This is a genomic window from Acetobacter sp. DsW_54, from assembly GCF_002153575.1.
GTDB lineage: Bacteria > Pseudomonadota > Alphaproteobacteria > Acetobacterales > Acetobacteraceae > Acetobacter > Acetobacter fabarum.
Window position 1 is genome coordinate 1 of the sequence record NZ_JOPD01000005.1, and the last position, 56,585, is coordinate 56,585.

Below are 56,585 nucleotides of genomic sequence, written 5' to 3' on the forward strand. Positions count from 1 at the left end.
GGAATCATCCCAGCCTCCTCAGCTAGGCACCAGAAAAAATCTAGACGGGGGGGCAGATAACATCGTCTATTGCTTGCTGGAGCCAGAGCATACTGGTGTTTGAGCATGTGATCTGGAAAAAAATAAAGTTCCGGGGAAAAAAGCGGGGTTCTGATCGTCTTTGTAGGTAAGGGAGTCGTTGTGTGCCGTTTGTAAGCAAGCGGTGAGCCATGAACCTCCTTGATTTCCGACCTGTTCGAAGGCGCGCAGATACATGGACCGGGCACAATTTTACGCACAATGGAGTTGCGACTTACTCTTACGCGCATTTGTGTGCGTGCCGTGTTCATGACTATCCGCCCATTATGCCCCTGTCTTGCGGCCCATAAATGGACGAGCCTGACCCGCACGCCGTTCCGGCTGATCGTGTGGGTAGTCGGTCTGTTTATTGCATTCGGCCTGCTATCCGCCCCGTTGGGCCATTACGGCAGTTGGCTGGCCTTTTTCTGGGTTGCCCTGTTCATTCCCTCTATCGTTACGGTTATCTGCCTGACCCCGGATTGGCGCAGACCGTCTTCCAAAGGAGGTCTGTCATGACCGATCTTGCCCCTATTGCTTTTTCCCCGTGGGAGATGTTCCTCAACGCGGGGCCGGTGGTCCGTTGTGTGATGACCCTGCTGGTTGTGGCCAGCCTGCTGACCTGGACTATTCTCATTGCCAAATCGGTAGAACTGCAACGGGTGCGGGTGAGGTTGACCAAGGCCGAGCAGGCGCTGGAGCAGGCCAGCACGCTGGAGCTTGGTGCGGCAGGCACGCGCCAGAGCAGCATAGCCCATACACTGGTTATGGCTGCTGAAACCGAACGCAAGCGCTCTGCTGATATTCCCGATGACCGCGAGGGCCTGAAGGAACGGATTGTTCTGCATCTTGAACGGCTGGAAGCAGCTGAAGGCCGCAGGCTTATGCGCGGCACAGGTGTGCTGGCCACAATTGGTGCAACGTCGCCCTTTATCGGCCTGTTTGGCACGGTCTGGGGTATTATGACCTCCTTTACCGGTATTGCTGCCAGCAAGGCCACCAGCCTTGCCGTTGTTGCTCCCGGTATTGCCGAGGCGCTGCTGGCAACAGCCCTTGGGTTGGTCGCGGCTATTCCTGCTGTAGTGATTTACAACCATCTGGCCCGCCAAACGGCTACGTGCCGTGCACAGGTCGCGGATATTACAGCGCTGGTGATGCGCCTTGTCTCGCGCGATCTGGGGCGCATGCAGGCGCTGAGTGCCAGCGGGCAGGTGGTGCGGCTTGGCGCTGCGCAGAATGCCCACACGGTTGCCGGGGAGTAAGCGGCATGGTCCGTATCCGCCATACCGATGAAAACCCGCATGAAGCCAGCGAGATCAATGTGACTCCGTTTATTGATGTCATGCTGGTTCTGCTGGTGATTTTTATGGTCACGGCTCCGCTGACCACGGTGAACGTGCCAGTGGACCTGCCCTCCTCGGCCGAGAAGCCGACACCGCGACCGGATGATCCAGTGTTCCTGACCGTCAAGGCCGACCATGGTCTGGCGCTGGGGGAGGATGACATCAGCATGGACGGTCTGGCAGGTGCATTGGACGGTGCGACCAAGGGCAACAAGGACGAGCGTATTTTTCTGCGGGCCGACAAAACGGTTGATTACGGCACATTGATGGGCGTGATGGATAAGCTGCGCGCTGCCGGTTACCTCAAGGTTGCCCTCGTGACCCTTCAGGGGCAGGAGGAAGGGAGCGTGGCAGGCACAACGCCTGTGCTGCCGCCCGGTAATGCGTCCCCCACATCTGGGGCCGCACCGTGAGCAGCACGGTCGAGAGGGAAGGCAAGGGGGCTGCTGAAGGCGCGGAGAAGGCAGTTTTTGCGTCTTTTGCCGACTGGCAGCGTGCGCAGATGCGTCTGGCCCGGCGAGAGGACGCATTGCGTTGGGGCTTGTCCTTTCTGGCCGTGCTCGCCGTCAGTGGTGGGGTGGTCTGGTGGATTACGCGTTTGCCGCCACCAGTTGTGGCTGTGCCAGAGCCGCCACCAGCCGCGATTGCTATTGATATGGCACCAGAGCCGGTCTCGACACCAACGCCGCCGACCGACCTGCCACCGGGGCCACAGCAGACCCAGTCCACCCCCGATCCCGCACCAGTGGAGCCGTCAAAGGTTACGGCCCCGCCATCCCCCGCGCCCAATCCACCAGTGCCGGTGCCAAAACCGGAAAAGCCGAAAAAAATTGTGAAGAAACACAAACCGGTGCCAATGCTCGAAAAGCCCATACCGGACAAGACACCGCCAGCCGAGACCACAATTGCACCCCCATCCTCGGATGTGCCGCCTGCTCCAACACAGGCCGCACCTGCTCCCGGTGCTTCGTCCGCCAAGGCATCGCACGACCCGGTTACATGGCAGGGTGCGTTGCTGGCACAGCTGGAAAAATTCAAGCGCTACCCGTCCGATGCCATGGCAGACCGTCAGGAAGGCGTGCCGACGGTCACCTTCTCCATGGACCGAAAAGGCCATGTGCTCTCGGTTACACTGGCCAGCAGTTCGGGCCATCCGCTACTGGATCAGGAGGCGGTGTCCCTTCCCAAACGCGCCCAGCCTCTGCCCATCCCGCCCGATAGTGTTGCTGGGGACCCCATAACCCTGACCGTTCCCGTCGAGTTTTACATCCATGCGGGTGAAAACTGACGTTTTCATATGTTCATCCCTGATCGTGACAGGATCAAAACCATGCTCGCCTTTTTTGAACATCGTCGTTCTCCGCCAGTTCTGAACCAGATCCGCCCCGGCATGGGGGCCAGTTGCAGTGCCGTGCGCAGGCTGGAGGAACGCTGTGAGGAACTCGGGATCAAGATGACAGACCTGCGGCGTATTCTGCTGCACGGGATTCTGGAAGCCGGGCCGCAGACAACAGCCGTGGAAATATGGAAAACGCTGGACCGGATGATGGCGTATGGCCATGCCCCGTCACAGGGGTCTATCCAACGTAACCTGAACCTGTTTGTCGATCGGGGCATCCTGCGCAGGGATGTTACGGCCGACCGGCAGTGGCATTACAGTATAGCGCCGGAACGCAGGGCCACTTTGGCCATGACTTTTGTAGATGCGGGCACAGGGCAGAAAATTGCGTGTAACGCGCCGGAAATTGTAACCCTGCTGCGCCGGGTAGCTGCCGAACATGGTCTGGCGGTGCAGACTGCTGCCATTACGGTTGCGCCATCAGCCGGGCAGGAACTGGATGCCTGTTGAGAAAAACTGAATGTTTTTGGTTTGCCCCTCGCTTGCGGGAACACTCCGGCTGCTGCTTCCGCCATGCTGTTGGGGCTGATGGTGTTTTTTTATCTTCCAAAAGCTGCCTGTGCTTTTGCTCCGGACCCGGTTGCGGTGCAGGGCAGTTTATGGCATCGAGTTGAGAAGCAGTATCAACTCCGCACCTGACGTAAAGTGATTGGAGCCTCTGGAGGGGCCTCGCGTTGAACCGGAAGCGCACATCTCTGGAGCTTTATCAAACCCACCGGGCCAGCCTGTTATCGTACGCTGCCCGCCTTTCGGGGGACAAAACACTCGCGGAGGATATTGTTCAGGATGTCTGGCTGCTGTTCAGCCGGCAGCAGATCGAGACGATCGCCGCACCGTTGAACTATCTCCGCACGATGGTCCGCAACCTCGTGATTACCCGCGCGCGCAGGCAGAGGGTTGAAGGCACGGCAGGCACGGATTTTGATGTAGCAACTGCGGGAATAGCGGACGGGCAGGTCTCACCGGAAGAAAACGTGGCATCGCGCGAGGCAATGCAGCGTATTGTGGATGCAATAGCCGCCATGCCCGACCCACGCCAGCGTCAGGCGATCCGCATGTACCATTTTGAGGGCATGAAACTTCGGGAAATTGCCGCGCATCTCGACCTGTCTCTTACGCGTGTCCATGGCCTTATTGAAGACGGTATGGTGATTTGTGACCGTGTCCGTAAGGAGGGGCAGTAGCGTCACGTGTCTTTTCACATTCAACGGAAAAAACGCTTCCACCGCGCATCTGTAACAATAGATGGCTTTTCAGCTTCTGCTCCACGCAGGAGGCAGGACTGGCCGCTATTGTGCGCCTTGGGGGGCTTTGCTTGCCATGACTGAACCCAAAACGCCAGCGCAGGCCGCCGCTGGCTGGTACCTTTATCTTCGGGAGGACCCGGATGATGAAGAGCTGCAAAGCCGGTTTGAGGAATGGCTCGCGCGTGATCCTGCCCATGTGCAGGCATGGGAGGAGATGCATGTTACCGCCTCCGTTATGGCAGAAATCCCCCACGCCCTGCATGTGCCGTCCGCCATAATACCAGCGCCCGTCCTGCGGATGCGCAGGCGCGTGTTTGCGCGTAAGCCCGTGTTTGCGTGTGGTCTGGCACTTGTGGCGGCCTGTGCAGCCATGATCTTCCTGACACCGGACATGCTGGTGCGGCTTCGGGCGGACCATTACGCACCCGTTGCCGAAACGCGCGATATACGGCTGGCAGATGGCAGCGAGATCATACTTGCCCCGCAGGCTGCTATTTCAATCACGATGAACGCATCGGAACGGAGTATTCATCTGCTACAGGGCGAGGCGCTGTTTACCGTCCACCATGACCCCGCACGGCTCTTTCGTGTTACCACCGGCAATGCGGTCATAACCGATATCGGGACGGTTTTTGATGTGAGCGCGGATGGTGCTGCCACGGTTGTTGCCGTGCGGGAAGGACGTGTGCGTGTTACCGCACGCCGCTCGACATTTGCGGGCAGGGAACTGCATGCCGGGGAGTGGGAGCGCGTTGCTGGTGCGGCTTCCTCCTCCGGGGAGGTGCCGGTTGCAGCTATTGGTGCCTGGTGTGATGGCACACTGGTTGCCCGGAACGAGACAATCGGCAAGCTGATTGAAGCCCTTCGCCCATGGACCTCCACCAGAATTATCCTGACTGACCGTAAGCTGGCGGAAAAGCGGGTGACCGGCACCTATGACCTGCACCAGCCTGAGGCCTCCTTACGCCAGATTGTGGATGCCTATGGGGGGCATGTGTCGTCCTGGATGACGTGGGTTGATCTTGTCACGGCGCGCTGAAGCGCCAGCTGTGTGGCGTGCCGGAAAATATATCTTTTAATTCTAGCTGAATCAGAGGCTTACGGCATTGAAGCCGTAATGGCAGAAAAAAAATTACCAAAAAAGGGAAAAACAGCGCCGCTGCGGCATCTGTCTAGTCGAAAGATACAAATGCGAATGAATTGCAAGTTACGGAAAAGGCGACTGGGCAAGAATGGCACATACTACGGCAGCAGAACCATCTGGCGCGCGGGCCAGGTCATTTTATAACGGGAAGAACGCACCATCAGGTTCGGGGAAAAAAGCCTCTCAGGGCAGGGCTGTGGCTATTCTCGCGCTTGCTACGAGTACGGCGCTTACGTCGCTGGTATCAGGCAAAGTTCTTGCACAGACCGTGGTTTCCAATGCGCCCCAGGGTGCCGGGGCGGCGGCCCAGTCCAATGCGCCTGCCATATCCTTTAATATTCCGCATGGCTCCCTGTCCGATGCGCTGGTGGCTTTTAGTGAGCAGGCCCATGCCCCGCTGACATCACAGGCCCCCATGCTTTCCGGTAAGGTGAGCACGGGGCTTCAGGGCAGTTTTACAGCGTCTGAAGCACTTTCGCGGCTTTTGCAGGGGAGCGGGCTTACGTTTTTGCAAACCGGCCCGCATGTTTACAAGATTGTTCCGGTGTCTTCCGCAATCATGCTTGGCCCGGTGCGTGTTGGCGGCACCGTGCGCGATGCAGTTCCCTCCACGGCTATGATAGGCAACCTGCCACCAGCCTTGCCGGGGGGAGAAATCGCGCGTGGCGGGCAGCTTGGCATGCTGGGCAACCGGGATGTCATGGACACACCGTTTAACCAGACAAGCTACACTGAAGAGTTTATCGAAAAACGCCAGATCAGAAGCATACGTGACGCCTTAAAAGATGACCCGTCCGTGCGAGCCGGATTTGCAACCGGAAGTTCGGGGGTGGAAAGATTGCAGATCCGCGGCTTCAATATTGATAACGTGGATATATCCTACGGTGGCCTTTACGGAATGATGCCTTTTGGCGGCATTACATCCGAACTGGCGGAGCGGGTGGAAGTGCTCCGTGGCCCGGCTGCATTGCTCAATGGCATGTCGCCCGGTGGGGCGGTCGGGGGTGTTGTCAACATTGTGCCCAAGAGAGCACATGACAAACCGCTTTCAAAAATTGAAGCCGATTACTCCTCCAATGCCCAGTTTGGTGGGCGTGCGGACCTGGGCAGGCGCTTTGGCAAGGAAAAACAGCTTGGTGTGCGCCTTAACGGGATGATCCGCTCCGGCCCCACAGCCATTGCCCATAATGATATGAAGACCGCGCTGGTTGGTGCTGGTGTTGATCTTCGCCTTCATCGTGTCCGGCTTTCAACCGATTTTGGGTATCAGTACCGGGATATTGAAGGTGTAGTACCGTTTTTCCAGCTTGCTTCAGGCGTTCCGGTTCCAGATGCCGGGCGTGCAAAACGAAACTTCAATCTGCCCGGCACCTACATACATGGTGAGGATTTTTTTGGCGTCTTTCGTGGGGAGGTTGACCTTTTTCGCAACTTTACCGCTTACGGCAGCGTAGGGGCGCATGATTACACGTTAAGGAGCGCTTACTTTCAGCAGGTCGTTGTAAACGATGCCGCAGGGAACTCACGCGGTGCCACCCCAGTCGGGGTTGCGCAGCATGGGCGCTACCTGACCGCCGAGGTTGGCGTGCGGGGCAAGGTAGAAAGTGGCCCCATTACGCAGGAGCTGGCATTTTCCGCCAATCGTATGCACCTTGATTTTGGGCGTGCGTTTGGAACCAATACGGGCCTGCCTGCCTATAATCTTAATGTTTATAGTGGTGCAGATAAGTTTTTATATGGGAATAAAATATCCATTCCCGGCAGCGCGGGTCGGACAAGTTATTCAACATTATCCAGCCTTGCATTTGTTGATACGCTTTCCGCGCTGGATAAGCGTATTCAGGTCACGGGTGGTTTGCGTGTGCAGCGGGTCCAGAGTGCCAATACCGGTTCGGATCATGTTGGCACAAAAACCGGTGTTTATGACAAAACGGCGATTAGCCCTTCTGTTCTGGCGGTTTTCAAACCTCTGAAAAATGTTGCAATTTATGGCAACTGGATTCAGGGCCTTCAGCAGGGAACCACCGTTTCCACAAATTATGCCAACTCGGGCGAGATTTTTGCACCCTATAAGTCAACCCAGTATGAAGTTGGCGTAAAGGCGGATCTGAAAAAGTTTATTCTGACCTTTGATGTCTTCCAGATAACCCAACCGAGTACGGTCACCAATGTCAACACCAACACCATGTCGGTGGATGGCAAGCAGCGTAATCGCGGGCTTGAACTGAATATTGCTGGTGAAATCACGCACGGGTTGCGCGCAACAGGCGGTCTGATGCTCCTCGACCCCGTTCTGACGCATACACAAGGTGGTGCCAATAATGGCCAGCGGGCGGCCAACACATCCCCCGTCAACTTTAATATGGGGCTGGACTACGACCTGCCTTTTGTCAAAGGGCTGTCTGTGACTGCGGATGTCATGTACACCCATTCGGAATATATCGAAAACGGCAAGAACCGCCGCAGCATACCCGGTTGGGTAAGGCTGGATATGGGTGCGCGTTACGTCATGCAGAACCCGGCATCAAGGGACGGAAAGCTCTCCTTCCTTCTGAATGTCGATAATATAACCAATGAGCGTTACTGGAATTCGGGTGGGTATAATTACCTTTCGCTCAGTGCGCCACGTACGGTGCGCTTTGCGGTAATGGCGGATTTCTGATGAGCGCGTCCCCGTTTCAGGTGGCTGCCAGAACTGTGCTTGCCATTGGTGGAGGGTATCTGGCGTCATCCTCCGCCATGGTTATTTTCTGCCTTCTTCTCGGCAGTGCAGGCGTTGCACGTGCAGATGTGGTGACACTCAGCATCCTGCTTGTTTTTGTGTTGTATGCCTGTCTGGTTCTTTGGGTTTTTGCCGCGCGGGTGTTGTGGCTGCCGGTTATGGTGTTTTCTCTGCTCGCGGCTTCGAGTTACGTGCTGATGTCCTTTTCCGGGCATGGGGGGTAAGCGATGGAGCCGGATTTTCGCCGTTCCATGGGGTGGCTGCATACCTGGGCGGGTGTTGTGCTGGGCAGCGTCCTTTTTGCCATCTTCTGGATGGGCACGCTTTCGGTTTTTGACAGTGAGATTGATCTGTGGATGAAACCGGCCACGCGCATGGCCCATGCCGATAATATGCTGCCGCTGGAGAGTTTTCGGTCATCGCTTGATGAAGCAGCCGTGGCAAAAGCCTCCTTTTGGAACGTGACCCTCCCCAATGATCGGGATGCAGTGTTCCATACACATTACGGCACCAGACAAAAAATGATCAGTCGGGATATTGATCCTGTAACAGGGCACGTATTGCCTGATTCCGGAACACTGGGGGCTACGGAATTTATTTTTCCATTTCATTACACGCTTAATCTTGAACTGATGAACCTTGGGGAATGGATTGTGGGGCTGGCGTCCATGGCCATGCTTATCCTGTGCATTACCGGTGTTATCATTCATCGCAAGATATTTGCGGATTTCTTTACATTCCGCTCTCGGGCAAAGTCGCGGCGGATGTTGCTGGACCTGCACAATATCTCTGGTGTGCTTGGCTTGCCTTTTCACATTATTCTAACGTTTTCCGGGCTGGTTATTCTGGGGGCAACCTATTTTCCTGCTGGTGTAACCGCGGTTTATCCGAACACACGTGCGTATTTTTTTGAGTCAAACGGTCTGTCGTTCCTTTCCGTAAAACACGGAAAACCCGGCGCATCTGGTGTGTCACTTGATGAGACAGCCATGAAGGCACGCGCTTTATGGGGTGGGGATGAGCCACATCTGGTGCTGGTAGCCAATCCGGGCATGACAACAAGCCGGATTGCCTTTTTTCGGGGGAACGAAAATCAGGTTGTCAGTGACCGGGATGTTATCGCGTTTGACGGTTCTACGGGCAAGCTCCTCTCCCGTGCACCGCACCTGACATCCATCATGCGCTCACAGCGTTTTCTGAGCGGCCTGCATCTTATCGAGTTTCATCACTGGGTATTGCGGTGGATTTATTTTGTGCTCGGGTTAGGGAGCTGTGTGCTGATCGCGACCGGTTTTCTGTTCTGGATGGAATCTCGCCGGAAAAAGCAGGAAAAGCAGATTGGTTTCCGTCTGGTGGAGGCTATAGCGGCAGGTTCCGTAACCGGGATTATCCTTGCAACTCTGGCGTTCTTTACCGCCAACCGCCTGATACCGCACGGGGCGCAAATGTTCGGGCTGGAGCGGGCATCGCTGGAGGTCTGCGCGTTCTATTTGGTCTGGTTGGGGGCATTTGTGCATGGCTGGGTGCGAAGCACTCGGGTGTGGATTGAGCAAAGTGCTGCAATTGCCGTTCTCGCTCTTGCGGTGGCGGTTCTGAACTGGCTTACCACCGGTGACCATCTGGTGCGCACGCTGTCTCACCGTTATCTCTGGCCGGTGGCGGGGGTGGATATGGTGCTGCTTGTGGGCGCGGTGTTGGCTTTGCTGGCGGCACGGCACCTGTCCCACCGGGTGCGTAACACAGTGGTATCCACCCGCCCGGCAGGGGAGCAGGCTGCATGATACGTTATGCCCTGTTCTACCCGGCCCTTGGGGTGTTGCTGTTCCTTGCGTTTGCGCTACTGGCGTTGACGCAGTTCCCGCATCGCCGTGCTGTGGGGCTGGTAGAGCTGCCCCTTTACAATGCCGTCTGGGTGCGGCTGGCAGCTGGAGTGCTCGTGGTGCTGGCACTTGTTCTGGCGGTCAGGCATGAAGGGGGAGGGTTTGGGGTTCTGCTCTGGGCCGGTCTGGTATCGTTTACCGCCTGCCTTGTCGCATTGGTTCTGAGCTGGCGGCCCTTACTGTTGGCCTGGCTGGCGCGGTTAATGCCCATCCCGCGCCCGTAGCAACACGCCTGAAAAACCAAAGGAAAAGCCACCTGTAAGGGTGGCTTTTTGCGTTCGGACTGATGGTGCAGGGGGGGGTATTGCGGAATCTTTACTCCCCAATGGTCAGGGCTGAACCTTTATGGAATGCTATATGCGCGGTTTTAAGGCTCTCAATCTCGTATTGTGGTTCTGTCAGCGTTGCGTGATGTTGATAGCCGTTGACCAGAAAAGGGGTAAAATGGATCGCTCTGATCCGCCCGCTCACGTGTCCGGCCTCTGAGTTCCAGGATACGATGTCTCCGATTTTGAAAGACTGTAATGGCATGAAAAACTCCAAATCCAGCATGGACCATAAAAGAGAGTTGAGCATAGCTGTTACCAACCCCTTTTACACTATTGGACATTCAACGCTCTTGCTGAAGGACTTTATTGCGCTCCTGCGGCATTATGGTGTGACGCTGGTGGCGGATGTGAGGGCTTTTCCATATTCCCGCCGTGACCGTGATTATGACGGAACTAACCTTCTGCCAGAGCTGGCGGCTTATGGAATAGGGTATAGCCACTTTCCGGCATTAGGTGGCCGGAGGCCACGGTCCAAAACGGTGCCGGTCAACACCAATGCATTCTGGCGTGTGCAAAGCTTCCATAATTACGCGGACTACGCTCTGGGAGAAGATTTTCACCTTGGGCTCACCCAACTGATACAGGCCGGGCAGCATGCCACTGTTGCGATCATGTGCGCGGAGGTGCTCTGGTGGCGTTGCCACAGGCGGATTATTACAGATTACCTTTTGGCCAATGGCGTAAAGGTTTTTCATATTCTGTCCATGTCAAATGTGGTGCCGGCAGGTTTGACAGAAGCCGCTGTCGTTGATGATAACCACCGTATTACCTATCCGCAGGGTGAGAGCATTCCAAAATAAAAGTAAATACTTTTTACAGAACGCAGCCTTGCACGGTGGATACCTGTAGGGCCAGCCTTACCAAGAATAATGTATAACCTGCATATTAAGGGCCAATGATCATGAAAAAACTGGGTTTGATCGGTGGAACAGGGCCAGAGTCCACCCTTATTTATTACAAAAAACTGGTTTACGGTGCGAACCAGTTGGTGGGGAAAGACTTTTTCCCTAACCTGAGTATAGAAAGCCTGAATGTTTTTGATGTTCTCAAATACTGTGCAGCGCGGGATTATCCTGCGCTCACGCAGTATCTGATGCAGGGCATTGATAATCTTGTGGCCGCAGGGTGTGAGGTTGTGTCCCTTACCGGGAATACACCCCATATTGTTTTTGACGCATTGCGCGCGCAATCCTCTGTGCCGCTGGTGAGTATTATTGAAACGGGCCGAGATGCAGCAAAAAAACGCGGCTTTAAAAAGCTGGGTTTGCTGGGCACGCGCTTTACCATGGAAGAGGATTTTTTTAAAAAACCCTTCAGGGATGCAGGCATGGAAATTGTAACTTCTGCGGGGTGTGACTTTGATTTTGTCGTATCAAAAATATCGGAGGAGTTGGAACACGGTCTTGTTAAACCAGAAACACAGGAAGGGTTTTTGAATATTATTCAAAAACTGGTGGCAGAATCCGGCATAGATGCCGTGGTACTGGGGTGCACGGAACTGCCGCTGCTGTTTAATGGACTCCATCCAGCAATCCCGTGCCTGGATACGCTCGAAATCCATGCAGAAGCTCTGCTTGGGGCTATGGAACTGTCACGCTGAACATACTGCATTGGCGCAGGCCAGTGCGGGGGAAAGTGCGCATTGGGGTGTATGGTCCGGGGGTATGGGGGTTATTCCGCCTTGCCTCCATCCCCCACGAGTTTGGGCTTTCCCAGAAACTGCTGGGGGTTATTGTCAAACCCTTGGAATATTTTTTTGAATTTCTCAATAATGAAGTGCGCGCTGGGGGATAGAACGCGTGTTTTGGGGATAATGAGAGAGAGCTTCTGCGTTGCCAGCTTGGTTTCGTTCAGCTCAATAAACCGGGCTTCATCTTCATTATAATGGCCAAAGGCATCCAGATCACGCATGATCGCAATGCCCAGATTTTTTTTCACCATATCGCAGACAAGCGCAATATTGTTGGAATTAAAGACAATATCGTAAGGCATGTCTGTTTCTTCCAGCAGTTCCTTGACCAGACGCCACAATGTGGTGGATGAATCCGGTGCCACAATGGGGTAGCCGGTGCAGTCCGTGACTCGCACATCCTCCATGCGGGTAAGCGGGTGGTCACGCGGTACCAGCACACCAAGGCGGGACAGGGCCTCGGCCTCCACACTCAGTCCGGCAAAGGATGGGGGGTCAAATGTAACCCCCAGATCGCAGTCCCCCGCCCGGAGCAGGATGGCAGCAGTTGCGGCGGTGGCAACAGTTACCTTAAAGCGCAAACCCGGGCTGTCATCATGCAAAAGCATGATCACGGAGGGAATAAAACTGACAGCCAGACCATCGGCCACAGCAATGCGGACTTCTCCCCCGCGTGCGTTTTTAAGTTCGGCCAGATGGCGGTGCAGGGCGGCCTCCTCTTTGCCCCAGCGGGTGAGTTGGTGAAAAACCGCCTCGCCCGCAGCGGTTAGCCGCACACCGCCGGAAACCCGGTCAAACAGCCGCACCCCCAGTGTTTCTTCCACATTCAGGATCTGCCGGTCCACGGCTGAGGCGGCAATATGCAGGTGCTCGGCCGCCTTGCGGATGGAGCCATGGTGGATGACTTCCTGAAAATAACGGGAAAACTTGGTCAGGAGCACCATGGCCATAGTCCTTTTGCTGGGTGTGCGTCTTTTGGAACCTGTTGGTGAGAACAGTTAACGGCAAATCAAGCATAAACATAATCATTTCTATACCGCACCAAAAAAGAGTCCGCACGTGCAGAAAAAGGCTACACAACGTGCAGAATTTAGCGCTTCCAAAAAGACGGGCAGAAACGATACGTTGCATAAGCAGAACAATAAGTTTGAACAAACTGCGGACGGGATAGACAAAAAAGAACTTGAAAACAGTCTTTTAGGCGGAAGGCTGTAGGGGGCGGGCACAAGCAATGCAAATTTTTTCGTTAAAGCACAGGCTGTTCGTATCGGCGTCGGGCATTCTGGTTTTGGCAGCACTCCATGACACTGCACGCAGTGCTGGTGCAGCACCAGCGGGGCATGTGCAAACGCCAGACCGGGTGGTGGCAAGCGGGCATAAACCCCATGCAAAGTCTGCCCTGCAGGCGCAGAATAAGGAAAATATTGACGTTACATCCAACCGGCAGTCTGTCAGCCTGTCCGTGGATGGCGGGGGCGGGATGATGCGGCGTGAAACAGCCGCCTATTCTGTACAAACGGTTACAAAGCAGTTTATTGACCAGAAAAGCCCCACAAGTAGTGTGCTGGACCTGGTCAAGACCATGCCAAGTCTTAACGTCTCCTCGGCGGATACATCGGGCATGCATGGCGGGGGCATAGAAAGTCGCGGCCTGACAGATGCCGACATGGCTATTCTGCTTGATGGCGTGCCCGCAAGCAGTGCGGGTTACATTGACCAGAACGTGGATTCCGAAAATCTGGAGCGTATTTCCGTCAGCCCCGGTGCCTCTGCGCTGGAAGCCCCGGTAACCACAAGTGCAGGGGGTGTCATGCGTGAGGAAACCCTGACCCCCTCCCACAGAATGGGCGGGACGATGGATTTCTCCTACGGTACAAACAACCTCTCCCGCGAGTTCCTGCGCCTGCAGTCGGGGGATATTGGCAACACGGGTGTGCGTTTTTACGTATCGGGTTCGCACACGCATGCCCGGCAGTGGATGGGTGCTGGCACAAATGACCGCCAGCACATTGACTTTGGCCTGCAAAAGGATTTTCAGAACGCATCAAGTGTTAAACTGTATTTTTCGTGGAACAACAACCAGATCATGGTTGATAATTACGCAACGGAAGAACAGTTCAAGGCCTACAAACGCACCGGAGCGGGCTATAACCACAGCGGTTACAGCACAACAGGCGGGAACGATAACTACTGGAAAAACAATATCTCGCACTTCAACACGGTTTTTCTGGTCATGCCGGTGCATGTGGTGCTGAGCAGAAAGCTCACGCTGGATGTGACGCCCTATTTTTACGATGCTCTTGGGTGGGATAGCTGGGGTATCGGGCAGTCCTCTGCCGGGCAGTATAGCTTGGGCAACGGGAGCGCTCTGCCCGGCGGGCAGCAGCTTGTGCAGGCATGGAACGCCTATAGCCAGCCCGATGTGGGTGTAACCGCCAAACTGGGTTATGACATTGACAGCCATAACCATTTTTCGGTCGGGTACTGGTATGCCAACAATTTTTCCAAAATCGGTTTCCCGATCAATGTGTCCTATAGCGGGGCTACAACGCCGGGCAACCCCCATACTGCGCTCTATACGGCAGATGGCAAACGTGCGCTGGCCGGGCTGACCAACACGGGCTACGAAATCCACTCGATTTTTGTGCAGGACGAAGCACGTTACCTGCATAACAAGCTGCGGATTAACGCAGGCTTCAAGTTCATGATGACAAATTACTGGATGAAGAACCTGCTGGCATCGTCCTCCACGTCAAACGCGCATCTGGGGGCAAACTCCACGGTGCCTTTGCCGCAGCTTTCCATTTCGTATGATATTGACGACCACAGTCAGGTTTATGTGCATGGGGAAGGGGACTTCCGCCAGCCAGACCCCTCGGCCATTCAGGCCGTGACCGGCATGCCCAAAAACCAGTATTCGATCAAGGAGGAGCTGGGGTACCGCTACCACGACAAGTATGTGATGCTCGATCTGTCCCTGTTCAACTACAACATTACCAACCGGTTGATGAGCACCTATCTGGGCGGTGGCGTGTTTGGCACGGCCAATGCAGGCAACCAGACCGTGCGTGGCTTTGACCTTATGGTGGCGGCCCGGCCGATCCACCATTTTAGTCCCTATGCGTCGTTTGAATACCTGCACGCAACGCTGGATTCCAACGTGCCATATGGGGGGAGCTACCTGCGGACCAAAGGGCATGAAGCCCCAATGGCTCCCAAGGTCATGGCCAATTTTGGCCTGTCGTATGATGACACGCACTTTTTTGGAAACTTTGCCCTGCATTATGCCAGTTCCCAGTCCGTAACCCTGACGGGGGACCAGCGTATGCCCGGCTACGTAACAGACAGCCTGAGTGTTGGGTATCGATTCAAGCCGTTCTCTTTCCTCAAATCACCTACGTTTAAAATGAACTTTCAGAACCTGACCGGGGCCGTGGTGCGCACGGGGCCGGTGGGTATTGCAACAAACGCCACTCAGGGGCAGCTGCTGGATGGCACAACCCTGGCTGCGGGGAGTGGGGCACAGTTTTACGTTCTGCCACGCTTTAGCATGACGGGAACAATTTCCACGGATTTCTGAAGCAATAATAAAAAGACCGCTCCGCACAAACCTTTCCCACACACCGGTAGGTGGAACAGGGCAGGGGCGGCCTTTGTGGCATGGCGTGCAGAATGCCGCCGGGATTGAGTGCCGGTTTACGTTGGTGGTTGAGATGAACAAGCTGGAGCGGATTGTCGAGCACGATGCAGGGGCGCGTGCGGTCAGACGGTGTGAAGAACTCGGGTGCGAACCTTATAGCGATATGCGTGGCGGCCTGTTCCGCCCTTACCTTGGGGCTGCACACAAAGCCGCCATGGCCACATTGCGGGGGTGGATGCACGATGCAGGCATGAGCGTGCGCACGGACCCCGCAGGCACGGTTATTGGCCGGTACGAGGGGGCAGAGGCCAACGCCCCCGCACTGCTGATCGGCTCGCACATAGACAGCGTGTGGAACGGCGGTTTTTACGATGGCGCGCTGGGAGTCATGTTGGGGGTGGAATGTGTGGCCGCCTTTGCAAGCCGTGGCATACGCCTGCCTTTTGCCCTGGAGGTTGTGGCTTTTGGGGATGAGGAGGGGTCACGCTTCCCGCTGTCCATGCTGGGTTCCCGGGCCATGGCGGGCAAGGCCGTGGGGGATGTCAGCCAGATGCGTGACCGCACCGGCGCAACATTGCACGAGGCCATGCGCGGTGCAGGGCTGGATGTTGGCAGAATGGGCGAGGCCCGGCGCAACCGGCAGGACATACTGGCCTATCTGGAAGCACATATTGAGCAGGGCCCCGTGCTGGAACATGCGGATGCCCCATTGGCGGCCGTGTCTGCCATTGCCGGTATCCAGCGGTTTTATGTTCGCGTGCAGGGGCAGGCAGGGCATGCGGGCACCGTACCGCTCTCCATGCGCCGCGATGCGCTGGCTGCTGCGTGCGAGATGGTTCTGGGCATAGAGGCACTGGCCCGCGCGCATGTGGATGATTTTGTGGCCACCGTGGGCAAGATCGAGGCGCATCCGGGGGCGGTGAATGTTATTCCCGGCAGTGCCAGCCTTTCGGTGGAAATCCGCTCGGCGGATGCGCAATGCCTTGAGCGTGCGTTTTTGCAGGTAAAGGAACTGGTGGGCAGCATTGCCGGGCGCCGCCATGTGGGGTGGGAGGTGCAGGACCACCAGACCTTTGCCCCCGCCCCCTGCGATGGCCGGCTGGTTGACCTGCTGCGTTCGGGCATAAGGGCGGAGGGTATGCCCGAGCATGTTCTGGTCAGCGGTGCTGGCCATGATGCCATGATGATGACGGACTGGGTGCCCACGGCCATGCTGTTCCTGCGTAGCCCCGGCGGCATAAGCCACCACCCCGATGAGAGCGTGATCGTGGCGGATGTGCAGGCAGCCTTTGCCGTTATGGTTAATTTTATTACGCGCCTGCCGGAAGTGCTTGATATTTCGGCCAGACAGGGCACGGTAGTATGATCCGGCCTTGCAACAAACTCCATAACGGGAGGACGCAGCATGCATCTGGTTGACAGTCATTGCCACCTTGAGTTTTCCGAGCTTGCGGGGGATCTGGACGCGGTCATGCAGCGGGCGCGCGCGGTGGGTATCCGCCGGTTTGTCAGCATTGGTACCAGTGTGCATGATTTTGCAAAGGTGCTGCAAAAAGCGGAGGAGATGGACGATGTCTTCTGCTCCGTAGGCACCCACCCCCACTGGGCGGATGGGGAAACCGACGTGCAGGTGCAGGACCTTATTGCCCACGCCGCCCACCCCAAGGTGGTGGGCATAGGCGAGGTGGGGCTGGACACGTTTTTTACCACGGCCTCGTGGGATGCGCAGATGCGCAATTTTCTGGTCCATATAGAGGCCGCCCGGCAGACGCAGCTGCCCCTGATCATCCATTCCGTCAAGCAGGATGCAGCCATGGAGCAGGTCTTGCGTGAGGAGGATGCCAAAGGGCGTTTTCCGGTGGTCATGCACTGTTTTTCAGGCGGCTCGGCTCTGGCGCGGGCCAATGTGGAGATGGGGCATTACCTCTCTTTCTCCGGCCTGCTCACCCATGAGGGGAATGATGGCATGCGCGCTATTGCCGCCAGCCTGCCCGCAGACCGTATTCTGATCGAGACAGACGCGCCATCTCTGGCCCCCGAACCCTACGCGGACCAGCGGAACGAGCCCGCCTACCTTGTGCATACGCTCAGGGTTCTGGCCGGGTTGCGCAAGGTCACCCCCGAGGAGCTGGCCCGGCAGACAACGGAAAACTTCTTCCGTATCTTTCGCAAAGTTCCAGATTTTTCTTTGGTATAATGGATCATGGTGATGAAGTCTGCATCGGAGATGATGTCCGGGAATGACCTGTTTATCAGTGCTGCCCAGGAAGTGCGTATCCGCCAGGAACTGACCCGTGTGGCCATGGGGCTGATCCCGGCCGATCTGGTGCTGCGTGTGGGCCGCCTGCTGGACGTGCATACGCGCCGCTGGGTAGAGCAGCAGGATATTGTTATGTATCGCCGCCGCATTGCCTGGACCGGCCCTGCGGGCACCTACACCGGCACAGCGCGAGCGCATGTCGAGCGGCTGGAACTTTCCGCCGTGCCCGGCTTTGGCGAGGTGCACAAACATATCGAAAGCTCGCACCTGACCCCCGAATACGAGGCCGCTCTGGTGCTGCCACGCGGCAATACATGGACGTGCGAGGCCAGCCACGAGTTTTCCAACGTGGATGGCGCACATAACCTGTCGTTCTGGATGACGGCGCGCAGCCATGGTGTACCGCTTAAAATATTCCCGCTCCCCGGTTCGGCCGTGCCCCCCACTGCGTATGAGGGCGGGGGCGGGTATTATGGGTATGATGAACAGAGCGCCTTTATGGGCGGGAACCTGATGGTGCCCGGGCTGGACGAGGTTATGGACTGGCCCAGTGTGTGGAACCCTGAATCCCCCTCCTACGCGCGGTTGTGGGGCATGATTCAGGCAACATATGAACACCGTGGCGTGGTGGAAGGGCACGGGGCGGGCCTGCATGACACACGTTCCATTAACGCCTTTGCCGCGGCTGGTCTGGCCTCTGACCACGAAGTGCTGAACATGGCCGAACTACAGGCCAAGTTGCAGGCCGGTATTTTTGTGGCGTTGCGGCATGGGGCTATTCCCGAACTGGTGCGGGGCATGCTGGATGCAGGCTTTGAGGATTTTTCCCAGATTGCGCTGACCACCGATGATCGTTCCGCAAGCGACACATTGCGCATGGGAGCCACAGACTATAATGTGCGCAGAGCCATGGAGGCTGGCCTGCCGCCAGAAATTGCCATTCAGTGTGTGACCATCAACCCCGCGCGGCATATGCGCCTGACCCCGTGGGTGGGCAGTCTGGCCCCCGGCCGTTTTGCTGATGTTGTGCTGCTGTCCGATGTGGCAGCACTGGACATTGCGGAGGTCTGGGCAGATGGCCAGTGCGTGGCGCAGAACGGGCGTTATATTGCGCCCATGCCCGCTATTGCATGGCCCGCATGGGCGAGCCAGACCATCAACATCACGCGGGAGCTTGTTGCGGAGGATTTTGCCATTCCGGCTGATCCGGGGCGGCAGACCATGCAGGCCGCCGTGCTGCGCCCGTTCCACTGGGCGGATGATTTTCTGGTGGAAACCCTGCCTGTGCAGGATGGGCAGGTGCAGCGTGATACCAGCCAGTGCATTACCAAGTTTGCGGTTGTGGACCGCTATTCCGGGCAGGGCAGGGTCGGGCGTATGTTCTGGCGCGGCTGTGGCCCCAGCACGCCCGATACGGCTGTGGGCTGCTCGGTCGCGCATGACCAGCATAATATATGGGTCGTCGGGTCGTCCGATGCCGCCATGGCGCAGGTGGTCAACCAGATCCGCAGGCAGCAGGGTGGTTGGGCACTGGTGCGGGACAACACCGTGCTGGCCACGGTCCGCTACGAGGTTGGTGGGCTAATGACCGCCCGCCCGGCCGAAGCACTGGACGCGGACATGCAGGAACTTTACGCACAGGCCCGGACAATAGAGTGGATGCATGAGCCCACCTATTCCAAAAACTGGCCGGAGGGTTTTCCCGAGCGGCTGTGCTTTGCAACGCTTACCTGCTCGCCGTGGCGGTGGGTGCTGGTGGCCCCCAACCCCAGCGTGCCCGAAGGGTTTGTTAATGTTCAGACCGGGCAGACACATCCCATTGTCTGGTAGGGGCAACGGGCAGCGCGCCGGTGTGGCGGAGCAGCCCACTGGTCGCATAAAACTGGAGTGCTGTTGATTATGAGAGCCGTTTTATCCTTGCAAAAGCTCTTCCGGTTTAATGTGGCGGGCCACCAGTCCAGCGTGGGCACGGAGGTGCTGGCCGGGCTCACAACCTTTGGCGCCATGGGGTATATTATTGCGGTCAATCCGGCCATTCTGGCAGCAACGGGTGCCAACCGGGCGGATATGATTACCGTAACCGTGCTGGCCGCCATGTGTGGCTCCCTGCTTATGGCGTTTTTGTCACGCCTGCCCATTGCGCTGGCACCGGGCATGGGGTCCAACGTGGTTTTTGCTCAGGTTGTTGTGGTTAAAATGGGCCTGTCCTACGGCACGGCGCTTACCATGGTGCTGGTGGGGGGTATTCTGTTTACCTGCCTGTCGCTCAGCAATGTGCGCCAGCATATTGTGCGGGGCTTTCCCGCCTCTATCCGTATTGGGTTACAGGCCGGTATTGGCCTGTTTATTGCCTATCTGGGCCTGCGCAGCGGGGGGCTGATTGTAACGGACCCAGGCGGGGGCGTTGCCTTTGCGGATTTGCGCTCCCCCTCGGTTATGGTGGTTTTTCTCTCGCTTTTGCTCATCGCGGCACTGGTGGCGGCCCGTGTGCGGGGGGCCATGCTGCTGTCCATTCTGGCGGTTACGGTGGCGGGGCTGTTTATCCAGACCTCTCCGGGTCATGTCATGACCGTTCTGCCTGCGCAGGCGGTGGCCCTGCCCCATGCGCCCAGCGCGTACCTGTTTGCGTTTGATACGACCGAGTTCTTCCACAACTTTTTTCTGGTCCTGCCCCTGACCCTTTATTTTTTCCTGTCCGACTTTTTCTCCGCCACAGCGACCATGATCGCGGTCACGCGGCGGGCGGGCATGATGGATGCGCAAGGCAATTTTATGAACTCCCGGCGTGCGTTTCTGGCCGATGGGCTGGCCTCCATTGTGGGGGCGTGTCTGGGGAGCCCGACCGTGGGGGCGTATGTTGAATCCGCAACCGGGGTGGAGGCAGGCGGGCGCACGGGCCTGACAACCCTGACCGTAGCCATACTGTTTGGCCTGAGTGCGTTTTTCTGGCCCCTTATTGCCTGTATTCCCCCACAGGCCACCACCGCAGCACTGGTGATGGTGGGGATTCTGATGATGGAAGGCCTGACGGAGCTGGATATATCCGACCCGCTCCAGAGTGTTTCTGCTGGCATGATCGTGCTGCTGACGGTCACAACCGCCAACCTCATGATCGGGATTTGCGCGGGGTGCTTTGCCTACACGGTCATGGCGGTTGCTACCCGGAGCTGGGGGCGGCTGACACCGGTTTTCCTGCTGACCAATGTCCTGCTGGTGATCTACCTTGTGCTGGTGACCTACACGGTCAACTAACGCGCCCCTGTGCCAGACGTATTGATGTAAAAGGCCATGTGCGCAGCCTGCGCGTGGCCCCCTGTTGTCCACAGTGGTTAAGGCTGTGTGCCTGCCACAATGCGGTAAAGACGATGAGCGATGAACACGCGCCAGCAATTTACAAGCGATAACTACGCCGGGATGTGCCCCGAGGCATGGCAGGCCATGATGCAGGCCAATGTTGGCTCGTTGATCCCCTATGGGGAGGATGAATGGACCAGCCGGGCGGCAGACGCTTTTCGCGCCCTGTTTGAAAAGGAGTGCGAGGTCTTTTTTGTCTTTAACGGCACGGCGGCCAATTCACTGGCGCTGGCGGCTCTCTGCCAGTCTTATAACAGCGTGATCTGTTCCTCCTACGCGCATGTGGAAACGGATGAGTGCGGAGCGCCCGAGTTTTTTTCCAACGGTTCCAAGCTGCTTGTCGCCCGGACGGAAAGTGCAAAGCTGACCGAGCAGGATGTCAGGCTGTTATCCACCTGCCGGAGCGATATTCATTACCCCAAGCCACGGGCCGTAACCATTACGCAACCGACCGAGACGGGGGAGCTGTATTCCCTGTCCGAAATTCGCACACTGGCACAAACATGCCGTGAACTCGGGCTGTATCTGCATATGGATGGCTCACGCTTTGCCAATGCGTGCGCAGCCCTTGGCTGCACACCGGCAGACATGACATGGCGGGCCGGGGTGGATGTGCTGTGTTTTGGCGGCACCAAAAATGGCATGGCCGTCAGCGAGGCCGTTCTGTTTTTTGAGCGCGCCTTGGCCGATGGTTTTGATTACCGCTGCAAGCAGGCCGGGCAACTGGCCTCCAAAATGCGGTTTTTATCCGCTCCATGGGTGGGTATGCTCGAGAGCGGGGCATGGCTGCGTAACGCCCGGCATGCCAATACCTGCGCACGCAGGCTGGCCGAGCAGGTGGTGGGCCTGCCCGGTGTTTCGCTCATGTTTCCGGTGCAGGCCAATGGTGTTTTCATTCATGCACAGCCTGCTGTGCTGGAGCAGCTCCGGGCCTGTGGCTGGCGCTTTTATACTTTTATCGGCGGAGGGGCGCGCTTTATGTTCGCATGGGATGCGGATATGGCGGAGGTGGACCGGCTGGCAGCAGACATAAAAGCCTGCGCCAGTGCGGCCTAACCCCCAAAGGGCAGGAGGGCAGGCAGCTTTTACGCTGCCGCCAGAGCCAGCCCTTCAGCGACCGAGACAAACTCCCCGCCCAGTTCCACCTTTTCGGCCCCAAAGCGGGAGGTAAACAGGGCGCGCACCGCAGGCACAAACGATGTGCCACCAGTCAGGAACACGCGGTCGATCTGTTCGGGGGGGAGGGCTGCTTCCTGCAAGGCGGCATCTATGCCTGCGCCCAGCCTTGCAATGTCGGGTGCGATCCAGCGGTCAAAATCCTCACGCTGGATGGTGGTGTGAATATCCAGCCCCGGCTGCGTAAAGTGCAGGTCTGCCGATGTGTGGGTGGAGAGCGCGCGCTTGGTGGCCGATACGGCGTTGTAGAGTTCCTGCCCGCGCTGTTCACGCACGAGTTCGATCAGGTTCTTCAGCTTCTTGGGCTCGGTGGCGGTGCGCGCCACATCCTCGATTTCGTTCAGAATACGCGGTGTACGCATGAGCGAGAGCCGGTGCCAGCGCGCCAGTGCATGGTACCATTCAACCGGTACGGGTAATGGTTCCCCCCCCATGATGCGGAAGGTGCAATCCCGCCCAAGGTAGGGGGCCACCACGTTGTCTATGATCCGAAAATCAAACTGGTCCCCTGCAAGCCCAACCCCTGCATGGCCCAGTGGCTGCGTTGCGGTCTGGCCCTTGGGGTCAAAACGCACGACGGAAAAATCGCTTGTGCCACCACCAAAATCCCCGACCAGAACCGTTGCGGGCCGGTCCAGCCGCTGCATGAAGCGCCAGCCCGCGGCCTCTGGCTCCATCATAACCGTAACATCGGCAAAGCCTGCCTGGGCAAAGGCGGCGCGGAGCCGGGTTTCCCCCAGAGCATCATCGGCATTATCCCCCACAAAATGCACGGGGCGGCCCACCGTAACATGGCACTGGGCGGGGGAAAGCCCACCAAGGGCCATGAGTTCCTGCAAAAAGGTGGCAATCAGGCTTTCAAGCGACAGGCGCTGGCCAAAAACCTGTGTCTCGCGAAAGCTGGCCTGTGCGAGATAGGATTTCATGGACATGATCAGCCGCGTCTCGGCCGGGTCATCCAGATGTGCTTCAATGGCATGCGCGCCAACTGCGCGGTGCTGCACGCGCCGCCCGCCCTCCATGTCCTGCCATAAGGCCAGCAGTGTGCGGCAGGTTTCCGAAGGCTCACCATCAGGCGTGGCAAAGCGGATGGTCTGGATCGTGCGGTCGGGGCGCGCAATGACAATAACACTGTTGGTTGTGCCAAAATCAATGCCGATGCGGGTGGGGGCGGGTAAGGAGGTCATAACCGGCGGAAAATAGAACCCGCTCCCCCTGCTTGTCCATGCCTTATATGCGCAGGCGGGCAGGCTATGCTGCCTTTTGGGCTGCCTGCATGGGGCATGCCTTACATGGTGTGCCGTCTGGGGCTGGTTGTGGCTTTAGTCCGGGCCTGTGCCCGTGTTTGGCCCACAGGCGGAATACGCGGGCTGGGTGGCCTGCTGCATGCCGGGCCTGCCCGCATGGGGGCGGGTTACGCGTAGGGTGGCCAGTGCCGCGCAAAGGCACAGCGCAAGGCTGAACAAGCCGGTCCACAGGTAAAGCCCATGTGTTTGGGTGGCGCTGGCAAAGAGCGTTGTTGCCGCCTGGGAGAACATCCACGCCCCTCCAGCGCGGGAGGCCAGCTTGCCCGTGGGGTCCACAAGGCAGGTCAGGCCGACAAGGCTGGGGTACACAAAGAACCACGCAGCATAATTCAGGACAAAGGCGGTGCAGAACAGCCATGGCGTGGGCGGGCAGGCCTGCACCACGCAAACGCCGCCTGCCAGAACAAGGGCGGGCACAAGCAGGGGGCTGGTTATGTGCCTGCGGCTTTGCAGCACCGTAGCAAGGCAGACCACAAGCCCCGCAATATTGGCAACAGCCGACAAAACCCCAAAAGAGGAGGGTGCCAGCCCAACAGAAAGGCCAATCCGCTGGGTAAAAGGCCATACCGCCAGACTACCCCCGGTGTAAAACAGCACGGCCAGCAAAGCCCACACAGGGGCCGCATGAGCCGGGGCGGCATAACCGGCCTGCGGGTTGGCGCCGGGGGTGGGCAGAACCGTATCGGGCAGAAAAAACAGGAGTGGCAGCAGCACAACAACAAGCCCTGCCAGTGCCAGAAAAATACCTTTCTGCCCCGCCAGTGCACTGGCATGGGGGAGCAGCAGGCTTGCCAGACTAAAAACAACAGTCTGCACCACCATAACAAAGGCCAGCACAAACACAGGTTTGCCCAACCGGCTGGCCCCGATATTGACTACCGCATTCAACCCGCCAAGGCAGCCGCCGGAGAGCACGCGCAGGGCCAGCAGGGGCCACACCCCCACGGCAAAGGCGGAGCCTGCCTGTGCGACAACCAGCCCAATGCCAGCCAGCAGGGCCACCAGACGCAGCTTTAACCGGGCAGACAGGGGGGCTATGGTGGTCATGGCCACGGCATAGGCCAGCATTTCCACACAGCTCCATAACCCGGCCTGCATGATGCTGAACCGCCCGCCACGGACCAGCTCGCCCACGGCAAACGGGCCAAGCGAGTTCATGCTATGGGCTGCGCAGTCTGCCGCACTGATCGCGGCCAGCACCAGCAGCCCGGCCCGGTTGCGTAGCCCCCCGACCATTACAGCGCCCGCATGACTTCAAACCCGAAGGCGCGCAGGTCGCCCGGATAGCGGCTGATATTGCGATTGAAAAATTCGCCAAACGCGTTGGTGTAGGTCATCTGGTTGGTTACGTTATGGAGCCAGAAGGCCACTTCCGTTTTTTCATCCACCGAGTGCCATGCCACGCGCACATTGCCCGTAATAACCGGGTTTTGCGAAAAAGCATGCCGCACCAGAGCCTGCATCTGGGGGGATGCCAAAAAGGCGGCAGGGGTTGTGGCGTGGCTGTCCGACCATGCCTGAAAACGGTAGCGGCTTGTGTAGCGCCAGTCTGTCTGCACCGTAAAATCCCCAAAGGAGACAGGGATTTTATAGCTAAGCAAAAAGTTGGCAGTTACGTGTGGTGCGCGTTCAAGCGGCTGGCCGGACAGGTCCACCGGGTTACCACCATTAAACGGGGTTGGTGCACTGGCGTTTTTGAAGTTGGTGTAATGTGCGTCCTGGTAGGTTACGCCAAAGGAGCCAAACAGGTTTTGCAAGGGGCGTACCTGCCCTTCAAATTCAAAACCGTTCGATACCGCCTGTGCGGCATTGGTCGTGTGGGTTCCCGTATTTTGCAGGATGGTGACCTGCATGTTGTTGTAGTCGTAATGAAAGCCAGAAAGGTTGAGCTGCGCCTTGCCGCCCCAGATCCGTGCCTTTACCCCGCCTTCGTAATCCGTCAGCTCTTCAGGGTTGTACAGGCTGAAGTCGGATGTGGTGGCTACATAGGTGTTGTAGTTGCCGGTCCTGAAGCCACGGGCATAGCGCAGGTAGGCAATAATGCCCGGTGCTATGCGGTATTTAAGGCTGGCGTCCTCGCTGTCCTTGTTAAACGTCTTGCTCAGGGGTGGGCCAACCATGGCCTGCCCCGTATTGGGGTTGAGGTAGGTGTTGGTGCTTGTGTTGATGTAGGTGAGCGCACGGTTGCTGGTGTTGTAGGGGTTGGAAGGGTCCGTGTTATAAGCCCATGCCTCCCCATTGGCGCTGCGTGTTTCCGAGGTAAAGCGCCCGCCAATATCCAGTGTCAGGCGGGAGGTCAGGTCAAAGGACAGGGCCGAGAACACGGCAGCATCCTGCGTGCTGATGTTAAAGCTGGAGGCATTGCCCCCTGTGCCAAAGCTGCTGTCTATGGGGCTGTACAGGGGCTGCTGGCTATAGGACTGGGTGAGGTTGCGCATGTAATAGACGCCGCCCACATAACGTATTTTTTTGTTCTGGGGAGAAACAACCCGGACCTCGTTGCTCAGAACCCGTGCAACGCCGCCTATGTTTTCCTGATAATCCACGGGGGCGGGGCTTGCATCATCATCCGAAAAAACGTTGAAGTGGTTCCACTCCAGCGCAAAAATGTTGGCAAGGCTCCAGCCGTTTTCAAAATCATATTTGGCATTGACCGATAGGCCCGCCCGCCGGGTGGTGGCATCCGTGCGCCCGTTGTTCTGGATATTACGGGTGGAGGTCTGGGTATAACCCTGTGCATCCTCCCCACCGGGCAGCAGGCCCACATGGTCTATGGGCACCTTGGTCTTGTTGCGGCCAAGGTGCATTTTAACCAGAATAGACAAATTATCGACAGGCTTGGCCAGAATCTGCCCGCGCATATCGTAATACTGGTAGCCTCCCGTGGGGTTCTTGTGGCTGCCATTATAGTACTGTCCGTCGTAATCCCGGTTGACTATGGCAAAGCGGGCCATCAGCTTGTCTTTTATAATAGGCCCGCCCAAGGCACCTTCTTCCCCCCACAGGCCGTAATTGCCTGCTGTGCCACGTACGTAACCATCCAGTGTATTGGTGGGTTTTTTGGTATAGTAGGAAACCATGCCCGCCGTGGTGTTCTTGCCCTGCAAGGTGCCCTGTGGCCCCCTGAAAACCTCTACGTGGTCCAGGTCATAAATCGGCACACCCTGCGATGCCCCGCTATCGAGGAACACATCATCCTCGGAAACACCAACGGCGGTTGTCATGTTGGCCGAAAAATCGTTGGTGCCAATACCGCGCAGGCGGTAGCGCGGGTTGGCTGAACCGGATGTGGTTTCCGCCATAAGGCCGGGTACATCCCGTGCAAGGCTGAGTGCGTCACGCACCCCGGTTGTTTGCAGGGTTTTGCCACTGAGTGCCACAATGGATGCGGGCGTTGTATTGGCCTGCTGCGCGCGCTTGTTGGAGCGGACCGTTATTTCCTCCAGCTTGCCAGTATTCTGCGGCGCGGTAGCCTGTGCCACAGCGGGTTTGGCGGCTGTAGGGTGTGGGGCGGTTTTGGGTGCGTTGGCCTTGGCCTGCTGCTGTGCGCTGGGCAGGCTCTGCTGGGCCGCACTGGCCGCGTAAACCGTACCGGTGGAGAGCACCAGAGCAAAGGTGATCCGGTGCGTAAAAGGGGTGTGAACCATGGCTGTTCTATCCGTTCCTCTGGTAAGGCAGCCGTGATTCGGCTTCGAGCTGTTCCAGAGGTTTGTGATTTCTGATGTATTGGCGGTGTGCGTTTGCGGGGGGCTGGTAGTCCCATGGCGTACAGTGCCCCGTGGCCAGTGCCTGTTTGATCAGGGCGCGCCGCTGCTGGCTGGCCAGCACGTTGCGGTGCAGGGCGGCAAAGTTCCAGCGTTGGTAGGCTTCGTGCAAAAATGCGGCGGCGGTCTGGGCGTGCTCGGGGTGGGCAGCCAGATTACGGGTTTCGTCCGCATCATGATGGATGTTGTACAACTGGTCCGGGTCTTCGGGGGTGTGGACAAACTTCCACGGGCCACGGCGGATCATGACGGTTGGCGCAAAGGTGCCTTCGCCCAGATATTCCCCAAAAATCTCGTCTTTTTCCAGAGGCTTGCCTTCAAGGCAGGGGCTCAGGTCGCGACCATGAATGGAGGGGGCCGCCGGGGCATTGGCCAGCGCGCACAGGGTTTCCCCCACATCGGCCAGACTTACAGCCTGCGTAATGCGGTGGGCCTGTGCCTGCTCTGGCAGGGCAATAATAAGCGGCACGCGGCCTGCCCCCTCGCGGAAGGACATTTTGTACCACTGGCCGTGTTCGCCCAGCATTTCACCATGATCACTGGTGAAAACAATGGCGGTTGTCTTGTCCAGCCCGGTTTCGGCCAATGTGTCCAGCAACTGTTTGAGCTGGTGATCTATGTAGGAAATCGCCCCAAAATAGGCGCGGCGGGCGCGCAGGATGTCTGCCTCCGTTGGCGGGGCTACGTTAATGCCGCAGGCTTCGCGGATGCGCAGCTCGGCCGGGTGCGTAGGATCGGGCGCAGCCACACGTGGGAGGGGGATGGGGGTGTTCTCGTAAAGATCCCACCATCTGGGGGTAATGTTGAACGGGTCGTGCGGGTGGGTAAAGGAGGCCACAAGGCAAAAGGGGCGCTGCTGGTTTTTTGTGCGGGCCAGATCGTACAGTTTGCGCCGGGTGGCAAAGGCAACTTCTTCATCAAAATCAAGCTGGTTGCTGCGCAGGACAGGCCCGGCATTGAGCACGGAATCCATGGAATGGTACCAGTCCGGGCGGGTATTGCGGTCGCTCCAGTCGGGCACCCATGTAAAGTCGGCGGGGTAAATGTCCGTTGTCAGGCGCTCTTCAAACCCGTGGAGCTGGTCCGCCCCGACAAAGTGCATCTTGCCCGCCAGAATGGTCTGGTAGCCGCCAAGGCGCAGGCGGTGGCCAAAGGTTGGAATGTCGGAATGCCATTCGCAGCCATTGTCATACACACCATTGGCGGAGGGCAGCAGCCCGGTCATGAATGCGCTGCGGGAAGGCCCGCACAGGGGGCTGGCCGTATAGGCATTGGCAAAAACCGTGCCGTTTTTTGCCAGCCTGCTGAGCGTGGGCACCTTAACAACGCTGGGGTCCTGCCCGCCCAGCAGCGCAGGCAAAACGCAGGCCGTAAGCTGGTCGGCCACAACCACAAGAAAGTTCAGAGGTGCTGCGGACTGCTTGCTCATAACGTGAATTATCCCGAACCACAAAACAACACTATGATGATCGTTAGTTTTTATATAAGCACATAAAATATGTTATTTGTGATGTATGTTCATACTTATCCGTGGTATAAGCTGGCGTTATGACCCCCAACCAGACCGAGTATCTGCTCCGCTCCCTGCGGATTCTGGAAACCATAGGCAGGCGCGGCAGCTTTAGTGCCGCGGCAACAGAGCTGGGCATGACCCAGCCCGCCATAAGCCAGCAGATTGCCCAGTTGGAGGGGGTTCTGGGCCTGACCCTGTTCCGCCGGATTCATAGGGGGGTTACCCCCAGTGATGCGGGGCAGGTTCTGCACGCTGTGGCGGCAGATGTGCTCAGCCGGTTGCAGGCGGCCATGCAGACCATAGATGCCCGCAACACGCCCAAAAGCCTGACCGTGCTGACCGATTACGGGTTTGCCGCCAACTGGCTGCTCCCCCGTCTGGCGGATTTTGAGAGCCGACACCCCGAACTGGACCTGTGCCTGCTAACCACACAGGCCCGCCAGATGGGGGGCGTGGCTGATCAGGCGGATATTTCCATCCTGTTTGGTAAAAAACCCGAGGCCGCAGGGGGGGAGAGCCTCCGCTTGTTCGCCGAGGAAGCCTACCCCATATGCAGCCCCCGCTATCTGGCGCAAATGGGTGCGCTGTCCACCACCGCCGATCTGGCGCGTGGCCGCCTGTTGGACCTGGATAGCCCGGCCCAGCACTGGTTTACGTGGGAGGACTGGTTCAGGCTTGTAGGGCAGTCTTCCCGGCCTGCGGCCCGCACCAAAAATTCCATGCTGTTTGGGAATTACCCCTTGCTGTTACAGGCTATTTTGCAAGGGCAGGGTATTGGCCTTGGCTGGCGGCCGTTAATAGATGACTATCTGCAAAGCGGGCAGATTGTGCTGGCATGGCCTGTGCCGATCTGTAGCGAGAGAGGGTATTTTTTAACCATCAATCCCGATAAGCAGAACCGTGCCGCCGCCTTTAAGCTCTGGCTGCTGGAGCAGGCGCAAACCAGCCCGTTTGCTCCAGCATAAGTGCGGCCAAATGGGCTGTGGGGTTAAGGGGGGGTGCCTTGCCCGTGTGTGCCTGCGGGCGCTGCGGGGCTGTAAAGGCGTTCCCACCCCAGCTTTCCCACCAGCCAGCCGAGTGCAATGCAGGTTATCAGCAGTACGGCCTTTGCGCCGTCCAGCCCGAGCAGGACCAGAGCCGGGCCGGGGCAAACCCCACTCAGCCCCCAACCCACACCAAACAGCACGGACCCTGCGACCAGTCCCTTATCGGGTGGCCAGCGCCGCGGCCAGTTGAGTGTCTGTCCGCTGGCATCCCGCCCTTTACGGCGTAACAGCCAGAAGCCGGGCAGGGTTACGCCAACCGCGCCCCCCAGAACGCCTGCCAGAATGGGGTTCCAGTGCCCCGCCACATCCAGAAAACCCAGAACATTGGCAGGGTCCGCCATGCCGGAAAGCCACAGGCCGCCCCCAAACAGCAGGCCGCAAAAAAACGCGATAGCCACGTTCATAACGCCCACCCTTCCAGCCGGGATATAAACACCGTGGCTACGGCTACCGCCATAAAAATGGCAACCGCTACCAGCGATCGGCCAGACCTGTTACCCAGCCCGCAAACACCGTGCCCGCTGGTGCAACCATTGGCCAGCGCGGTGCCAAGGCCAATCAGCACGCCCGAAACAGCAAGGCGGAGCCAGCCAGTCTGGGCAAATTGTGTTGGCACGGCCGCACCTGCCATACGGGCCAGCACGCCGGTTGCAACCAGACCGGCCAGCACGGCCCAGCGCCAGTTGCGGGTGGGGTGGCGCAAGGCATTGCCCAGTATGCCACTTACCCCCAGAATGTGGCCTTCAAAGGCCATAAGCAATACGGCGGCTGTGCCAATAAGCACGCCGCCGCCCAGTGCTGCCAGCCACGCTGCGCTCATGCCTACCGCACCAGTTGTCTAAGGGATGTTATCAAGGCGTCCACATCTTCAAAGCTGTTATACAGGCCAAAGGAAGCCCGCACTGTGGCCTCTACACCAAACCTGCGCAAGGCTGGTTGCGCGCAATGATGGCCAGAGCGCGCGGCAATGCCGTGCCGGTCAAGATGTTTGGCAACATCCCCCACGCTGTGCCCATCCACAATAAAGGAAAGCACACTGGCCTTGGCCTGCGCTGTTCCAATAATGTGCACACCCGGCAGGTGCTCAAACTGTTGCGTGGCGTATTCGAGCAGAGCGTGCTCGTGCGCGGCAATGGCGGGTAGGCCAATGCCCTGCAGGTAGTCCACGGCAGCCCCAAGCCCGACCGCACCGGCTATATCGGGGGTTCCGGCCTCAAACTTTTCTGGCAGACCCTGGAACTCGGTATGGGCAAAGGTTACATCGCGGATCATATGCCCACCTCCCTGCCAGGGGGGCATGGCTTCCAGCAGGTGGCGTTTGCCATACAGAATGCCAATGCCTGTTGGCCCGTATATTTTATGGCCCGAAAGAACCAGAAAATCCGCATCCAGTGCCGCCACATTGAGCGGCAGATGCGGGGAGGACTGCGCCGCATCAACCAGCACAGGCACCCCGGCTGCGTGCGAAAGGGCTATGATCTGCTCAACCGGGTTAATGGTGCCCAGCGCATTGGCAACATGCGTGACCGAAACCAGCTTTGTGCGGCCAGAAAGGAGTGCTGCAAAATGTTCCAGCAGCAGTTCCCCCCGGTCATTGACCGGAGCAACCTTGAGCACGGCCCCCGTCTGACGGGCAAGGAGCTGCCAGGGCACAATATTGGCATGGTGCTCTATGGTGGTGATCAGTATTTCATCACCCGGGCCAATGTTGGCCCGGCCATAGCTCTGGGCCACAAGATTTATGGCCTCGGTTGTGCCGCGTACAAATACAATTTCCGCCGCCTCACGCGCGCCAATAAAGTGCTGGAGCTTTGTGCGTGCCCCCTCAAACGCATCGGTCGCACGGGCGGCCAGCGTATGGGCTGCGCGGTGGATGTTGGAGTTGTCCTGCTCATAAAATGCGGAGGTGGCGTCAATGACCGCGCGGGGTTTCTGGGTTGTGGCGGCGTTGTCCAGCCAGATCAGTTTATGGCCATTAACCCTTTGGTGCAGGATGGGAAAATCCGCCTGAATACGCGCCACATCGTACCCACCCAGTGCGGGGTGGGGCGCATGCTGGGGGGCGGCGTTGGCGGCACCTTTTGCGTGGCGTAAAAAATACGGCACGGAATGGTGTGGTGCCTCCGCTATGGCTGGCGCGGGGGCTGGGGGTGTTGTGGTGCGTGGGAGCGCGAATGTGCCGCTAAAAAAGGGCGATGTTGCGGGTTCCTCCCACAAGGGGGGACGTTCTTCCGCCTTGTTTTGTGAAACTGGGTGCCTGGACCAGACAGGTTCGTAAATAGAGGCATCCGCCCCCGAGGCAAACGGGTGGGGGGTGTTGCCCCCCTGTGTGGGGGGCAGGGGCGTGCGTGGAGCGGCAGGTGCCGCCCCATGCCCCAGCACATCGCGGAATGCCCGCTCCACCGCATGCTGCTGTGCCAGCGCCTGCGGGTCTGCAAATGTGTCAGGTGTAGTCATAATAGCTCCCGATCTGCACGTTATCGAGCCGGGCAATGGCGTCTTCCACCAGAACAGCGGCGGAGAAGTAGCGTGTGATCAGGTGCGATGCCACGGAATGCTGGTCCGTGCCGCTATACCGCACGGAAAGGCCGGGCTCCACTTCCCCCGTAACGCCTGTATTGTGCAGGCCCACAACGCCCTGTTCCTCCTCACCCACACGCAGGAGCAGGATGCTGGTCCGGCCATCGGGCGTGACGGGAATTTTGTCTGAGGGTACAAGGGGAATACCGCGCCAGGTAATAAAGGGCGAACCAAACAGGTTAATGGTCGGCGGTGGCACGCCACGGCGCGTGGCCTCGCGCCCAAAGGCCGCTATGGCTTTGGGGTGAGCAAGGAAAAAGCCCGGTTTTTTCCAGACCTTTGTCAGCAGTTCATCCAGATCATCCGGGGTGGGTGGGCCGCCGCGTGTGGGCACGCGTTGGGCAATAGCTGTTTCGTTCAGCAGCCCGAATTCGGGGTTGTTGAGCAGCTCCCATTCCTCGCGCTCGCGGATAACGTCAATCACCACACGCACCTGTTCACGCAACTGGTCAAATTCGTTGCTGTACAGGTCGGTAATACGGGTATGCGTGCGCAGAACGGTTTGAATGGAATGGATATAGTATTCGCGCGGGTGGTCCTGATAATCGACAAAAGTGGTGGGGAGTTTTGGCTCTCCGTCCACGCTGGAAAGGACCTGAATGGCGGCCTCTCCATACTGGTTTACGTCGGCGCGGCTGGCTACGTCCTGCGCGGTCAGGGCGGTTTTCAGCCACGGAGTGCTGGCGATCTGCTCGGGGGGGAGGGTGAGCAGGGTTGTTTTGCCAACGGCATGCAGGTCTTTGCTACCCAGGCCGGAGGGCGCAACAAAATGCTGCCCCGGTGCCGCAAACAGGTGCCGCACGGTGCGTGCTGCCCCGTTGTTTGTATGGTGCTGCACAGCACCGCTGGCAACAAGGGCCAGAGTGCCTTCGGGCAAGGTAAAATCGGCCCCATCGGGGTGGGTGTGGTGCTGGAACTTGCTTACAAGTTCATGGATCTGGGCATCCATTGCCTGCGAAAACTCGGGAAGTGCCCGCAGGCTTTCAGGCACGGGGCGTGCAGCATCCCCTTCACCCGTAAAGAGCACACCCCCAAAACGGGAGGAAACAAGGCGCCGGCGGTTAACGCGGAATACGCCCCCGCCAACATTCACCCAGGGGAGCAGAAGGTGCAGCCAGCGCGGGCTGCGCTCCAGATTTTGCACACGGGTTACATGGGCGGTGGAAAGCTGGCGGGCAGACAGGTTGCGGTCCAGTGCAGAGGCACTGACGGTACGGGTGGACTGTGCTTCAGTCACGGCAAATAGTCTTTCATAAAGAGGTATTATTTAAAGATGTGTTGTGCTGGAAATGGGTTTCCGAGCGTTATGGCTCGGTCAACATCGATTTATGAAAAGTAAAGTAGGATACATGGTCATGCTCCTTTTTAATAACCGACCAGATGGCCTGATTCGGTTTGTCTGTTCAGCCTAGCACCCACAAAAAGAAGGTCAACATTAAACGGAAGAAAAATGTTAATTATTCTTATTCACTAAAAAATGAGTTATAATAGATAGTCAATGGCCGGGAAGGATAGGTCCATTGTCAAAACAGGCCAATGGGTATGGCTGTTTACATACCGTGCCGGGTTGCCTGCGACAGCGGTAAACGGGCTGACCGGTTTGACAACCACAGCCCCCGCTCCAATTTTTGCCCCTTCCCCAATTTCTATTGCCCCCAGAATTTGCGTGCCCGGCCCAACCAGCACGCCACGGCGGAGCGTAGGGTGCCGCCTGCCAGCCTGTTTGCCCGTCCCGCCCAGTGTTATGTCCGACATAAGAACAACATCGTTTTCCACCAATGCAGTTTCACCAATGACAAGGCCGTATCCGGGGGCCAGTACAAGCCGGTGCCCCAGAACAGCGGCGGGGTGAATATCTATGCCCATGACTTCAGAAACACGGCTTTGCAGGTGTAACGCGGAAAGGCGTTGCCCGTTCCGCCACAAAACATGGGCTATCCGGTACGCCTGCACGGCCTGAAAACCCTTGAGGTGCAAAAACGGCGCAACATATCCTTCACGCGCTGGGTCCATGGTGGCGTAGGCGTGCAGGTCCTGTGCTGCGGCTACCATAATGGTGGGTGATTGCTGCAAAATCTGGCAGAACAGGGGGTGCAGGCTTGCAAAAGGTATAATGGGTTCGGCAAGTTTTTCGGCCAAAAGCCGCGCCAGAAGGGACTGGGGCGTGCTGTGCTCCGCCCATAAAGGAGCCGGAGCGGCTTGCAGTTCATGGCGCAGTTTGCGCCATACCGTGTGGGCAAACGTGTCGGTTTGTCCGTCGGTTCTGGCGTGCTGTGCAAAGAGCATCGTATCAACCATGATGCCTGCCTTTTTCCGAAAACAGGGTCGGAAACTGTATTGGGCCAGACATCCCGGTTCCTACGTATTTGTGGCGGGAGCCAGCCTGGGCATGGGGCGGGGCAAGCCCCTGTTAGTCAGGGCTGCGTTGGGTGGCCCGACATCGGGCGGTCAGGGGAATGTGCTGATGAACAAGCATGAAAAAACCTGCTTACGCCTTGCCTGTGGTTGTTGTGCTCCAAAACTGTATAGGCAATTTAGCGCCATGAAATAGGGAGTCAATATAAATACGCAAGATCGTGAGTTATTTTGAGGGCGGAAATGTACGCAATAAATTAGTTTATTTGGCGGGGTGCACATAGGCCATGTGTGGCGGGGGGTTGAAAGCGCTTGCGCTCTGGTTTAATTCCATCTGGACGGAATTAAACCAGCTAAGGGTATTGCAAAGGTATGGCCCGCCCCAGAACCATAGACCGCGAAAAAGTGCTGGCCTGTGCCGAGCACCTTGTGCAGCGCAATGGCGCAACCGCCCTTACGCTGGATGCCGTGGCGCGCGAGGCGGGGATTACCAAAGGCGGCCTGCAATACTGCTTTGGCAGCAAGGATGACCTGATAGCAGCGCTGATCGAACGCTGGATTCTGGTGTTTGATACCCATGTAGCGCGTTGCCGTAGTGCTGCCGCAGGCCCGGCCAGCCTTGCCCGCGCCTATGTGCAGGCCTGTGCCCGCATAGATGATGCCGCACGTGCGCGCATGGTGGGTATGTTGGTGACGCTGCTCCAGTCCCCCCGGCATCTGGCCCCGATCAAGGCGTGGTATGCGCGCTGGCTGGGTCTGGGGCAGGGGGAAGGCCATACCGTGGAAGCACGGCAGATACGCACAATGATTTTTGCCGCTGAAGGGGCTTTTTTTCTAAGAAGTCTCGGGTTTGTCGATATGCAGGATGCAGAATGGACCAGCGTTTTTGCGGATATTCAAAAACTGGCTTTACCCATGGAAGCCAGTCTCGCATAAGCGCAGGACCTTGCATGACTGAACTTTGTATAGTGTGTTCGGGTCACCACCAATGAATACGATTTCTCACCCCTCGAAAGTGAAGGCGGCCGTGTCTGCTACAGTTCCTCCCACTCCCTCCTGTGTAATTCCCACACCGTTTATGGGCATGGGCAACAGTCTGGCCCACACCGTGGCAGCCGCCTGCGACTGGCTGATAGGGGAGCAGAAAGCCGATGGGCACTGGGTGGGGCCTGTGGCGTCCAATGCCTCCATGGAGGCGGAGTGGTGCCTGGCCCTGTGGTACCTTGGGCTGGAAGACCACCCCCTGCGCCCCCGCCTTGGCAAAGCCCTGCTGCACATGCAGCGCGAGGATGGGTCTTGGGGCACATACTGGGGTGCTGGTAATGGCGACATTAACGCAACGGTGGAAGCCTACGCGGCCCTGCGCTCGCTCGGTTACGCAGCCGATACACCAGAACTGAGCAAGGCATGTGCATGGATCATGCGCATGGGGGGCTTGCGCAACGTACGTGTGTTTACCCGCTACTGGCTGGCGCTGATTGGTGAATGGCCGTGGGAGCAGACCCCCAACCTCCCGCCCGAGGTTATCTGGTTCCCGAACAAATTTGTTTTTTCCATCTATAACTTTGCGCAATGGGCGCGGGCAACGTTGGTGCCGCTGGCCATTCTTTCCGCCCGCAGGCCAAGCCGCCCCCTGCGCCCGCAGGACCGGCTGGATGCGCTCTTCCCCCAGGGGCGTGAGAACTTTGATTACGTTCTGCCCAAAAAGGAAGGGGTGGATCTGTGGTCAAGCTTTTTCCGCACCACAGACAAGGGGCTGCACTGGCTCCAGAGCAGGTTCCTCAAACGGAATACGGTGCGTGAGGCGGCTATCCGCCATATGCTGGAATGGATTATCCGCCATCAGGATGCCGATGGCGGATGGGGTGGGATTCAACCCCCATGGGTTTACGGTCTGATGGCCCTGCATGGGGAGGACTACCAGTTCCATCACCCGGTCATGGCCAAGGCTCTGGCTGCACTGGATGACCCGGGCTGGCGGCGTGATCAGGGCGATGCCTCATGGGTGCAGGCCACCAACAGCCCGGTATGGGACACAATGCTGGCCCTTATGGCCTTGCATGATGCCAATGCCGAGGAACGCTACACCCCGCAGATGGACAAGGCGCTGGACTGGCTGCTCGCGCGGCAGGTGCGTGTTAAAGGGGACTGGTCGATCAAGCTGCCGGATGTGGAACCGGGCGGCTGGGCGTTCGAATACGCCAATGACCGTTACCCCGATACGGACGATACAGCCGTAGCCCTGATTGCCCTTTCCTCCTGCCGTAATCGGGAGGAATGGAAGGAAAAAGGTGTTGAAGACGCCATAACCCGCGGTGTGAACTGGCTGATTGCCATGCAGAGCAGTTGCGGCGGCTGGGGTGCGTTTGACAAGGATAATAACCGCAGCCTGCTTTCCAAAATCCCGTTCTGTGACTTTGGTGAGGCCCTTGATCCACCTTCGGTCGATGTGACCGCCCATGTGCTGGAAGCCTTTGGCCTGCTGGGTGTGCCCCGCCAGACCCCCGCCCTCCAGCGCGGGCTTGCGTATATTCGTGCCGAGCAGGAAGCATCGGGCGCATGGTTCGGGCGTTGGGGTGTGAACTACCTGTACGGCACCGGCGCCGTACTGCCCGCCCTTGCCGCCATTGGCGAGGACATGACCCAGCCCTACATTACCCGCGCGTGTGACTGGCTGATTGCCCACCAACAGGAAGATGGCGGCTGGGGTGAAAGTTGTGCATCCTATATGGATGTTTCCTCCATCGGGTGGGGCACAACCACGCCATCGCAAACTGCGTGGGCACTTATGGGGCTGATTGCCGCCAACCGTGAGCAGGACCACCCTGCCATTGCGCGCGGCTGCCGCTACCTGATCGACCGGCAGGAAACCGATGGTAGCTGGACGGAAGAAGAGTTTACCGGCACTGGCTTCCCCGGTTACGGGGTGGGGCAGACCATTAAGCTTGATGACCCGGCAGTGGCCAAACGCCTGCAGCAGGGGGCTGAACTCTCCCGTGCGTTCATGCTGCGGTATGACCTGTATCGCCAGTTCTTCCCGCTTATGGCGCTTAGCCGTGCGGCACGGATTATGCCCGTGGGCCAGTAATGGCGGCTATGGCCTGCCCCGCCTGCCAGTAAAGGGCAGGGCAGGCCACCAACCGTGTGGTTCAGGATGACCGCCCTTTTGGGGCGGTTTTTTGTTGCGAATCAAAACGCGGACTAATATGGTCCGCGTATGGCACTTTATGGCGCAAGCACTGAATACGTTCTGCACAGCCTGCTCTGGCTGGTGGAACACACCGAGCCGGTGAGCAGTCTGGACCTGGCGGACATGCAGGGGATTCCCGCAGCTTTTATGGCCAAGCTCATGCCCCGGCTGGAAAAAGCCGGGCTGCTCATTGCAGCGGAAGGGCTGCGTGGGGGCTACCAGCTTGCACGCCCCGCCGCACAGATTAGCGTGCTGGATGTGGTGGATGCGGCAGAAGGGCGCAAAGCGCTTTTTACCTGTCAGGAAATCCGTGGGCGTTGTGCCCTGTTTGGTAACTGCCCGCCAGAATGGGCCGAGCGGGGCGTATGCAGTATTCATGCCGCCATGTTGCAGGCCGAGCAGGCCATGCGTGCCCAACTGGCCCAGACCACACTGGCCGATCTGGCGCAGACCGTGCGCAATAAAGCCCCCACGGCTTTTATGGGGGAGGCAGAACACTGGTTTGGGGAGCGGGCCCGCACCCGCAGAACCAGCAGGGTGCGGCAGAAAAAACGCGCGGCATCCGCCTGATAGCCCAAGCAGATTTTGTAAAAAAGGTTCGATTATGCGTCCATTGATGGCCCTTTGCGGCATGGTGCTTTGTGTCGTAGCCGGAGGAGCACACGCCGCTCCCGCTACCGGCGTGACCCCTTTGCTGACCCACGACCTGCCCGGCCTTGCAGGCAAGGAGGGGGCCATGGTGCTGGTGGATTACCCACCCGGTGGGGCAGACCCTGTGCACCGGCATAATGCCTCTGTTTTTGTGTATGTGCTTCAGGGCTGTGTGATTATGCAGGTCAAAGGGCAGGCTGCTGTAACACTGCATGAGGGACAAAGCTTTTTTGAAGGCCCGGCAGATGTGCATCTTGTGGGGCGTAATGCCAGTAATACCGAACCTGCGCGGTTTATTGCCTTTTTCGTCAAGAACAAGGCTGCTCCCTTTGTTGCTCCCGCCCCTTGAACAGACGGATAAACAGGCATGAAGATTCTTATAGCCGGAGCCAGTGGTGCGCTGGGCCGTCCCCTGATCACGCAGTTGCGCCATGCAGGGCATACAGTATGGGGCATGGCACAAAGCCCGCGTGGGGTGGAGGTGGTTGGCGCGCTTGGTACGGGGGTAGTGCAGGGGAATGCGCTGGACCGCTCAGCAGTTTTTGCCATTATGGAGCAGGTGCGCCCCGACTGTGTGGTGGACCAGCTAACATCGCTCCCGGCCAGTCCGTTTGACCTGCCCCAAAGGCTGCCTGCTGACCGGGTTTTGCGCCTGCAAGGGGGCGGCAACCTGTTTGATGCGGCACAGGCCTGTGGCGTAAAGCGATATATCCAGCAGTCCTGCGGCTTTTATCTTGATGGAGCCGGTAAGCTGGCGGACGATACGGCTGCACTCAAAACCACAGCCCCCGGCCATGTGGGGGAGAGTGCACGCATGTATGCTGCGTTGGAAAACCGGGTTATCAACACAACAGATATGCAGGGAATAGCCCTGAGATACGGCTTTTTTTATGGCCCCCATACATGGTACGACCCCGAAGGGGCCTTTACCACCCATATGCGCCGGGGCGAGGTAGCCATAATTGGGGCAGGGCGGAGCGTGTTCTCCTTTATTCATGTAGAGGATGCCGCAGCAGCAACCGTATCTGCCCTGACTGCGCCAAAGGGTATTTACAATGTGGTGGATGACCAGCCAGTACGGGTGCAGGCATGGCTACCAGCCTATGCCCGGTGGGTTGGTGCTCCCCCGCCGGGGCATATGGATGAGCAGACCGCCATGCAGCAACTGGGGCCGGAAAGTGTATATTATCAGAACCAGCTTGATGGCGCGAGCAACCACAAGGCGCGGCGTGTTCTGGGCCTTAACCCGCGCCCGCAGCCATGGGGCGTAGTGTAGGCGCTGGTAAAAATACGGCCTTGTAAATCAGTTTTCGGTGCTGCTTGCGGTATTTATGGCCTGCGCGGCAACGTAGCCTGCGCTCACACTGAGCATGCACAGCCCGACAGACAGACCGATATTGAGAAGTGCCCGCCCGGGTGCTCCGTTTTTAAGCAGGTCAAGCGTTTGCAGGCTGAAGGAGGAAAACGTGGTGTACCCCCCGCATAGCCCGACCATAAACACCAGCCTTCCGGTTTCGGATACGGGCAGGCGGCCGCCTGCTGCGGTCAGGGTGCCAAAAAAGGCAATGGCAAACGAGCCGGATACATTAATGGCAATTGTCCCCCATGGCAGAAGCTGGCTCCACCGTAAGGTTGCCAGCCCCACCCAGTAGCGCAGCAATGTGCCAGCAGCCCCGGCCAGACCGATAAGAAGAGAGGGTAAAATGTTGGTCAACATGGAAAACTCTGTGCCTGTGGTTCTGTGTTTATCAATGGTGGGTCAGTATTGGCCATGTGGCATGGGCCAGCAGGTCCACGGTGGGGCCGCCAAATAGCCATTCAATAAAATGCGGTCGGCCGTATGCTCCCATAACCAGCAGGTCTGCCCCCGCCTGCGTGGCGCGTGCGCGGAGCTGCTCGCCCACGCTTTGTTCTGTCAGAACAAAGCGCTCCAGCGTGACCGCCACGCCAAGCGTGCGCAGTGTGGCCAGCAATGTGGGGTCTGCAACCGCGTTGGGGTGGTGTTCCCCTAACAGAATGCTCACGCGCTCAGCCGTGCGGAGCAGGGGCATGGCGGCGGCGGTGGCGCGGTGCAGGTTGGGGGTGTCCTGCCAGGCTATAACGGGGTGTTGGCCAAAACCCGGCTGTGGTGTGGGTGGGGCAATAAGCACCGTTGCCTGTGCATCGTACAGGGCAGCGGCAAAGCTCTGCCGGGTTGTTGGTGTAGTGGCCGCGCTGGCCGGGCCAAGAACAACAAAATCGGCTTTGCTGGCGGCAAGGCTCAGGGTTGTGCGCGGCGGACCTGCCTGTTCCACCCATTGGGCGTGGGGGCTGCCCTGCGCTGTACTGCGCCAGTGTTCAAAAATCTGGCGGATGGCGTGGGCACGGGTGGCAACCGTTTGCGCAAAGCGGGCCTGTTGTGCGGGGTCTGGCAGCCCTTCATCCGGGCTTTGAAAATCAGGGTCCGTGGCAGGCATGGGGTGGAAGGCGCAAATATCCGCCCCTCCCAGCCGGGCAGCCAGTTGGCCTGCGGTGTGCAGGGTCAGGGCTGCGGTCTGGGCATCGTCCAGAACAGCGATCAGGCGCATTGCAAGGGGTTCCTGCCTGTGCGGTTGGTGGGGGTGGGGCAAAGCCCGGTCTGATTGTGTATGCTGGGCATGGTTTTGGACGCACTCCTCCCTCACGCATGGTTTTGCGGGGTAGGAATCATCAGCCAGTAAGGCGGTTCGATTTTGGCGGGCCAAAATCCGGCAGAGTCCATTGCCGTGCCTGAGTATGAATAAAACACGCCTACCAAGTCAATCCTGCCTGTGTTGGCGCGGCGTGCGCGGGGGAGTCTCTGGCGGATTTGCAGGGGGTGAGGAAGGATTTTAAAAACATATCCCGATATATCTTTACTCGCGATATATCGGAATGTATATCGGAGTCATGAAACACAAAAACAGACACGCAGGCGGTCGCCACCGCCACCAGTTTTTTGCCCCCGAAGGTCGGTCCGATCTGGCAGGGCATGGCCACCACCACGGGCGGGGCGGCGGCGGACGGCGGGGTGGCCGCCACAGGCTGTTCGATTACGGGGAGATGCGTCTGCTCGTACTGAGCCTGATCGGGGAAAACCCGACCTATGGGTATGAACTGATCAAAACCATAGAAGACAAGTTTGCAGGCAGCTACACGCCCAGCCCCGGTGTGATTTACCCCACACTCACATGGTTGGAAGAAGCCGGGCATATCCGCCCCGCAGAGCAGAGCGGGCGCAAGACGTACCACATCACGCCCGAAGGGGAGGCGTATCTGGCGGCCAATAGTGCGGACCTGCACGCCATTCTTACCCGTGCTGCCAGCATCGATGCGCCAGAACATGGCGGGCGGCGGAATGCACCGGTACCCGTGCTGCGCGCGATGGAAAACCTGAAAACCGCCCTTCGCCTGAAGCTGCGCAACGGCGGGCTAAGTGCGCAGGAAGCGGAACAGATTGCCGCCCTGCTGGACGAGGCTGCCCGCGCAATCAGCCAGACATAAGCGCCATTCGAGCATCCTCCACGCTCATTCAGGGACCAGACAGAGATGCACAACACAGCTAAAGAACAGGCATGGCCACCTGCACCAGCAAGTGAGTCCGTGCGCCACCCGCTGCGCAGGCGTAGCCTGAGCGTGGTGGCTGTGGAGCGCCTGACCCCCCATATGATCCGTATAACCCTGAGCGGGCCGGATATGGCGGATTTTGTCAGTGCTTCCCCCGATGACCATATTAAAATCTTCCTGCCCGGAGCCGATGGTGTGGAAGTGCGCAGGGATTACACACCACGCCGCTATAACCGGCAGAGCGCAACGCTGGTGCTGGACTTTGTGGACCATCACGCAGGCCCGGCCGCGGCATGGGCGCGCACGGCCAGCGTGGGTGCACAGCTGGATATTGGTGGGCCAAAAGGTTCGCGCGTTATTGCAGGCCCGGTCGCGCAATGGCTCCTTGTGGGGGATGAAACAGCTTTGCCAGCCATTGGCCGCAGGGTGGAGGAACTGCCCGCCCATGCAGCGGTAACAACCGTTGTTGCCGTGCCCGGGCCGGAAGATGAGCAGAGTTTTGCAACCTCTGCCAGCCATGGCGCGTACTGGGTACATCGGCCCATGGCGCAGGCGGATCAGGCACAGGCCCTTGTGGCGGCACTGGACAAGGTCTGTATTGAACCGGGCACTTTTGTCTGGGTTGGGGCAGAAGCGCATGTTGCCCGGGCCGTGCGGCAGTACCTGCTGGAAGAACGCGGCGTACCCGCCCAGTGGATAAAAGCAGCGGGATACTGGATTATGGGGCAGGGGGATGCCTCGGTCCGGGATGTCGCGGAGTTTTAAGGATCAGGCCACCCCGCCACCTGTATGGAAAGGAACAGACAGACCATGCCCCACTACATTGCCATGAACCGTTTTGTGGTCCCGCCTGAAAACGAGGAGGCCTTCCGCCAGCGCTGGCTGGAGCGCGAGGTGCTGTTGCAGAGTGTGCCCGGTTTTATCAGCTTCCAGTTTCTGCAAGGCCCGGAAAAGGAAGGCGGCAGGCTTTATGCCTCCCATACCGTATGGGCGTCATACGATGCGTTTGTAGGCTGGACCCAGTCCGAGCAGTTCCGTCAGGCCCATGCGGGGGCCGGGCAGGGGCGTGCCCTGACCGCAGGCCCGCCAGTGTTTGAAGGCTTTACGGTGTTACAGAACGTACCGGCCTGAGCGGGAACCAACCCCTGTTCCTGCGTGTGCGGGGGTTAGTTTGAATGCAGGTTGTCGGGGAGCTTGTTCCCCATTTTTTCCCACGCGTAATCGGCATTCCAGACTTCCAGCAGGTCATCCAGATGGGTGGCGCACAAAAGGGCCAGTTTGGGTTCAAACGCGCGCCCGGCTTCTTGTTGCAGAATTTTCCTGACCGCTTCGGGTGTCCAGGAGTGCTTGTAATTGCGCTTGGACAGGCAGGCATCAATGGTATCCGCCACGGATATAACCTGCACCCATAGCGGAATATGTGCCCCCTTAAGCCCCAGCGGGTAGCCTGTGCCATCCCACCGTTCATGGTGGAGCAGGGCGGCATCCATGACTTCACGCGGGAATTCGTGCTCGTACCATTGCAGCACGCCAAGCCCCAGCAGCGGGTGCTTGCGAATAACGCCTTTTTCTTCCGGGGTCAGTGGGCGCGGTGCGTGCAGGATGTCCCGCCCGGTCAGCACCTTGCCTGTGTCGTGCAGTTCCCCGGCAAGCTGGATAATATCCTGATCCAGCCCCAGTCCCGCCAGTTCGTTGATCCGCGTAGCCAGCAACCCAACGCGACGACCATGCCCGTTCTGGATATTGCTCACACCCTGAATGAACTCCTTGTGGGGGAGTGATGGAGGGGGAAGCGTTCCGGCATCCCACATGGGGGCAATGGTACAGTCAGGCATACATAGTTTACTCGTGGAGATTGAATGCGATTTATTCAGTTTTCGTTGGGTGATTTTATAAGCAATAAAATACGCAGTAAACTCAGAAAAAAAATTATTACCAAGAAAACATGGCGCTTCTGCACTGCAATTGTTGCAATGCCAGAAGGGAAACACAGCCCAGCGTACAGGAAAAACGCGGGGAAAGGCATATAAAATTGTTTTTATTCAATGCACTGTGCATAAATCCGCCATGCGCGGGATGCAGCTTCCCGCCTCCGTTCCTTTTGTGTGTAGCAAGGAACGCGAGCAGCAATGCTGATATATTCGTAATATAATCAGGCGTTTTTAAGAGGCGTGGTGCGTTGTTACAATGCGGTTGCGGCCATTGTTCTTGGCTTTGTAAAGCGCCTCATCCGCCTGATGGATCAGCAGGCGGGCATTGGTTTCGCCCTCAAACGTGGTGACCCCGCCAGAGAGAGTGACATGCACCTGATCATTGGAGGAGAGCGTAAGCGCCTGTTCAGCCAACGCATGACGGATACGCTCCGCACAGGCCAGACCATCCGCCAGTGGGGCCTCGGTCAGGACAATCAGGAACTCCTCGCCCCCGTAGCGGAAGATAAAGTCGTTGGCGCGGACGTTGGCAGCAATAATCTCGGCCACAAAGCACAGCACTTCATCGCCCACCAGATGGCCAAAGCGGTCATTGATTTTTTTGAAGTGGTCAATGTCCAGAATAACCAGACTGAATGGTTTTTCGTGCGTCAGGGCAAAGGTAATTTCGTTCTGGATCACCACATCAAGGAACCGGCGGTTGAACACCTTGGTCAGCGGGTCGCGCCCGTTTTCCACTTCCTCCAGATGCCGGAACACGCGCCCGATCAGGAACGTGAGTTTGGTAATGGCCTTGTGGAGTTCGGTGGGGAAGTCCGACGGAATAACACCGGATTGGCGGATAGCCGTAATCTTGGCATCCAGCTCACGCACCTTGCGCTGGATTTCATTGGCCTCATGCGTACCTTTGAACAGGCTCATGCCCTTATGGGTCAGCCACAGGCCGAACTCGGATTCCGCAATGGTGGGCAGGTCTTCGGGGTGGCCTTTGCACAGGCAGTAGAATGCCTGCGTGCTCCAGCCCGAAAAGGTGCTGATCTGTGTTTCTTTTTCGTAGGAAATATTGTGCCCGAGCGAGACAAGGCGGAAGGCCTCGTCACTTTCCACCTTCTTGCGGAAGCTGACGTCATAGGCCTTGATCATGAACTTGAAGGCAAAGTCCATCATGTTGTTCAGGTAGATAATGGCGGCAATAACGTCGTCTTTATCTGATGTGGCGGCTTTTATGCCCTCAATCAGTGCCTGTTTGATAATGTAGATCCCGTACACCACAATATCGGTCGGAATCTCAAGCTGGGCATGAACTGCCCCCACACGGCACTGGAGTTCGCTCAGGTCCTCAACATGGTCGGCATCGGTAAAGAACAGGCTCTGGATCCAGGCCAGAAGCTGGGGCCGCATTTTGACCTCAACCGTTTCCTTTTCCAGAAAAATAGCGGCGCGTTTGTGCTGGAACAGTGCGGAGTAAAAAAGGTTTACGCAGGTCGGCCCGGATTGTGTGACCACAGCGCGCAACAGCTCGCGAACATGCGCCGGTGTCTCGTTCATTGTCTCCTTCATTTGATCGAGGGGGGACAAGGTAATGAATGCGGGAGACATATGTGAACGGAACCCTTTGAAAGCACTATATAAAATATGATTCGGCACGGAGTGTTAATAACGCAGGACAAGAACCAAATCAGTTGACGAACGGCACAGTATAATACCAACCGCGTTTATAATACAAAGCACAGCCTGTGGTATTTATGCATATCACAACCAATGTGCCTGTGTGGCTGTTGTGGTTTGGTGTTTATAACATGGCTCTATGCTTTTTGTGCTGTGTGGTCGGGGGCATGCGGCATGCCGTGCAAGGGGGCGGACTTTATACCCTAACGGCATGGATGCAAGGGGTGCGTGCGTGGCGGGAGCGGGTGGGTGACTACTCATTTTTATTGATAATCATTCGCATAATCACCTATAAGCGGCCCACATAGCCAACCCAAGGAGCACAGGCGCATGCTGGTCCATATTCCCAAAGTTCTGACGGAGGAGGAGGTCGCGCGTTTCCGCCAGATTCTGGAGCAGCAGAACTGGGTGGATGGCAAGGTAACCGCGGGGGACCAGTCCGCCAAAGCCAAATACAACCTCCAGATTCCGCAGGACAGTGAGGCCAGTAAATATCTGGGGGACCTGATTTTGCAGGCACTGGGCCGCAACCCGCTGTTCCACAGTGCGGCCCTGCCACTGCGTGTTTATCCTCCCCTGTTCAATCGTTACGATCAGGGCATGCAGTTTGACATGCATGTGGATAATGCCGTCCGGCCCGTGCCCGGCACGGGGTTCCGCCTGCGTACGGATGTTTCCTCCACTCTGTTTTTAAGTGGACCGGATGAGTATGACGGAGGGGAGCTGGTTATTCAGGACACGTACGGCCAGCAGAGTGTCAAGCTGCCAGCGGGGGATATGGTGGTGTACCCGTCCACCAGCCTGCATGCGGTCAGCCCCATTACGCGGGGGAGCCGCTGGGCATCATTCTTCTGGACCCAGTCCATGGTGCGGGACGACACACAACGTGCGTTACTGTACCAGTTTGACTGCTCGATTATGGAAACACGCAAGGCCCTGCCCGATAACCACCCCGCCGTACTGGGGCTGACCGCAACCTACCACAACCTCATGCGCCAATGGGCGGAGCTGTAACGCATCAGGCACCGCCACAGACGGCGCACCATGGACCGGGCAGCCTTTTGGCCCATGGGGCGTTAACAGGGGGTATGGAGCGGCCCAATGGCTGGATGCCGCCATGAGGGAGGTTTTATGGCAAGACGTACAGCTCAGGCAGTATTGCTTATGGGGGTCGCTTTTGCAGGCATGGCCCTGCCAGATGCGCGCGCGCTGGCTCAGCCCCAGCATGTGGTGCTGGGGCCGGCCAATACACAGGCCCACCTGTACGCCAAAACAGCCGTGACCAGTATTGAAGGAAGCTTTGAACAGCTCAAAGGCAACCTGACCTACAACCCCGAGGACCAGAGCTGCCATGTGGAGCTGAGCATGGCTGTGCAGTCTCTCAAGGTCGGGTCGTCCGTGCTGCGGGGGATCATGCTTTCAGGCATCATGCTGGATGGGGACGACCACCCGAGCATGACGTTTGTCGGGGATTGCAAACCCACAATCCGTCAGGGCAAGCCGCACACCCAGCTTGTGGGCCAGCTGAGCATGCGGGGGCAGACCCACCCGCTCACCTTTGATGTGGCCATGCATTTTACAGGCAATACCCTAACCCAGATCCAGAGTGATGCCACGTTTGACCAACGCCAGTGGGGGGTTAGTACGCTCCTGCATACAGTGGACCCCATGGTGCGCACGCAAACGCTTATAAACCTTGGCCCAAGCCCGGCCTGCCCGCCTGCCACACCCCGCTAAGTGCGGGCCTGAGCAGCAGCCTACAGGTTTGCCTGTTCGTCCATGCCTGTGCGGTGGTGGGGAGGGATTTGCGGGCGGATGCGGAGGTAGGCATCCTCCTCCGTTTCGTCCGGTTCTATGCCCAGCCAGTGGGGTTTGCGCTTAATAACCCAGTCCAGCATATGGGCGCAAACCTTGCGGCACAGGGCAAAGTCCTCTGCCAGCAGGGCAATGCCCAAGGGGAGCATCCATAACCCCAGCACGGGCAGGAAGGAAAACAGCCCCCCTACAACCAGCAATGAGCCAGCGGGCAGGCGCAGCCACTTCTGCCTCGGTTCGCGTAGCCAGAACAGCCAGCCCCGTGTTTTGTCCGGTAGCCGGACAAGCAGCAGCGCCATGCGGCGTTGGCGCAGGAGTTCGGTGGGGTGGGCCGCCCCGGTTGGGGTCCGTGCATCGGTCATGGTACAGATATGGGGTGTGAGCGGGGTGTTTGCAAAGGCACCTCGCCCCCCATATGCGCGGTGGTGTGGTGCCTACCTGGCAGGCTGCAAGGTCTGGAGGGACGTGCCAGCGGCAATGACCTGCATGGCCAGTGCCGGAGTGGGTGGGGCCAGAGTGCGTAGGGCTTCCAGCCCCTGATGGAACAGCCGGACAACAATGTAGGGGCCATGTGCCGTGCGCCATAGCTCAAAGGCCAGCGTTGTGTTGGGGGCTGTGGGGTCTGGCTGGTCGGCAAAGGACCAGTCCAGCCCGTACAGCGTGGCCAGTGCATCCAGGTTGGTGTCGTGCCCGGCCAGCACGAACAGTTTTGTCTGCCCGGTTACTGCGGGCACACCCTCCACTGGTTTGCCGCCCAGCGCATTTTGCACGGCCGCGGCCATGGGGGCACCTTTGTGTGCGGCCAGTGTGGGCAGGCGGCGGACAAGCCAGCTTTCCTCCGTATGGAGGGGGAACACCTGCCCGATCAGGGTTGCGGGGTCATGCCCCCCAAACGGTTCGGCCTGTGCGGGCATGCCCTGTGTGTATTCCAGCAGCAGGTTTTCGGCCGCTGTGCCACCGGTGGCAATGCCGCCTTTCAGGTGGGGTTTGCCCTTTTTCCATGCCAGCGTGGCTTTGTTGGCGCTCAGGCAGTGGGGGGTATCGGTTGTGCAGGCGGTGGGTGCCAGAACGGCCTGCAACGTGCTCATGCTGGCTTCCACCGTGGGGGGCAGGGTGTGCGCGCGCTGGTCAAACTCCCGCGTGATGGCGCTTTGTTCCTGTGTGCTGAGTGGTGCTGGTGAGCCTGCAAAAATGGGGTCTTCCTGCCCATCGGGCAGGCCGCTGGCGCGCAAGCCGCAGGCCGGTGCAAGCTGGTCGGCCCAGATGCTCCCGCTCTCGCGCGTGCGGTGGTCCTTGGCATCGGCCCATATGGCAATGCTGGCAGGTGTGGGGCAGTTGCCCTGCTGGAGCAGGCCCGCCTGCGTGTAGTGCTGGCGCACCAGCTCCACCATCTGGGCCAGTGCCTGCTTGCCGTGCGCGGTCAGCTCACCGGGGGCTACGGGCCATTGTGCCCATGCGTGGCCGGTCTGGGCCTGCAGGGTCTGGGGTGGTTTGGTGGGGCTGCGTATGCCGTGGCGGGCAAGCAGCACCACCCGTTCCAGCACAGCTCCGTGCTGTGTGGAGGGAAGGGGGGCAGAGGGCGCTGCAAGAGCGGGCGTTGCCACAAACAGCGCGCAGAAAAGGGCAAGGTGTCTCATGGTACGGTCATCGCAAGGTTAAGGAATACGCTGCGCCCGGGGTTGCGCCAGTAAAGGGGGGCATCACCATAGCTCTGGTTCCCCGCAAAGTTGGTGATGGCGCGGTTGTTGAACAGAGTGCCAATTTTAAGGTTGGGCGTAATCTCGCGGAACACGCTGCCAGCATTGCGGATGCGCCAGCCCGGCGCAAGGTCGGCTGTTACGTTGCTGCCAATTTTGTGCTGGTTGGCAAACTGTGTATTGCCTGCGGCGTTGGTCACGCTGTTCAAGCCCCAGTATTTACCAATAATGGGAAAATAGGTCCCTTTTTCGCTCTCATAGAGCAATTCAAAAGAAGCCAGCATATTGGGGCTGGAACGTGATGATGTCGTCCATGCTAACTAGCGGAATAATGTTATTGTTGATGACGTTGCTTTGAATGCGCGACGTGGGTTCCGTAATATTCACCGGCACAACCGTGGGGGGCAGGCGTATGGCCTGGCCCAGAACGGTCATGTGTTCGTCTGTATTCTTTTCTTTTGTTGCGCTGGCATGCCATATGGCTCTGGCATGCAGGAAGGTACTTTTGTGGCGTATATCCTGCTCAAGCCATTACTGGAATGCCTGCTGCTCGCTTGCGCAAAGGGGGGGGGCTTTGTCCAGTCTGGCTGTCCCTTGCGCCGCAGCCTCGTCAGGGCTGGTGCTTGCGAGAGTGGACAAGACGCGGGCGCTGCTCCACCTCAACGGTCATTTCCCTCTCTGATTGCGCATATTCTCTGGAAAGAAAAACAAGTGCGCGGGCAAGCTGTTTTTCTACAATATTTTCAGAAACACTCAATTGCGCGGCACATTCCTTTTGTGTCAGGCCACGTGCGCGGCGCAGAACAAAAATATCCCGGCAGCGGGCGGGAAGTTTTGCAATGGCTTTTTCAAGGAAGCGCATTTCCTGCCGGGCAGATACCACCTGCTCGGCGGAGGGGGCCGTATCTGCCAGCGTATCTGCCTGTATAAGAGCAAGGCTGGTAACCGGCACAACCCGTGCGCGCCTGTAATGCTGCATAACAAGGTTACGGCAGACCGAAACAAAATAGGCGCGCGGGTTGGTAATGGATGACCACTGCGCCTGCGCCATAACAACATAGGCTTCATGAATAATGTCATCGGCTTCAATATTGGCGTAGCGGCGTAACCCGGCGCGGATATGGCCTTCATGCGGGAGAATATGGGTGGCCAGCCAGATGCTGCACTCGTCTGTCGTGTGTAACAATCGAACCCTCTGCCCCGCCGGTGTGGTTGATTGGCAGGCATGTAGCAAGCGCATACCCTGTGCAGTGTGACACTTGCATGACAAGGGGCGCCCGATAGGGTGGTGTGCCTGCACGGTGGATGCGCGGCATTCACACCAACTGTACACATTATCCACAGGCTTATGCACCGGAGCATCCGCAGAATCTGTGGACGAATCTAACGCAAAGGGCTTTTTTTGCGCGTCAATAGGGCGCAGGGGGGCTGGGGAGAGCAGGGCCGCAGCCATGCCTGTCTGGGGTGCTGTGCCTGTTTTTACAACATGGCAGTGTTGCGTAATGGTTGGTCAGTTCAGGACTTGCACGGCCAGTAAAGCAAAGTTTTCAAAAATAATAAATTTTTTAATGCTCTTTCTTTTGTATTCAACACCTTGAGAAACGTATTTTGCTAACCAGATATTGAGTTTGAATCCTTAATACTTTGGTGTTCAACATTTTCGGTCAGGATTGTTTTTATGCGTTTTAAGGCATCTCTTGCGGCAGTGGCCGCTCTTATGGTCAGTGCTTCGGCAGCGCATGCCGGGGCCATTCACACGGATTGGGAAAAGTTCAAGGCCGGGCGCGCCCTGCACCACCTGTCTGTGGATGGGCAGAAAGCCTTGCAGGATGTGCTGGTCGCGCGTGACCTGCTGGCACAGGGCAAAACGGATGCCGCCATCCCCCCGATTTACGATGCGCAAAAGCGCTTTGTTGCGGCACAAAAGGATAACCGGCGGTTTTATGCGGCGGAAGACCAGTTGCAGCCTGCCCCCCAGCACCCTGTTTCTGCCACCCATAAGCCTACAACTGGCGCTGTGACGTGGATTCCCGTTGGTGGTGAGTTCATTCTGACCGAAACTCTGGCCCCCGATAAAAAAGCCGCCGCTCAGCAGGCCAACAAAGCCCTCAAGGCCGGGCAGAACGCACAGGCCCAGCAGAACCTGCAGGTAGTGGGCGAAGATGCCGACTTTATTATCGCGCTTGCCCCGCTGGAACAGACCAAAAGCACCCTGTACCGCGCCCGGGTGCTGACCGAGGGCCGGCAGGCCGCACAGGCAAAGGAGGCACTGGACCAGCTGCTGGATAGCATTGTGTTTGTCTCGGACGATTTTGTGGACCAGTCCGCAAATGCCCAGTCCCCGGCACAAGCCCCAACGCAGGCTCCGGCCAAGGCGGCAGCTCAGGGGAGCGCTGCTGTAACCCCAGCCCCGGCTACGGCCCCCGCGCCGGCGGCTGCTCCCAGTGTTACGGCCCCGGCTGCGGCAACCCCGGCTGCCCCCAAGGCCGATTCTGCTACGGGAAGTGCTCACTAAAAACACTGATAAACCAAAGGCTTGTAAGAATAACGCGAGGGGTGGCGAAAAAAATTTCGCCCCCCCTTGTTTTTTCGCTTGCTCTTTAATGAGAATCGTTCTTATTATCATCTTGTCGCGGTGATGAAGGCGTTTCTGCTGGTGGGGCAAGGGGCATCACCGCGACAATCTGTGGTTGTCGTGACTACCGTAAAAAACTATCCCCCCTAAACTTCCGGGCTGTTTTGCATCCCCGGTCAGTCCGGAAGGTTCTTTCTTCTCCTCCTACCCCTTGCCCTACCAGCACCCAACCCGCTCATTGAGCGGGTTTTTTAGTGTTCGGGCACGGCCCTGTAGGGCACAACTCCACGTGCATTGCTGCCCGTATCCAGCACCCTGCCAGAAACAGGGAGCGAGCGGTGGCTGCATAGTTCCCGCCCACAGGCCCGGCATCCGGGGCCAATAGGTACAACCAATGTGTGGTCCGCCAGATCAAGCCCGGCGGCGTAAACGGTTTTTGCCGCATCTGCTATGGTGCAGCCCAGCACAATGGCAATCTGGCGGGGGCGGTCGGCGTAGCTCAGTCCTTCCCGCCCAACGGTGCGTGCAACATTCAGGTAAATGGAATCATCGGTGGTCTGCGAAAGCTGGACCTGAATCTGCCCCGGTGTTGCAAAGGCGCGGAACACGTTCCACAACGGGCAGGGTCCACCAAAACGGGCCTGAGAAAAACGGTTGGCCGAAAAACTTTTAAGAATATTGCCAGCAATATCCAGTTTGAGAAAATAGAACGGAATCCCTTCCGCACCAAAGCGCTGCATGGTGCTCAGGCGGTGGCAGACCTGCTCAAAACTGACGCCAAAGTGGCGGCGCAGGTCGTCCACATCATACCGCATGCTCTGGGCCTTATGCAGGAAGCGCGTATAGGGCAGGATGAGTGCTCCGGCAAAATAATTGCCCAGATACACCCGTGCGAGTTCCTGCGCATTGCGCTCCTTTGGGCCTTCGCGGCGCAAAATATCTGTCATCAGGCGGGTGTGTTCCAACTGGCCTATAATCTGGGCCAGAAAAAACAGTGTGCTTTCCGGCGGCTGGTTATGGGGGAGCTGCACCTGGCGTTTATGCCGGTCAATCCGCCAGACCAGCCCGCGTTCCTGCATATCCGTATTATGGGTTATACCCAGCCCGTGCTGGTTGCGCAGGTGTTGGGCAAGGGCTACGTCCAGCGATGTATCCGTGCTGATAAGACGTTCGTAAAATGCCTCGGCTGCACAATCAAGTTCATGAAAATAGTTGTTGTGGTCCTGCACCCAGTTGCCAACGGCCTCGTAAGGTTCAAGCGGGGGTGTGCTGGCCAAGGGGGCGTGTGCGTGCCGCTCCTGCTCAAACGTGTATGCACGGTAGAGGGTTAAAAATGCCTCGCACAGTTCGGGGGTCTGGCGGGCGGCTTCCGCCATTTTGGTAAGTGGTAGTGGTGAGTTTTTAAAAATCGGGTCGGCCATGGTTTCGCGCAGTGCCTGCACGGCATGGGCTTCGCGCGTGTCGGCAAACCATGCGGGGCTCAGGGCAAAGCGTTCGCACAGGTTTTGCAAAAGGTGGTCGGGCAGGGGGCGGTGGTTGCGCTCAAGCTGGTTAAGGTAGCTGAGCGAGACGCCAACACGTTCCGCCAGCACGGCCTGTGTCATGCCCTCGCGCTGGCGGAGCTGGCGCAGCCGGTTGCCAGCAAACAGCTTGGTTTTGGTTCTGGGCATGCTCACCAACCTTCACAGACTTTGCAACGGGCGCGAATTCCTTCGCTTCTTTTTACTCTTATTCCTCTGCTGCTTTACGCAACAGTCTGCAACTGTTTCCCCAGATCACAAGATGGCAAGGGCCGGAACAATGCAAAATCATGAAGTGCGCGTACACCCAGAGAGTGAACGCCTGAACCGCGCAGACCAACTGGCCTGGAAAATTGCACAGGTCGCGGCCGACCCGGTTGCGGTGGAACCTGCCGTAGCAGATATGATCATCAACCGCATGATTGACAATGCCGCCGTAGCCATGGCCTCGGTCAACCGCCATTCGGTCATGAGTGCCCGGACAGAAGCACTGGCCCACCGCAGGCCCGGCGGGGCCACGGTGTTTGGCATGGGGCCGGATGTACGGGTCCATGCGGAGTGGGCGGCATGGGCCAACGGCACCGCTGTGCGCGAACTGGACTACCACGACACCTTTCTGGCGGCTGAATACTCCCATCCGGGGGACAATATTCCCGGTATTCTGGCCGTAGCGCAGCAGTGTAACCGCAGCGGTGCGGACCTGATCCGCGGCATTGCCACTGGGTATGAAATCCAGATTGATCTGGCCCGCGCCATATGCCTGCACAAGCACAAGATTGACCATGTGGCCCATCTTGGCCCATCGGTTGCGGCGGGTATTGGCACGTTGCTGCGCCTGCCGCCATCGGTCATTTATCAGGCTATCGGGCAGGCGCTGCATGTTACCACCGCCACGCGCCAGAGCCGCAAGGGCGAGATTTCGTCCTGGAAGGCATACGCCCCGGCCCATGCAGGCAAAATGGCTGTGGAATCAGTCGATCGCGCCATGCTGGGCGAAACATCCCCAACCCCGATCTATGAAGGGGAGGATGGGGTTATTGCATGGATGCTTGATGGTAAAGATGCGCATTATACCGTGCCCCTGCCGGGTATGGGCGAACCCAAGCGGGCCATCCTGTCTTCCTTTACCAAGGAACATTCAGCCGAATACCAAAGTCAGGCGCTGATCGACCTTGCCTTCCGCATGGGCAAAAAAATCAGCAACTGGGAGGATGTGGAAGATGTGCTGATCGAAACCAGCCACCACACCCATTACGTGATCGGCACCGGCTCCAACGACCCGCAGAAGTTTGACCCACAGGCCACGCGGGAAACACTGGACCATTCCATTATGTATATTGTGGCTGTGGCATTGCAGGATGGATGCTGGCACCACGTGCGCTCCTACGAACCCGAACGGGCGCGCAGGCCCGATACGGTGCGGCTGTGGAAAAAAATCCACACGATTGAAAAACCCGAATGGACACAACGCTACCATGAGAGCGACCCCGACAAAAAAGCCTTTGGCGGGCGTATTGTCATCCGCCTGAAAAACGGCACCGTGCTGGCAGACGAGCTGGCCGTGGCCAATGCCCATACGCTGGGGGCAACGCCGTGGCAGCGTGCGGATTACATTCAAAAGTTCTGCACCCTGTCAGAAGGTATTGTGGATCCGGCGGAAGTTGAGCGTTTTCTGGCTGCCGTGCAGCGCCTGCCAGAACTCGGGGCGGGGGAACTCCACCAGCTTGAACTGCATATTCCGCCACAGGACATGCAGATCAACAGGGTGGAAGGCATTTTCAACTTCGGCCAGTCTGCTCTGGGTGCCAAAAATACCCGGCAGACCGCGGCCCTCACGTCCTGACAGACACATAAAGACCAAGGCAGGGGAGCAACAGCAATGCACACCGAACTGCACCGCACAAAACCCAAAAAATCCGTGGCCCTGTCCGGCACCGTGGCGGGCAACACGGCCCTGAGCACCGTCGGCCATAGCGGGAATGACCTGCATTACCGTGGGTATGACATAAAAGACCTTGCCCGTGCCTGCACGTTTGAGGAGGTCGCCTACCTGCTGATTTACGGCTTTTTGCCCAACACGGCAGAGCTGGAAGGGTATAAACGCCACCTGATGAGCCTGCGCGATATTCCCGATATTGTAAGGGCGGCTCTGGAACGCCTGCCGGCTTCCACCCATCCTATGGATGTCCTGCGTACGGCGGTGTCCGTTCTGGGGTGCGCCCTGCCCGAGCGGAGCGACTGCCCCACCGCGGGTGCGCGGGAAATTGCGGACAGGCTGGTGGCCTCCACCGCATCCATGCTGCTGTATTGGTACCATTATTCCAACCACGGGCGGCGGATAGACACCCATACGGATGATGCCAGTGCAGGCGGGCATTTTTTGCACCTTCTGCATGGGACCACTCCCCCCGATAGCTGGGTGCAGGCCATGCACACATCGCTCATCCTGTATGCCGAACATGAGTTTAACGCTTCCACCTTTGCCGCGCGTGTTGTGGCGGGCACCGGGTCGGATATGTATTCCGCCGTAACGGCCGCCATTGGTGCGCTGCGTGGCCCCAAACATGGGGGCGCGAACGAGGTGGCGCTGGACATCCAGCAACGCTACCACACGGCGGACGAAGCCGAAGCGGACATCCGCCGCAGGCTGGAGGCCAGGGAGGTGATTATCGGCTTTGGCCACCCGGTGTACACTCTGGCCGACCCGCGGAACGAAATTATCAAGGAAACGGCAAGGGACCTCTCCCGCCGCAACGGCACCATGCGGCTTTATACCGTAGCAGAGCGCATAGAGCGGGTTATGGCTGAACAGAAAAAGATGTTCCCTAACCTCGACTGGTTCAGTGCTGTTTCCTACAACGCCATGAACATTCCCACGGCCATGTTCACGCCTGTTTTTGTCATGGCCCGTGTGACCGGCTGGTGCGCGCATATTATGGAGCAGCGCATGGATGGAAAAATCATCCGTCCCTCCGCCAATTATACCGGGCCAGATGCCCGCCCGCTCATCCCTTTGCGTGAACGTGATGGACTGGAGTTCGCCGCATGACCTATCTGGTAGGCAAGGACCTGCCCGCAACGCCTGCGGGCCAGCGTTTTAAGGACATGATGCACCGCAAGGGCATTATGCAAATTCCCGGTGCACATAACGGGCAGGCGGCCCTGCAG

54 protein-coding genes, 1 pseudogene and 1 riboswitch (1 of these 56 running past the window's edge) are annotated in these 56,585 nt (G+C 58.2%); of the genes and pseudogenes, 34 read left to right on the forward strand and 21 right to left on the reverse strand.

Annotation, left to right across the window (positions count from 1 at the left end):
* Positions 1-285: 285 nt before the first annotated feature.
* The 11 genes from HK20_RS12760 to HK20_RS03665 all read left to right on the forward strand — a co-directional run bounded on the left by HK20_RS12760 (position 286) and on the right by HK20_RS03665 (position 10,016).
* The gene (locus HK20_RS12760) at positions 286-576 is read left to right on the forward strand and encodes a hypothetical protein (protein WP_143296444.1); all 291 of its coding nucleotides are present in this window, start codon (positions 286-288) and stop codon (positions 574-576) included.
* Positions 573-1,319 (forward strand): tonB-system energizer ExbB, encoded by a 747-nt coding sequence (gene exbB / locus HK20_RS03620; protein WP_086645736.1) that lies wholly within the window; start codon positions 573-575, stop codon positions 1,317-1,319. The genes HK20_RS12760 and exbB overlap by 4 nt, the downstream gene beginning before the upstream one ends.
* Positions 1,320-1,324: 5 nt before the next feature.
* Entirely contained in the window at positions 1,325-1,813 is a 489-nt protein-coding gene (exbD, locus tag HK20_RS03625; RefSeq protein ID WP_086645737.1) for a TonB system transport protein ExbD, read from the forward strand.
* A gap of 89 nt (positions 1,814-1,902) precedes the next feature.
* A complete protein-coding gene (locus HK20_RS03630) occupies positions 1,903-2,688 on the forward strand; it encodes an energy transducer TonB (RefSeq protein ID WP_233129071.1) in 786 nt (261 codons plus the stop codon).
* Between the two features lie 42 nt (positions 2,689-2,730).
* Positions 2,731-3,249, forward strand: coding sequence for a transcriptional repressor (locus HK20_RS03635; protein WP_086645819.1), 519 nt, complete (start codon positions 2,731-2,733; stop codon positions 3,247-3,249).
* A gap of 224 nt (positions 3,250-3,473) precedes the next feature.
* Entirely contained in the window at positions 3,474-3,983 is a 510-nt protein-coding gene (locus HK20_RS03640; RefSeq protein WP_233129065.1) for an RNA polymerase sigma factor, read from the forward strand.
* A gap of 136 nt (positions 3,984-4,119) precedes the next feature.
* Entirely contained in the window at positions 4,120-5,085 is a 966-nt protein-coding gene (locus HK20_RS03645; RefSeq protein WP_086645738.1) for a FecR domain-containing protein, read from the forward strand.
* Between the two features lie 193 nt (positions 5,086-5,278).
* Complete coding sequence (locus tag HK20_RS03650) at positions 5,279-7,852, forward strand: TonB-dependent receptor (RefSeq protein ID WP_086645739.1); 2,574 nt, start codon at positions 5,279-5,281, stop codon at positions 7,850-7,852.
* On the forward strand, positions 7,852-8,136 hold the full coding sequence (locus HK20_RS03655) for a hypothetical protein (RefSeq protein WP_086645740.1): 285 nt from the start codon (positions 7,852-7,854) through the stop codon (positions 8,134-8,136). The genes HK20_RS03650 and HK20_RS03655 overlap by 1 nt, the downstream gene beginning before the upstream one ends.
* Positions 8,137-8,139: 3 nt before the next feature.
* Positions 8,140-9,693 carry a PepSY domain-containing protein gene (locus HK20_RS03660; protein ID WP_086645741.1) on the forward strand — a complete coding sequence of 518 codons (1,554 nt, stop codon included), beginning with the start codon at positions 8,140-8,142 and terminating at the stop codon, positions 9,691-9,693.
* Positions 9,690-10,016 carry a DUF3325 family protein gene (locus tag HK20_RS03665; protein ID WP_086645742.1) on the forward strand — a complete coding sequence of 109 codons (327 nt, stop codon included), beginning with the start codon at positions 9,690-9,692 and terminating at the stop codon, positions 10,014-10,016. Before HK20_RS03660 ends, HK20_RS03665 begins: the two co-directional genes overlap by 4 nt.
* A gap of 91 nt (positions 10,017-10,107) precedes the next feature.
* On the opposite strand, the gene HK20_RS03670 is transcribed toward HK20_RS03665, so the two are convergent.
* A complete protein-coding gene (locus HK20_RS03670) occupies positions 10,108-10,368 on the reverse strand; it encodes a DUF2945 domain-containing protein (protein ID WP_369823010.1) in 261 nt (86 codons plus the stop codon).
* On the opposite strand from HK20_RS03670, the gene HK20_RS03675 reads away from it, so the two are divergent.
* Positions 10,322-10,921, forward strand: coding sequence for a DUF488 family protein (locus tag HK20_RS03675; RefSeq protein ID WP_086645744.1), 600 nt, complete (start codon positions 10,322-10,324; stop codon positions 10,919-10,921). The genes HK20_RS03670 and HK20_RS03675 overlap by 47 nt on opposite strands.
* 101 nt (positions 10,922-11,022) lie before the next feature.
* Positions 11,023-11,721, forward strand: coding sequence for an aspartate/glutamate racemase family protein (locus HK20_RS03680; protein ID WP_086645821.1), 699 nt, complete (start codon positions 11,023-11,025; stop codon positions 11,719-11,721).
* Between the two features lie 71 nt (positions 11,722-11,792).
* Here the strand turns inward: HK20_RS03680 and HK20_RS03685 are convergent, their stop codons facing one another.
* On the reverse strand, positions 11,793-12,755 hold the full coding sequence (locus HK20_RS03685) for a LysR family transcriptional regulator (protein WP_158093026.1): 963 nt from the start codon (positions 12,753-12,755) through the stop codon (positions 11,793-11,795).
* A gap of 287 nt (positions 12,756-13,042) precedes the next feature.
* Here HK20_RS03685 and HK20_RS03690 point away from each other — a divergent pair, with 287 nt between their 5' ends.
* The 6 genes from HK20_RS03690 (at position 13,043) to HK20_RS03715 (ending at position 22,121) form a co-directional block, all read left to right on the forward strand.
* Positions 13,043-15,391 carry a TonB-dependent receptor gene (locus HK20_RS03690; protein ID WP_233129066.1) on the forward strand — a complete coding sequence of 783 codons (2,349 nt, stop codon included), beginning with the start codon at positions 13,043-13,045 and terminating at the stop codon, positions 15,389-15,391.
* Positions 15,392-15,476: 85 nt separating this feature from the next.
* Positions 15,477-16,817 (forward strand): allantoate amidohydrolase, encoded by a 1,341-nt coding sequence (locus HK20_RS03695; protein WP_233129067.1) that lies wholly within the window; start codon positions 15,477-15,479, stop codon positions 16,815-16,817.
* A gap of 39 nt (positions 16,818-16,856) precedes the next feature.
* Positions 16,857-17,648, forward strand: a complete 792-nt coding sequence (locus HK20_RS03700; protein ID WP_086645746.1) for a TatD family hydrolase — start codon at positions 16,857-16,859, stop codon at positions 17,646-17,648.
* Between the two features lie 12 nt (positions 17,649-17,660).
* Entirely contained in the window at positions 17,661-19,541 is a 1,881-nt protein-coding gene (locus tag HK20_RS03705) for an adenine deaminase (RefSeq protein WP_086645824.1), read from the forward strand.
* 69 nt (positions 19,542-19,610) lie between these two features.
* A complete protein-coding gene (locus HK20_RS03710) occupies positions 19,611-20,963 on the forward strand; it encodes an NCS2 family permease (protein ID WP_086645747.1) in 1,353 nt (450 codons plus the stop codon).
* 120 nt (positions 20,964-21,083) lie between these two features.
* Complete coding sequence (locus tag HK20_RS03715) at positions 21,084-22,121, forward strand: low specificity L-threonine aldolase (protein ID WP_086645748.1); 1,038 nt, start codon at positions 21,084-21,086, stop codon at positions 22,119-22,121.
* Between the two features lie 29 nt (positions 22,122-22,150).
* Here the strand turns inward: HK20_RS03715 and HK20_RS03720 are convergent, their stop codons facing one another.
* From HK20_RS03720 to betC, 4 genes are all read right to left on the reverse strand, one after another.
* Positions 22,151-23,428, reverse strand: coding sequence for an Hsp70 family protein (locus HK20_RS03720; protein ID WP_086645749.1), 1,278 nt, complete (start codon positions 23,426-23,428; stop codon positions 22,151-22,153).
* Between the two features lie 135 nt (positions 23,429-23,563).
* The gene (locus HK20_RS03725; protein ID WP_086645750.1) at positions 23,564-24,784 is read right to left on the reverse strand and encodes an MFS transporter; all 1,221 of its coding nucleotides are present in this window, start codon (positions 24,782-24,784) and stop codon (positions 23,564-23,566) included.
* On the reverse strand, positions 24,784-27,195 hold the full coding sequence (locus HK20_RS03730) for a TonB-dependent receptor (protein ID WP_086645751.1): 2,412 nt from the start codon (positions 27,193-27,195) through the stop codon (positions 24,784-24,786). Before HK20_RS03730 ends, HK20_RS03725 begins: the two co-directional genes overlap by 1 nt.
* Before the next feature lie 7 nt (positions 27,196-27,202).
* Entirely contained in the window at positions 27,203-28,741 is a 1,539-nt protein-coding gene (betC, locus tag HK20_RS03735; protein ID WP_086645752.1) for a choline-sulfatase, read from the reverse strand.
* Positions 28,742-28,860: 119 nt separating this feature from the next.
* Between betC and HK20_RS03740 the strand changes: the two genes are divergently transcribed.
* On the forward strand, positions 28,861-29,790 hold the full coding sequence (locus HK20_RS03740; protein WP_086645753.1) for a LysR substrate-binding domain-containing protein: 930 nt from the start codon (positions 28,861-28,863) through the stop codon (positions 29,788-29,790).
* A 23-nt stretch (positions 29,791-29,813) separates the two neighbouring features.
* Here HK20_RS03740 and HK20_RS03745 read toward each other — a convergent pair whose 3' ends face one another.
* From HK20_RS03745 to epsC, 5 genes are all read right to left on the reverse strand, one after another.
* A complete protein-coding gene (locus HK20_RS03745) occupies positions 29,814-30,275 on the reverse strand; it encodes a DUF6691 family protein (protein WP_086645754.1) in 462 nt (153 codons plus the stop codon).
* Positions 30,272-30,691: a YeeE/YedE family protein gene (locus HK20_RS03750; RefSeq protein WP_086645755.1), complete on the reverse strand. Its 420-nt coding sequence runs from the start codon at positions 30,689-30,691 to the stop codon at positions 30,272-30,274. Before HK20_RS03750 ends, HK20_RS03745 begins: the two co-directional genes overlap by 4 nt.
* Positions 30,692-30,693: 2 nt before the next feature.
* Positions 30,694-32,328: a cysteine desulfurase gene (locus HK20_RS03755; protein WP_086645756.1), complete on the reverse strand. Its 1,635-nt coding sequence runs from the start codon at positions 32,326-32,328 to the stop codon at positions 30,694-30,696.
* Positions 32,315-33,688: a family 2B encapsulin nanocompartment shell protein gene (locus tag HK20_RS03760; protein WP_086645757.1), complete on the reverse strand. Its 1,374-nt coding sequence runs from the start codon at positions 33,686-33,688 to the stop codon at positions 32,315-32,317. The genes HK20_RS03755 and HK20_RS03760 overlap by 14 nt, the downstream gene beginning before the upstream one ends.
* Positions 33,689-33,933: 245 nt before the next feature.
* Positions 33,934-34,749, reverse strand: coding sequence for a serine O-acetyltransferase EpsC (gene epsC, locus HK20_RS03765; protein WP_086645758.1), 816 nt, complete (start codon positions 34,747-34,749; stop codon positions 33,934-33,936).
* Between the two features lie 429 nt (positions 34,750-35,178).
* Between epsC and HK20_RS03770 the strand changes: the two genes are divergently transcribed.
* From HK20_RS03770 to HK20_RS03790, 5 genes are all read left to right on the forward strand, one after another.
* Positions 35,179-35,742 carry a TetR/AcrR family transcriptional regulator gene (locus HK20_RS03770; RefSeq protein ID WP_086645759.1) on the forward strand — a complete coding sequence of 188 codons (564 nt, stop codon included), beginning with the start codon at positions 35,179-35,181 and terminating at the stop codon, positions 35,740-35,742.
* Positions 35,743-35,884: 142 nt separating this feature from the next.
* Complete coding sequence (gene shc, locus HK20_RS03775) at positions 35,885-37,894, forward strand: squalene--hopene cyclase (protein WP_369823014.1); 2,010 nt, start codon at positions 35,885-35,887, stop codon at positions 37,892-37,894.
* 129 nt (positions 37,895-38,023) lie between these two features.
* Entirely contained in the window at positions 38,024-38,566 is a 543-nt protein-coding gene (locus tag HK20_RS03780; protein WP_086645761.1) for an Rrf2 family transcriptional regulator, read from the forward strand.
* Between the two features lie 34 nt (positions 38,567-38,600).
* Complete coding sequence (locus HK20_RS03785) at positions 38,601-38,996, forward strand: cupin domain-containing protein (RefSeq protein WP_233129068.1); 396 nt, start codon at positions 38,601-38,603, stop codon at positions 38,994-38,996.
* A gap of 18 nt (positions 38,997-39,014) precedes the next feature.
* Positions 39,015-39,923 (forward strand): NAD(P)-dependent oxidoreductase, encoded by a 909-nt coding sequence (locus tag HK20_RS03790; protein WP_086645763.1) that lies wholly within the window; start codon positions 39,015-39,017, stop codon positions 39,921-39,923.
* Positions 39,924-39,950: 27 nt separating this feature from the next.
* Here the strand turns inward: HK20_RS03790 and HK20_RS03795 are convergent, their stop codons facing one another.
* Complete coding sequence (locus HK20_RS03795) at positions 39,951-40,364, reverse strand: CrcB family protein (RefSeq protein ID WP_086645764.1); 414 nt, start codon at positions 40,362-40,364, stop codon at positions 39,951-39,953.
* 31 nt (positions 40,365-40,395) lie between these two features.
* Positions 40,396-41,214 carry a universal stress protein gene (locus HK20_RS03800; protein ID WP_086645765.1) on the reverse strand — a complete coding sequence of 273 codons (819 nt, stop codon included), beginning with the start codon at positions 41,212-41,214 and terminating at the stop codon, positions 40,396-40,398.
* 105 nt (positions 41,215-41,319) lie between these two features.
* A riboswitch (Fluoride riboswitch) is annotated at positions 41,320-41,400 on the reverse strand.
* Between the two features lie 154 nt (positions 41,401-41,554).
* Between HK20_RS03800 and HK20_RS03805 the strand changes: the two genes are divergently transcribed.
* The 3 genes from HK20_RS03805 to HK20_RS03815 are packed head-to-tail and all read left to right on the forward strand — an operon-like array spanning position 41,555 to position 43,342.
* Complete coding sequence (locus HK20_RS03805) at positions 41,555-42,148, forward strand: PadR family transcriptional regulator (RefSeq protein ID WP_086645766.1); 594 nt, start codon at positions 41,555-41,557, stop codon at positions 42,146-42,148.
* Positions 42,149-42,193: 45 nt separating this feature from the next.
* A complete protein-coding gene (locus HK20_RS03810; RefSeq protein ID WP_086645767.1) occupies positions 42,194-42,976 on the forward strand; it encodes a siderophore-interacting protein in 783 nt (260 codons plus the stop codon).
* Positions 42,977-43,021: 45 nt separating this feature from the next.
* The gene (locus tag HK20_RS03815; protein WP_086645825.1) at positions 43,022-43,342 is read left to right on the forward strand and encodes an antibiotic biosynthesis monooxygenase; all 321 of its coding nucleotides are present in this window, start codon (positions 43,022-43,024) and stop codon (positions 43,340-43,342) included.
* 35 nt (positions 43,343-43,377) lie between these two features.
* Here the strand turns inward: HK20_RS03815 and HK20_RS03820 are convergent, their stop codons facing one another.
* Entirely contained in the window at positions 43,378-44,046 is a 669-nt protein-coding gene (locus HK20_RS03820) for an HD-GYP domain-containing protein (RefSeq protein ID WP_086645768.1), read from the reverse strand.
* A 327-nt stretch (positions 44,047-44,373) separates the two neighbouring features.
* Positions 44,374-45,741: a GGDEF domain-containing protein gene (locus tag HK20_RS03825; protein WP_086645769.1), complete on the reverse strand. Its 1,368-nt coding sequence runs from the start codon at positions 45,739-45,741 to the stop codon at positions 44,374-44,376.
* Between the two features lie 399 nt (positions 45,742-46,140).
* Here HK20_RS03825 and HK20_RS03835 point away from each other — a divergent pair, with 399 nt between their 5' ends.
* Both HK20_RS03835 and HK20_RS03840 read left to right on the forward strand, forming a co-directional pair.
* Positions 46,141-46,824, forward strand: coding sequence for a Fe2+-dependent dioxygenase (locus HK20_RS03835; protein WP_086645771.1), 684 nt, complete (start codon positions 46,141-46,143; stop codon positions 46,822-46,824).
* Positions 46,825-46,941: 117 nt separating this feature from the next.
* Positions 46,942-47,547 (forward strand): YceI family protein, encoded by a 606-nt coding sequence (locus HK20_RS03840; protein WP_233129069.1) that lies wholly within the window; start codon positions 46,942-46,944, stop codon positions 47,545-47,547.
* A 20-nt stretch (positions 47,548-47,567) separates the two neighbouring features.
* Here HK20_RS03840 and HK20_RS03845 read toward each other — a convergent pair whose 3' ends face one another.
* The 5 genes from HK20_RS03845 to HK20_RS03860 form a co-directional block, all read right to left on the reverse strand.
* The gene (locus tag HK20_RS03845; protein ID WP_086645773.1) at positions 47,568-47,987 is read right to left on the reverse strand and encodes a hypothetical protein; all 420 of its coding nucleotides are present in this window, start codon (positions 47,985-47,987) and stop codon (positions 47,568-47,570) included.
* A 72-nt stretch (positions 47,988-48,059) separates the two neighbouring features.
* Positions 48,060-49,262: a histidine-type phosphatase gene (locus HK20_RS03850; protein WP_086645774.1), complete on the reverse strand. Its 1,203-nt coding sequence runs from the start codon at positions 49,260-49,262 to the stop codon at positions 48,060-48,062.
* Complete coding sequence (locus HK20_RS03855) at positions 49,259-49,606, reverse strand: hypothetical protein (RefSeq protein ID WP_143296445.1); 348 nt, start codon at positions 49,604-49,606, stop codon at positions 49,259-49,261. Before HK20_RS03855 ends, HK20_RS03850 begins: the two co-directional genes overlap by 4 nt.
* Positions 49,590-49,757: a hypothetical protein gene (locus HK20_RS12930; RefSeq protein WP_158093028.1), complete on the reverse strand. Its 168-nt coding sequence runs from the start codon at positions 49,755-49,757 to the stop codon at positions 49,590-49,592. Before HK20_RS12930 ends, HK20_RS03855 begins: the two co-directional genes overlap by 17 nt.
* A 175-nt stretch (positions 49,758-49,932) precedes the next feature.
* Positions 49,933-50,508, reverse strand: coding sequence for an RNA polymerase sigma factor (locus HK20_RS03860; protein ID WP_158093029.1), 576 nt, complete (start codon positions 50,506-50,508; stop codon positions 49,933-49,935).
* A gap of 492 nt (positions 50,509-51,000) precedes the next feature.
* Here HK20_RS03860 and HK20_RS03865 point away from each other — a divergent pair.
* Positions 51,001-51,651 (forward strand): annotated as a pseudogene (locus HK20_RS03865) (YfdX family protein); the annotation flags it as partial.
* Positions 51,652-52,148: 497 nt separating this feature from the next.
* On the opposite strand, the gene HK20_RS03870 reads toward HK20_RS03865, so the two are convergent.
* On the reverse strand, positions 52,149-53,567 hold the full coding sequence (locus HK20_RS03870) for a short-chain fatty acyl-CoA regulator family protein (protein ID WP_086645778.1): 1,419 nt from the start codon (positions 53,565-53,567) through the stop codon (positions 52,149-52,151).
* Positions 53,568-53,697: 130 nt separating this feature from the next.
* On the opposite strand from HK20_RS03870, the gene HK20_RS03875 reads away from it, so the two are divergent.
* The 3 genes in view from HK20_RS03875 to prpB are tightly spaced (at most 36 nt apart) and all read left to right on the forward strand, a layout consistent with a single transcriptional unit that may run on beyond the window.
* Positions 53,698-55,260: an MmgE/PrpD family protein gene (locus tag HK20_RS03875; RefSeq protein ID WP_086645779.1), complete on the forward strand. Its 1,563-nt coding sequence runs from the start codon at positions 53,698-53,700 to the stop codon at positions 55,258-55,260.
* 36 nt (positions 55,261-55,296) lie between these two features.
* Entirely contained in the window at positions 55,297-56,466 is a 1,170-nt protein-coding gene (prpC, locus tag HK20_RS03880) for a 2-methylcitrate synthase (RefSeq protein WP_086645780.1), read from the forward strand.
* Positions 56,463-56,585 carry the 5' end (the start) of a methylisocitrate lyase gene (gene prpB / locus HK20_RS03885; protein WP_086645781.1) on the forward strand. Its footprint extends 810 nt past the window's final position, so 123 of the gene's 933 nt are visible here — the first part of the coding sequence; it begins with the start codon at positions 56,463-56,465; the stop codon falls past the right edge of the window. The genes prpC and prpB overlap by 4 nt, the downstream gene beginning before the upstream one ends.

Bases quoted from the DNA above. Each gene is read 5' to 3' on its own strand.
- exbB (WP_086645736.1), top strand. From the start codon at position 573: ATGACCGATCTTGCCCCTATTGCTTTTTCCCCGTGGGAGATGTTCCTC.
- exbD (WP_086645737.1), top strand. From the start codon at position 1,325: ATGGTCCGTATCCGCCATACCGATGAAAACCCGCATGAAGCCAGCGAG.
- HK20_RS03630 (WP_233129071.1), top strand. From the start codon at position 1,903: ATGCGTCTGGCCCGGCGAGAGGACGCATTGCGTTGGGGCTTGTCCTTT.
- HK20_RS03635 (WP_086645819.1), top strand. From the start codon at position 2,731: ATGCTCGCCTTTTTTGAACATCGTCGTTCTCCGCCAGTTCTGAACCAG.
- HK20_RS03645 (WP_086645738.1), top strand. From the start codon at position 4,120: ATGACTGAACCCAAAACGCCAGCGCAGGCCGCCGCTGGCTGGTACCTT.
- HK20_RS03650 (WP_086645739.1), top strand. From the start codon at position 5,279: ATGGCACATACTACGGCAGCAGAACCATCTGGCGCGCGGGCCAGGTCA.
- HK20_RS03655 (WP_086645740.1), top strand. From the start codon at position 7,852: ATGAGCGCGTCCCCGTTTCAGGTGGCTGCCAGAACTGTGCTTGCCATT.
- HK20_RS03660 (WP_086645741.1), top strand. From the start codon at position 8,140: ATGGAGCCGGATTTTCGCCGTTCCATGGGGTGGCTGCATACCTGGGCG.
- HK20_RS03665 (WP_086645742.1), top strand. From the start codon at position 9,690: ATGATACGTTATGCCCTGTTCTACCCGGCCCTTGGGGTGTTGCTGTTC.
- HK20_RS03675 (WP_086645744.1), top strand. From the start codon at position 10,322: ATGAAAAACTCCAAATCCAGCATGGACCATAAAAGAGAGTTGAGCATA.
- HK20_RS03670 (WP_369823010.1), bottom strand. From the start codon at position 10,368: ATGCTCAACTCTCTTTTATGGTCCATGCTGGATTTGGAGTTTTTCATG.
- HK20_RS03680 (WP_086645821.1), top strand. From the start codon at position 11,023: ATGAAAAAACTGGGTTTGATCGGTGGAACAGGGCCAGAGTCCACCCTT.
- HK20_RS03685 (WP_158093026.1), bottom strand. From the start codon at position 12,755: ATGGTGCTCCTGACCAAGTTTTCCCGTTATTTTCAGGAAGTCATCCAC.
- HK20_RS03690 (WP_233129066.1), top strand. From the start codon at position 13,043: ATGCAAATTTTTTCGTTAAAGCACAGGCTGTTCGTATCGGCGTCGGGC.
- HK20_RS03700 (WP_086645746.1), top strand. From the start codon at position 16,857: ATGCATCTGGTTGACAGTCATTGCCACCTTGAGTTTTCCGAGCTTGCG.
- HK20_RS03705 (WP_086645824.1), top strand. From the start codon at position 17,661: ATGAAGTCTGCATCGGAGATGATGTCCGGGAATGACCTGTTTATCAGT.
- HK20_RS03710 (WP_086645747.1), top strand. From the start codon at position 19,611: ATGAGAGCCGTTTTATCCTTGCAAAAGCTCTTCCGGTTTAATGTGGCG.
- HK20_RS03715 (WP_086645748.1), top strand. From the start codon at position 21,084: ATGAACACGCGCCAGCAATTTACAAGCGATAACTACGCCGGGATGTGC.
- HK20_RS03720 (WP_086645749.1), bottom strand. From the start codon at position 23,428: ATGACCTCCTTACCCGCCCCCACCCGCATCGGCATTGATTTTGGCACA.
- HK20_RS03725 (WP_086645750.1), bottom strand. From the start codon at position 24,784: ATGGTCGGGGGGCTACGCAACCGGGCCGGGCTGCTGGTGCTGGCCGCG.
- HK20_RS03730 (WP_086645751.1), bottom strand. From the start codon at position 27,195: ATGGTTCACACCCCTTTTACGCACCGGATCACCTTTGCTCTGGTGCTC.
- betC (WP_086645752.1), bottom strand. From the start codon at position 28,741: ATGAGCAAGCAGTCCGCAGCACCTCTGAACTTTCTTGTGGTTGTGGCC.
- HK20_RS03740 (WP_086645753.1), top strand. From the start codon at position 28,861: ATGACCCCCAACCAGACCGAGTATCTGCTCCGCTCCCTGCGGATTCTG.
- HK20_RS03745 (WP_086645754.1), bottom strand. From the start codon at position 30,275: ATGAACGTGGCTATCGCGTTTTTTTGCGGCCTGCTGTTTGGGGGCGGC.
- HK20_RS03750 (WP_086645755.1), bottom strand. From the start codon at position 30,691: ATGAGCGCAGCGTGGCTGGCAGCACTGGGCGGCGGCGTGCTTATTGGC.
- HK20_RS03755 (WP_086645756.1), bottom strand. From the start codon at position 32,328: ATGACTACACCTGACACATTTGCAGACCCGCAGGCGCTGGCACAGCAG.
- epsC (WP_086645758.1), bottom strand. From the start codon at position 34,749: ATGGTTGATACGATGCTCTTTGCACAGCACGCCAGAACCGACGGACAA.
- HK20_RS03770 (WP_086645759.1), top strand. From the start codon at position 35,179: ATGGCCCGCCCCAGAACCATAGACCGCGAAAAAGTGCTGGCCTGTGCC.
- shc (WP_369823014.1), top strand. From the start codon at position 35,885: ATGGGCATGGGCAACAGTCTGGCCCACACCGTGGCAGCCGCCTGCGAC.
- HK20_RS03780 (WP_086645761.1), top strand. From the start codon at position 38,024: ATGGCACTTTATGGCGCAAGCACTGAATACGTTCTGCACAGCCTGCTC.
- HK20_RS03785 (WP_233129068.1), top strand. From the start codon at position 38,601: ATGCGTCCATTGATGGCCCTTTGCGGCATGGTGCTTTGTGTCGTAGCC.
- HK20_RS03790 (WP_086645763.1), top strand. From the start codon at position 39,015: ATGAAGATTCTTATAGCCGGAGCCAGTGGTGCGCTGGGCCGTCCCCTG.
- HK20_RS03795 (WP_086645764.1), bottom strand. From the start codon at position 40,364: ATGTTGACCAACATTTTACCCTCTCTTCTTATCGGTCTGGCCGGGGCT.
- HK20_RS03800 (WP_086645765.1), bottom strand. From the start codon at position 41,214: ATGCGCCTGATCGCTGTTCTGGACGATGCCCAGACCGCAGCCCTGACC.
- HK20_RS03805 (WP_086645766.1), top strand. From the start codon at position 41,555: ATGAAACACAAAAACAGACACGCAGGCGGTCGCCACCGCCACCAGTTT.
- HK20_RS03810 (WP_086645767.1), top strand. From the start codon at position 42,194: ATGCACAACACAGCTAAAGAACAGGCATGGCCACCTGCACCAGCAAGT.
- HK20_RS03815 (WP_086645825.1), top strand. From the start codon at position 43,022: ATGCCCCACTACATTGCCATGAACCGTTTTGTGGTCCCGCCTGAAAAC.
- HK20_RS03820 (WP_086645768.1), bottom strand. From the start codon at position 44,046: ATGCCTGACTGTACCATTGCCCCCATGTGGGATGCCGGAACGCTTCCC.
- HK20_RS03825 (WP_086645769.1), bottom strand. From the start codon at position 45,741: ATGTCTCCCGCATTCATTACCTTGTCCCCCCTCGATCAAATGAAGGAG.
- HK20_RS03835 (WP_086645771.1), top strand. From the start codon at position 46,141: ATGCTGGTCCATATTCCCAAAGTTCTGACGGAGGAGGAGGTCGCGCGT.
- HK20_RS03840 (WP_233129069.1), top strand. From the start codon at position 46,942: ATGGCAAGACGTACAGCTCAGGCAGTATTGCTTATGGGGGTCGCTTTT.
- HK20_RS03845 (WP_086645773.1), bottom strand. From the start codon at position 47,987: ATGACCGATGCACGGACCCCAACCGGGGCGGCCCACCCCACCGAACTC.
- HK20_RS03850 (WP_086645774.1), bottom strand. From the start codon at position 49,262: ATGAGACACCTTGCCCTTTTCTGCGCGCTGTTTGTGGCAACGCCCGCT.
- HK20_RS03855 (WP_143296445.1), bottom strand. From the start codon at position 49,606: ATGCTGGCTTCTTTTGAATTGCTCTATGAGAGCGAAAAAGGGACCTAT.
- HK20_RS12930 (WP_158093028.1), bottom strand. From the start codon at position 49,757: ATGACCGTTCTGGGCCAGGCCATACGCCTGCCCCCCACGGTTGTGCCG.
- HK20_RS03870 (WP_086645778.1), bottom strand. From the start codon at position 53,567: ATGCCCAGAACCAAAACCAAGCTGTTTGCTGGCAACCGGCTGCGCCAG.
- HK20_RS03875 (WP_086645779.1), top strand. From the start codon at position 53,698: ATGCAAAATCATGAAGTGCGCGTACACCCAGAGAGTGAACGCCTGAAC.
- prpC (WP_086645780.1), top strand. From the start codon at position 55,297: ATGCACACCGAACTGCACCGCACAAAACCCAAAAAATCCGTGGCCCTG.